At 38.7% G+C, this 47,294-nt stretch carries 37 protein-coding genes and 3 pseudogenes; 35 read left to right on the top strand and 5 right to left on the bottom strand.

Annotation, left to right across the window (positions count from 1 at the left end; genetic code table 11):
• Positions 1-52: 52 nt before the first annotated feature.
• A complete protein-coding gene (locus ABRT01_RS11800) occupies positions 53-745 on the bottom strand; it encodes a GntR family transcriptional regulator (RefSeq protein ID WP_367747367.1) in 693 nt (230 codons plus the stop codon).
• Positions 746-956: 211 nt separating this feature from the next.
• Between ABRT01_RS11800 and ABRT01_RS11795 the strand changes: the two genes are divergently transcribed.
• The 9 genes and pseudogenes from ABRT01_RS11795 to ABRT01_RS11755 all read left to right on the top strand — a co-directional run bounded on the left by ABRT01_RS11795 (position 957) and on the right by ABRT01_RS11755 (position 9,706).
• Positions 957-1,748, top strand: coding sequence for an ABC transporter substrate-binding protein (locus tag ABRT01_RS11795; RefSeq protein ID WP_367747364.1), 792 nt, complete (start codon positions 957-959; stop codon positions 1,746-1,748).
• A 37-nt stretch (positions 1,749-1,785) separates the two neighbouring features.
• Positions 1,786-2,937: a saccharopine dehydrogenase family protein gene (locus tag ABRT01_RS11790; protein WP_367747362.1), complete on the top strand. Its 1,152-nt coding sequence runs from the start codon at positions 1,786-1,788 to the stop codon at positions 2,935-2,937.
• Between the two features lie 52 nt (positions 2,938-2,989).
• Positions 2,990-3,642 (top strand): annotated as a pseudogene (locus ABRT01_RS11785) (amino acid ABC transporter permease).
• Between the two features lie 33 nt (positions 3,643-3,675).
• Entirely contained in the window at positions 3,676-4,422 is a 747-nt protein-coding gene (locus ABRT01_RS11780) for an amino acid ABC transporter ATP-binding protein (RefSeq protein WP_367747358.1), read from the top strand.
• A gap of 591 nt (positions 4,423-5,013) precedes the next feature.
• Positions 5,014-6,048 (top strand): ABC transporter substrate-binding protein, encoded by a 1,035-nt coding sequence (locus ABRT01_RS11775; RefSeq protein WP_367747355.1) that lies wholly within the window; start codon positions 5,014-5,016, stop codon positions 6,046-6,048.
• 12 nt (positions 6,049-6,060) lie between these two features.
• A pseudogene (locus tag ABRT01_RS11770) lies at positions 6,061-6,180 on the top strand (ABC transporter ATP-binding protein); the annotation flags it as partial.
• A 25-nt stretch (positions 6,181-6,205) separates the two neighbouring features.
• On the top strand, positions 6,206-7,183 hold the full coding sequence (locus ABRT01_RS11765) for an ABC transporter ATP-binding protein (RefSeq protein ID WP_367747352.1): 978 nt from the start codon (positions 6,206-6,208) through the stop codon (positions 7,181-7,183).
• Positions 7,180-8,883, top strand: a complete 1,704-nt coding sequence (locus ABRT01_RS11760) for an ABC transporter permease (protein WP_367747349.1) — start codon at positions 7,180-7,182, stop codon at positions 8,881-8,883. Before ABRT01_RS11765 ends, ABRT01_RS11760 begins: the two co-directional genes overlap by 4 nt.
• A 31-nt stretch (positions 8,884-8,914) precedes the next feature.
• Positions 8,915-9,706 carry an HAD-IIA family hydrolase gene (locus ABRT01_RS11755; protein ID WP_367747346.1) on the top strand — a complete coding sequence of 264 codons (792 nt, stop codon included), beginning with the start codon at positions 8,915-8,917 and terminating at the stop codon, positions 9,704-9,706.
• Here the strand turns inward: ABRT01_RS11755 and ABRT01_RS11750 are convergent.
• Positions 9,686-10,252 (bottom strand): glycerol-3-phosphate responsive antiterminator, encoded by a 567-nt coding sequence (locus tag ABRT01_RS11750; RefSeq protein ID WP_367747343.1) that lies wholly within the window; start codon positions 10,250-10,252, stop codon positions 9,686-9,688. The two genes, ABRT01_RS11755 and ABRT01_RS11750, sit on opposite strands and share 21 nt — an antisense overlap.
• A 531-nt stretch (positions 10,253-10,783) precedes the next feature.
• Positions 10,784-11,671, bottom strand: coding sequence for a glycerophosphodiester phosphodiesterase (locus ABRT01_RS11745; RefSeq protein ID WP_367747340.1), 888 nt, complete (start codon positions 11,669-11,671; stop codon positions 10,784-10,786).
• Between the two features lie 946 nt (positions 11,672-12,617).
• On the opposite strand from ABRT01_RS11745, the gene ABRT01_RS11740 reads away from it, so the two are divergent.
• From ABRT01_RS11740 to ABRT01_RS11650, 19 genes are all read left to right on the top strand, one after another.
• Positions 12,618-13,337 carry a GntR family transcriptional regulator gene (locus tag ABRT01_RS11740; RefSeq protein ID WP_367747337.1) on the top strand — a complete coding sequence of 240 codons (720 nt, stop codon included), beginning with the start codon at positions 12,618-12,620 and terminating at the stop codon, positions 13,335-13,337.
• An 82-nt stretch (positions 13,338-13,419) separates the two neighbouring features.
• Positions 13,420-14,859: an FAD-binding oxidoreductase gene (locus tag ABRT01_RS11735; RefSeq protein ID WP_367747334.1), complete on the top strand. Its 1,440-nt coding sequence runs from the start codon at positions 13,420-13,422 to the stop codon at positions 14,857-14,859.
• Positions 14,860-14,871: 12 nt separating this feature from the next.
• Positions 14,872-15,903 (top strand): zinc-dependent alcohol dehydrogenase, encoded by a 1,032-nt coding sequence (locus ABRT01_RS11730; protein ID WP_367747331.1) that lies wholly within the window; start codon positions 14,872-14,874, stop codon positions 15,901-15,903.
• Complete coding sequence (gene xylB / locus ABRT01_RS11725; RefSeq protein ID WP_367747328.1) at positions 15,897-17,411, top strand: xylulokinase; 1,515 nt, start codon at positions 15,897-15,899, stop codon at positions 17,409-17,411. Before ABRT01_RS11730 ends, xylB begins: the two co-directional genes overlap by 7 nt.
• A 259-nt stretch (positions 17,412-17,670) precedes the next feature.
• Positions 17,671-19,080, top strand: coding sequence for an MFS transporter (locus ABRT01_RS11720; protein WP_367747325.1), 1,410 nt, complete (start codon positions 17,671-17,673; stop codon positions 19,078-19,080).
• An 850-nt stretch (positions 19,081-19,930) separates the two neighbouring features.
• Positions 19,931-20,476 carry an HAD family hydrolase gene (locus ABRT01_RS11715; RefSeq protein ID WP_367747322.1) on the top strand — a complete coding sequence of 182 codons (546 nt, stop codon included), beginning with the start codon at positions 19,931-19,933 and terminating at the stop codon, positions 20,474-20,476.
• Between the two features lie 184 nt (positions 20,477-20,660).
• Positions 20,661-23,438 carry a sigma-54-dependent transcriptional regulator gene (locus tag ABRT01_RS11710; RefSeq protein WP_367747319.1) on the top strand — a complete coding sequence of 926 codons (2,778 nt, stop codon included), beginning with the start codon at positions 20,661-20,663 and terminating at the stop codon, positions 23,436-23,438.
• A 93-nt stretch (positions 23,439-23,531) separates the two neighbouring features.
• Entirely contained in the window at positions 23,532-23,951 is a 420-nt protein-coding gene (locus ABRT01_RS11705) for a PTS sugar transporter subunit IIA (protein ID WP_269410346.1), read from the top strand.
• A 17-nt stretch (positions 23,952-23,968) separates the two neighbouring features.
• On the top strand, positions 23,969-24,439 hold the full coding sequence (locus tag ABRT01_RS11700; RefSeq protein ID WP_367747315.1) for a PTS sugar transporter subunit IIB: 471 nt from the start codon (positions 23,969-23,971) through the stop codon (positions 24,437-24,439).
• Between the two features lie 27 nt (positions 24,440-24,466).
• Positions 24,467-25,243 carry a PTS mannose/fructose/sorbose/N-acetylgalactosamine transporter subunit IIC gene (locus ABRT01_RS11695; RefSeq protein WP_269410344.1) on the top strand — a complete coding sequence of 259 codons (777 nt, stop codon included), beginning with the start codon at positions 24,467-24,469 and terminating at the stop codon, positions 25,241-25,243.
• Positions 25,224-26,087, top strand: a complete 864-nt coding sequence (locus tag ABRT01_RS11690) for a PTS system mannose/fructose/sorbose family transporter subunit IID (protein ID WP_367747311.1) — start codon at positions 25,224-25,226, stop codon at positions 26,085-26,087. The genes ABRT01_RS11695 and ABRT01_RS11690 overlap by 20 nt, the downstream gene beginning before the upstream one ends.
• Before the next feature lie 76 nt (positions 26,088-26,163).
• On the top strand, positions 26,164-27,237 hold the full coding sequence (locus tag ABRT01_RS11685) for an SIS domain-containing protein (RefSeq protein ID WP_269410342.1): 1,074 nt from the start codon (positions 26,164-26,166) through the stop codon (positions 27,235-27,237).
• Between the two features lie 29 nt (positions 27,238-27,266).
• Complete coding sequence (locus tag ABRT01_RS11680) at positions 27,267-28,277, top strand: SIS domain-containing protein (RefSeq protein WP_269410341.1); 1,011 nt, start codon at positions 27,267-27,269, stop codon at positions 28,275-28,277.
• A gap of 101 nt (positions 28,278-28,378) precedes the next feature.
• Entirely contained in the window at positions 28,379-29,044 is a 666-nt protein-coding gene (locus ABRT01_RS11675) for an HAD family hydrolase (protein WP_367747307.1), read from the top strand.
• A 206-nt stretch (positions 29,045-29,250) separates the two neighbouring features.
• Entirely contained in the window at positions 29,251-29,919 is a 669-nt protein-coding gene (locus ABRT01_RS11670; RefSeq protein ID WP_269410338.1) for a GntR family transcriptional regulator, read from the top strand.
• Between the two features lie 47 nt (positions 29,920-29,966).
• Positions 29,967-30,671, top strand: a complete 705-nt coding sequence (locus tag ABRT01_RS11665) for a DUF2848 family protein (RefSeq protein WP_367747303.1) — start codon at positions 29,967-29,969, stop codon at positions 30,669-30,671.
• A complete protein-coding gene (locus tag ABRT01_RS11660) occupies positions 30,671-31,468 on the top strand; it encodes a carbon-nitrogen family hydrolase (protein WP_367747300.1) in 798 nt (265 codons plus the stop codon). Before ABRT01_RS11665 ends, ABRT01_RS11660 begins: the two co-directional genes overlap by 1 nt.
• Positions 31,469-31,480: 12 nt before the next feature.
• Positions 31,481-32,779, top strand: coding sequence for an MFS transporter (locus ABRT01_RS11655; RefSeq protein ID WP_269410335.1), 1,299 nt, complete (start codon positions 31,481-31,483; stop codon positions 32,777-32,779).
• 228 nt (positions 32,780-33,007) lie between these two features.
• Positions 33,008-33,718, top strand: coding sequence for a haloacid dehalogenase type II (locus tag ABRT01_RS11650; RefSeq protein WP_367747297.1), 711 nt, complete (start codon positions 33,008-33,010; stop codon positions 33,716-33,718).
• Positions 33,719-33,766: 48 nt separating this feature from the next.
• On the opposite strand, the gene ABRT01_RS11645 is transcribed toward ABRT01_RS11650, so the two are convergent.
• Complete coding sequence (locus ABRT01_RS11645; RefSeq protein WP_269410332.1) at positions 33,767-33,988, bottom strand: PLP-dependent transferase; 222 nt, start codon at positions 33,986-33,988, stop codon at positions 33,767-33,769.
• Positions 33,989-34,359: 371 nt separating this feature from the next.
• Here ABRT01_RS11645 and ABRT01_RS11640 point away from each other — a divergent pair, with 371 nt between their 5' ends.
• The 3 genes from ABRT01_RS11640 to ABRT01_RS11630 all read left to right on the top strand — a co-directional run bounded on the left by ABRT01_RS11640 (position 34,360) and on the right by ABRT01_RS11630 (position 37,369).
• Positions 34,360-34,917, top strand: a complete 558-nt coding sequence (locus ABRT01_RS11640) for a sigma-70 family RNA polymerase sigma factor (RefSeq protein WP_367747293.1) — start codon at positions 34,360-34,362, stop codon at positions 34,915-34,917.
• 498 nt (positions 34,918-35,415) lie between these two features.
• The gene (locus ABRT01_RS11635; RefSeq protein ID WP_367747290.1) at positions 35,416-36,009 is read left to right on the top strand and encodes a sigma-70 family RNA polymerase sigma factor; all 594 of its coding nucleotides are present in this window, start codon (positions 35,416-35,418) and stop codon (positions 36,007-36,009) included.
• A 256-nt stretch (positions 36,010-36,265) separates the two neighbouring features.
• A complete protein-coding gene (locus tag ABRT01_RS11630) occupies positions 36,266-37,369 on the top strand; it encodes a DnaD domain-containing protein (RefSeq protein ID WP_367747287.1) in 1,104 nt (367 codons plus the stop codon).
• 488 nt (positions 37,370-37,857) lie between these two features.
• Here the strand turns inward: ABRT01_RS11630 and ABRT01_RS11625 are convergent, their stop codons facing one another.
• On the bottom strand, positions 37,858-41,244 hold the full coding sequence (locus tag ABRT01_RS11625) for a 5'-nucleotidase, lipoprotein e(P4) family (protein ID WP_367747284.1): 3,387 nt from the start codon (positions 41,242-41,244) through the stop codon (positions 37,858-37,860).
• Between the two features lie 372 nt (positions 41,245-41,616).
• Here ABRT01_RS11625 and ABRT01_RS11620 point away from each other — a divergent pair, with 372 nt between their 5' ends.
• The 4 genes and pseudogenes from ABRT01_RS11620 to ABRT01_RS11610 all read left to right on the top strand — a co-directional run bounded on the left by ABRT01_RS11620 (position 41,617) and on the right by ABRT01_RS11610 (position 46,908).
• A complete protein-coding gene (locus tag ABRT01_RS11620) occupies positions 41,617-43,674 on the top strand; it encodes a glycoside hydrolase family 3 protein (RefSeq protein ID WP_367747281.1) in 2,058 nt (685 codons plus the stop codon).
• A 94-nt stretch (positions 43,675-43,768) separates the two neighbouring features.
• Positions 43,769-45,037: pseudogene (locus ABRT01_RS11615) on the top strand (exo-beta-N-acetylmuramidase NamZ family protein); the annotation flags it as partial.
• Entirely contained in the window at positions 45,014-45,298 is a 285-nt protein-coding gene (locus ABRT01_RS18375; protein ID WP_439649463.1) for an FIMAH domain-containing protein, read from the top strand. The pseudogene ABRT01_RS11615 and the gene ABRT01_RS18375, both read left to right, overlap by 24 nt.
• Positions 45,299-45,420: 122 nt before the next feature.
• Complete coding sequence (locus ABRT01_RS11610; protein WP_367747278.1) at positions 45,421-46,908, top strand: serine hydrolase domain-containing protein; 1,488 nt, start codon at positions 45,421-45,423, stop codon at positions 46,906-46,908.
• The last annotated feature ends 386 nt before the right edge of the window (positions 46,909-47,294 follow it).

Below are 47,294 nucleotides of genomic sequence, written 5' to 3'. Positions count from 1 at the left end.
AAAAAAAGAAATAGTGGGTAAAGTCACCCGTCGATGACCTTACCCACTAATCTTAGTATGTTTTAAATATCTCCTTTAAATCCTTATACTCTTGATGGATGTTTAAACTATCAATTGCATTATCAAAATGATTTTCCAGGCAAACTTTTAATTCTTTGCGTTTCTTTTGTTTAAGTAATTGTACAATCTCCAAGTGCTCCTTATATCCATAGGGTTCTGCAGACGGATCCTCTTCGAAAACTATATCAAAAAGAATTAAATAGATGGATGTTTGGTTAATTAGTTTTTTGACAAAATCAATTAAAAATTTGTTTCCGCATTTTTGAGTATATGACATGTGGAAATCCTGGTTAGCTTTTAAGTAGTTCGTTATGTTTTTTGTAAATAATGCCTCCTTCTCTTCTGCTATATAGCTTTCCATTTTTTTGAAATCATTTTCAACTAAAAATTCAATGGCCTGATTAGCTGCCATAATCTCTAAACGTTTACGCAAATCATATGCTTGAAGGATTTCTTCTTTTGTTGGATTTGTCACAAAGGCACCCTTATTCGGTACGATGTCTACCAATCCCTCATCAGCTAATAAATTGATTGCATTTCTAATTGGGGTGCGGCTAATATTTAACGTTCTAGAAATCTCATTCTCTATCAATTGTTTTCCAGGTGGAAGTTGTCTTGCTAAAATAGCTTCTTTCAAATGATGATAAATAAACACCTTCATGGATTGTTTTTGTTGTATTTTCATTACCTCCCCCAAAAGGTTATTATTATCAAATATGTACATTGGGCTGATTATATTCAATTTATATGGAATATTTAATTAATGGGAATAACCCCGATTTATAGAGCATATATTGTACTACAATTTGGAACTACAGCGATTAATTACGGAAAAGGGAGGATCACAATTTGGAAAGCGCTAACAATTAAAAAATACCCAAGGGAGGGTTAGCAAAATGAAGCGTTTTTACCAATCCATTGTATTGCTTTTTTTAGTATTAATGATTACGGCTTGCAGCGGAGAAAGTGGGGCTAAAACCAAGAATGCATTAGATAGAGTAGAGGATTCAGGTGAAATACGAATCGGATTTGAAGGAACATATCAGCCATTTAATTACCTGGAGGATAATAACGAATATGCCGGATTTGATGTTGATATCGCTAATGAATTGGCGAAAAGAATGGGGGTTAAAACTAAATTTGTTGCTACAAAGTGGGACAGTCTTATCGGAGGGCTTAAAGCAGATAAGTTTGACGTAATCATTGCCCAAATGACGGTTACAGAGGAAAGAAAAAAGAGTGTGGATTTTACAGATCCATATGTTGTTACAGGTTCGGTTTTAATTACGAAAGAAGACACTACCGGAATTTCCGAATTAGAAGACATCAAGGGTAAAAAGGTTGGTGTTGGTGGGGGGACAACATTTGAAGAGGTTGCCAGAAGTGTTGATGGTGCAGATGTTAATTTGTATAAGTCAATAAATGATTATATTCAGGACTTAATTAACGGAAGGCTGGATGTCATTATAAATGATCAACTACTGATGAGTTACAACATAAAAGAAGAAAAGCTTCCATTAAAAATAGTTAGTGACATTATGAACAAAGACGAGATAGCTATGGCAGTGAAAAAAGGTAACGAAGACCTAGTTACGAAATTAAATCAGGAACTGTCTGAAATGAAGGAAGATGGAACATACGATGACATTTATAAAAAGTGGTTTGACTCGGAGCCATTGGTCAAATGATTTATTAGGTTTAGCTACAGAGAGGGGAGTCTGAATAATGACACATGCCGTAGTTTTAGGTACTGGAATGATAGGTACCACAGTAGTTCGCGAACTTGCAAAATTTCCAAACATAAAGAGGGTAACAGCTGTTGATGGGTCGCAAAAAAATATAGACAAATGTTTACAGGTTGCAGATAATCCAAAGGTTACCGGAAAATTAACTAATTTGCAAACGAAAGAAGATATTTATAATGTTATAAAAGATGCTGATATTGCCGTTGCATGCCTGCCACATTCCTTAAGTGTAACTGCAGTAAATGCTGCAATAGCTGCTAAATGTAATCTAGTTGACCTAGTTGGCTCACAATTTGAAGAAAAAATGAAATTGGATCATCAAGCAAAAGAAGCCGGGGTTATTATCGTACCAGGATGTGGAGTTGCTCCAGGGATAACAAACTTCCTAGCTGCAAGGGGAATTGAAATGCTTGATGAAGCAGATGATGCTGTAATGGTTTGCGGTGGCATACCTAGGCACCCGTTACCACCTTTATGGTACCAGGTTGTTTTTCGATTGGAGAGCGTGATGGGGCTTTATACGAGACCGGCGCTTGCTGCAGAGAATGGAAAGCTTGTAAATCTTCCTCCATTATCAGGGTTGGAGACAATGAGCTTTCCAGAACCTATCGGAGAGTGTGAAGCGGTCGTAACGGATGCACATAGTGCTGCTTATACATTAAAGGATAAGGTCAAACATCTATATGAGAAAACAGTTCGGTATTCAGGTCATTGGCGTAAAATGGCTGTGCTCGCGGAACTTGGCTTCCTTGACCAGGAACCCATAGAGGTTAATGGACATCTAGTAAGTCCTGCAAAGTTAACAGAAAAGATTTTGGAGCCAAAACTTCATGGTCAATCTAATGAGGATATTACGGTGTTACGCGTAACAACAAAAGGAAGGAAAGATGGTGTAAGCAAGACATATACTTGGGAAATGATTGATTTTTATGATCACGATCGTAATATCACCTCCATGGCAAAAACCACTGCCATCCCCGCTATGTTAGTAGCTAACTGGATAGCAAACGATCGAATCAAGGAAAAGGGCATTGTACCGGTTGAAAAAATTATGATTGGTGAGCGGTTTGATCCGTTTTTAAGTGAATTAAATGAATATGGAATTGATATCAAATTTCAAGAGGGGCATTAGTACAAATTCGTTTAAGTAAATCTTACAGGCAATATATTATGGAGGGATACAAATGGATTTTACCATCATTATTGAATCGTTACCTCCTTTATTAAAAGCTACACTGATAACTATTTTGTTGGCATTAGTATCGGTAGTTTTTGCATTAATATTGGGGTTTTTTACAGCATTAGCCAGAATCTCAAAAATAAAAGTGTTAAAAGCAGTTGGATCCTTTTATATATCTATTTTCCGTGGTACCCCTCTTTTAGTACAAATTTTTGTCATTTACTATGGTCTACCACAAATAGATATTGAATTAAGCCCGATAACATCAGGAATCCTCGCCTTAAGTTTAAACGCAGGCGCCTATCTGTCTGAATCATTTCGAGCAGCTATTTTAGCCGTTGATAAGGGGCAAATGGAGGCCGCTGTTTCTATGGGGATGACATATGGACAGGCAATGAGACGTGTTATTTTACCACAAAGCATTCGCATTGCTATTCCGACGTTATCTAACACATACATTATTTTAATTAAGATACATCGCTGGTGTCCGTTATCACCGTTACAGAGTTACTGCAAATGTCTACATTAATCATTGCCAAAACTTTTGAACCTTTAACCATTTATTTATTGGCTGCCGCACTCTATTGGGTTGTCATTTCATTTTTTACTGTAGTATTAGATCGTCTGGAGAAGCGTACCTCCAAGCATGTTGCCTAAGGTGTTCTGTATTTTGAAAGGAGGGAGAAAATTGTGGATGTCATAAAGCTTGAAAATATCAAGAAGTCATTCGGTGATAATATTGTCCTTAAGGGTATTAATTTCACGGTAGATAAAAATGAAGTTGTAGTTATCATGGGTCCAAGCGGTTCAGGAAAATCTACGTTGCTGCGTTGTATCACTTTTTTAGAAGAACCCGATAATGGAGTCATAAGACTTGGTGGAGTTGAGTTGGAAGCGGGACTGTCACATAATAAACAAAGAAAAACTGCTATAAGAGAGTTACGTCAAAATACCGGTTTTGTATTCCAACAATTTAATTTGTTCCCACATCGGACAGCTTTGGAAAATGTAATGGAAGGTCCGATGGTAATAAAAAAGATGGATCGTCAGCAAGCCAAGGAAAAAGCGATTGAATTACTCACGAAGGTTGGATTAGCTGATCGAGCGGATCACTATCCGGCACAACTCTCGGGCGGTCAACAACAAAGGGTGGCCATTGCAAGAGCATTGTCAATGGAGCCAATGGTTATGCTTTATGATGAACCTACTTCAGCATTGGACCCGGAACTGGTTCGGGAGGTTCTTCTGGTTATGAAAGATCTTGCTAAAGAAGGCATGACAATGGTAGTCGTAACACATGAAAAGGGATTTGCTAAAGATGTTGCAGATCGGGTTATTTTTATGGATGATGGATTAATTGTGGAAGAAGGCAGTTCGGATAAAATGTTTGGTGATCCGGATGAGGAGCGTACGAGGCGGTTTTTGCAGGATGGGTAGAGAGCGGATTTAACTTAAGTAAGGATGCTAAAAATGCTGTGCTCAAACATTAGGTTTGAGTATATTTTTTTGGACTAAACATGAACAATTACTTGTGAAATTTAACCTTGCCATAAATTAACTTAAAAAAGAAGTAGGAGCACACTTTTACTAATAAACTAGTACTATTTTTTTATGGTGACACGTGATTATTGGATTAGGCACACTTTACAAATTTAATACTTAAAAATTCGTGCCTCTGCCCGTGAGTATTAGGAGCTCTAATATATGGGGCTGTATTATTAAGATGATATTTATTCTTAAGCCTTGTGATATTTAGTCACAAGGCTTTTATTATGACTTAGGTTATAGAAGATTTGAATCTAAATAAACGAATGTTTCGTGATTTAATTACTTCTTTGCATAAAGATTTAGAATTTTTTATTTACAAATATGAAAACGTTTGCTATAATTATAATCAATTAAATAACTCAAAGAGACCTAGGAGAAGAGAGAGTTGGATAATGCCCCTTTTAAAAAAGGAATGTCTAATTATGTCTCTTCTCCTTTTGAGTTTATTTATATTTAATCAAAAGGAAGGGAGAAATAAGTATGGGGAGAAAAAAGGTATATACGTTATTATCGGTATTATTTTTAGTTAGTGTATTACTTTCGGCTTGTGCCGGAGACGCTTCGGGGGGAGATGGAGGATCTGATGCAGCAATCACACTATATTCTCCAGAGACTCCGGATTTGACAAAAGAACTAGCGAAAAAATATGAAGAAATCAACGGACAAAAAGTTAATGTTAACTATGCTGGCACAAACGTGTTGGTTAACCAAATGATTGCAGAAAAAGGAAATCCTCAAGCCGACGTTTGGTATGGAGGAGGGGGTCTTCTACCTTTTGAAGCAGCTGTTGATAAAGATATAATTACTCAGTATGTTCCTGAAGGCGCTAAAGACTGGGAGGTTACTGAGGATGGGATTAAAATGAAACATCAGGATGGTTATTATACTGGTGCTGAAATATTTGTGCTAGGGTTTGCATATAACACCGAATTGGTTTCTGAAAAGGAAGCGCCAAAAACATGGGAAGATTTATTAGACCCTAAATGGAAAGGTAAAATCCAATTTTCAAACCCGGCTGCATCCGGTACATCAACACTTATGGTATTAAGTTATATGATGGAACACGGAGAGAAAGAAGGATGGGAATACTTTCAAAAATTGACTGATCAAGCTAACTCAATACCAGATTCCGGTTCAGGGCCAACAAAAGGTGCTGCTATGGGAGAAGCTGAAGTGGCAATTGGATTTGACTTTATGGCATATGAGCATAAAGCAAATGGAGAAGATATAGATTTTATTGTTCCAGAAAAAACTCCTATATTAGTTAATCCTATGACTTTGGTTAAAGATGGTCCGAATCCGGAGGGCGGAAAAAAGTTTATGGAGTTTATGCTAAGTGAGGACGCACAAAAGATTTTGGCGTCATGGTATCATATACCGATAAATCCTGATGTAGAATCTGAGACATCATTATCATTGGACAATGTTAAAGAGAATGCTATTGATTTAGATATTGATTGGGTAAATGAAAACTACGACCGTATTAGAGATGAGTGGAAGAATAAAATAAAATAAAGGAATGATAGTATGGGGTCAGTTGTCGTAGAGCAACTAACAAAAGACTTTTCAGGAGTTAATGTACTTCAAAATATTGAGCTCAACATCGAAGAGGGCGAGTTTTTCGCTCTCTTGGGTCCTTCGGGATGTGGGAAAACTACGACAATGAGATGTATTGCTGGTTTCGAGTCACCAACCACTGGAAATAATAAAAATAGGTGGAAAAACTGTAAACAATGTTTCTCCACACCAGAGAAATTGTGGTATGGTGTTCCAAAGTTATGCATTGTTCCCGCATATGAATGTTTTTGATAACGTTGCGTATAGTTTGAATATAAAACAACTAAGAAACAATAATATGTTTAAAAAACTAGGAACCTATACAAGAATGCTCAACAGTAAGATAATTAAGTATCCAAAGCACATAGAAGAAAAAGTGTTAAACATTTTAGAATATGTTGAACTTAAAGATCATGCCAAAAAGCTTATTGGGGAACTCTCCGGAGGGCAACAACAAAGGGTTGCGTTGGCTAGAGCATTAATAATGGAACCGGAAGTCTTATTAATGGATGAACCTCTTTCTAATTTAGACCAAAAGTTAAGACATACAATGCGAAATACAATTAGAAAAATACAGCAAGAACTTAAAATAACTACAATTTTTGTTACGCATGACCAAGAAGAAGCTATGAGCATGGCCGATCGTGTAGCCGTAATGAAAGATGGCGAGATACTACAAACAGGAACGCCAACAGAGTTATATAGTCACCCCAAATCGACGTTTATTGCTGATTTTGTTGGAACCTCAAATATATTACCAGGAAAGGTGACTAGAAAAGAAAACAACTTTACTTACGTTCAGGTGGGGAGTTATGAGATTAAATCCAGTTTGAATGTCAACCAAGAAGATGTGCAGGTAGTAATTAGACCAGAAAATATAATAGTAAAAGATAGTGGGGATAGTAGTGACGATAATTATTTTGAGGGTGTCGTAGAATTGGCTACTTATTTAGGCTCTACTGTTAGATATGATATTAAGGTAGGACAGCATAATTTGCTAGTTGATACGGTATACGAATCCGGGGAAAAAATATTTAAATCTGGTGCTAAAATTAAATTAATTGTACACCCGGAAAGGGTGTTGCTAATATGAATTGGTTAAAAAGGAATTTGACGGGATTAGGAATTGTAAGACTACTTGTATATATCTTCTTTTTGATGTTTTTAATAATTCCCTTATTATCAATATTTTTAGTGAGTCTAACTAATGAGCCAATTAATTTTTTTGGTTCGCTAATAAGTCTAGATACATTACAAACAACAATTGGTCAATTTAAAAATGCTACTTTAGATAATTTTAAACATATATTTTCAGATACAACTTATTTTCGTGCTTTAAAAAATAGTTTGTATTTATCTGTATCGGTATCAATAATTGTTTTAATTATTTGTATTCCAATTGCATATGGAATAGCAAGAACTAAAATGCCCTTTAAAAAAACAATAAGCGCTTTATGCACTATACCTCTGGTTGTTCCGACATTTATTTCTGGATATGCATTTATCATAATGTTTGGACGATCTGGATGGGCAACTTATATTTACCAAGCATTAGGAGGAGATGGACTTTTAATTGATCCATATTCAATGACAGGAATAGCAATAGTCCAGGTATTTTTCTTTTTCCCTTATGCTCTTTGGCCATTGGTAGCCGCATTTAAAATAAGCGATGTATCTCTAGAAGAAGCTTCGAGAAATATGGGGGCAAAAAGCTGGTTAACCTTTTCAACAATTACATTCCCATTAGTCATTCCAGGTGTATTATCAACAGCGCTCGTTATTTTTGCTGTTAGTTTTTCCGATTTTGGTACACCAATTATTTTAGCGCCTAACGATTTGAATTTAATTGTAGTTGAAGCATATCGGGAAATTTCAGGCTTTTTCAATTGGGGTGGTGCTGCAATTCTCACTGTTGTTATGATTGCCATAGCGGGAGTTGCCTATTGGTTACAAAATCACTTCACAAAAGGGATGAACTACGGCTCTGTGTCCGGAAAGCCTAAGCAGATTAAATTAAACAACAACAAACTGCTTACAGTTCCAATGTTTTTATTTTCTGCTGTTGTAGTAATTGTGCCTTTACTGTCTGTACTAACTGTTTTTGTTCAATCTATAGCAACAACATGGGGAAAGGATCCTTTACCTAATGGTTATACTTTGGAACATTACAAAACTATTTTCACCTCTTCAATCGGCAATGTTCAGAACAGTATAATTTTGGCGATAGGAGCTTTAATAATTAGTGTTATAGTGGCATCAGCGGTGGCTTATTTTGTTGTGAGGCAAAATTCCACAACGTTGGATTTTATAACCACAGTACCACTTATTGTTCCCGGGATTGCTATTGGTATAGCATTGATACAAACTTTTAATACAATGCCATTACAACTTACCGGAACAGCATTTATTTTAATAATTGCTTATGCAATCCGAAGAATGCCATATATGGTTAGGTCAACGATGAGTACAATGAAATCCATAAAAGCTGATATTGAAGAAGCCGCAATTAATTTAGGCGCCTCTACCTTTACAGCATTAATCACTGTAGTTGGTCCCTTAATGTTACCTGGAATAGCAGCAGGTTCAATACTGGTATTTGTGACAGTTATTAAAGAAACCAGTATATCAATTTTAATGGCCCCGGCTGACTGGGCCCCAATGAGTTTGGCCATTTTCCAGAATGTTATGAGAGCTGAGTATTATTCAGCTGCAGCAATGTCAATTATTCTTGTGGTCATAGTAGTTATATTTCAGGCTATCGCTGAAAAACTAACAAACAAGGGGTCCAAATGAGATTGATATATTAAAGGGGAGGGGTCAAGGTATGCAAAACGGTTACATTTTAGATCTAGATGGAACGGTGTATCTTGAAGATAATGCAATAGATGGAGCGGCCGAAACAATTAGGGTCTTAAGAGAACGTGGGGACAAAGTAGTTTTTTTAACGAATAAGTCTATAGAAACAATTGAGTCATATGTTCAAAAATTAAATTCTCTTGGTATTGAAGCGGACAATGAAGACGTAATTAATTCTAATTTACTTGTTGCAAAATACTTAAATGGTAAATTAAATTGTAATGAAAAAGTTATGATTATTGGGGAAGAACCTTTAGTGAACCAGGTTACATCATTTAATATTAAAATTTCCGATAATCCAAATGAGGTTAAATATGTTGTTTTAGGTTGGGATAGAAAGTTCACCTATGATAAATTGAATCTAGTTTTTCAAGCTTGGAAAAAAGGAGCTTGTATAATAGCTACAAATCCCGATCGTACTTGTCCGATGAAATATGGGCAAGTACCGGATTGTGGTGCTATCATTGGGGCCGTGGAGGGTGCAACTGGTGAAAAAGTAGAAATAGTACTTGGTAAACCTTCTTTATTGGCAGCCCAATTTATAGTGGACGACATACTAATGATTCCACCTGAGAGGTGTTTTATGGTTGGAGATAGAATAGAAACCGATATAAAAATGGGCATTGATTTTGGTTTGAATTCTATTTTGGTACTCACCGGCATAACAGATGTGAGTATGCTAAAAAAGTCGCCATATAAGCCAAATTTCACTCTTAATAGTATTAAGGATATTTTAAACTTAAAAGTCGAAATTCCATAACTGTGGGTTTCCAGAGGAGATAGCTAATGCTCCTGCTTGTAATCCGTTTAATATTTCATTTCTATTACTAATTAATCCGCCTGCAATAATTGGTAGGCGGGTTAATTTAGTCATGTTATCAATAATATTCGGCATAATACCAGGTAAAACTTCAATTGCATCCGGTTGGCAATAATGTGCTAATTCAATTCCTTTTTCCATAGCATTTCTATCGATAAGAAAAATTCTTTGAATAGCCATTAATCCTTCTTCTTTAGCATATTTAATTAGGCTACTTCTCGTTGTTATGATACCTTTTGGTTTCCATGCTCTAGCAATGTATTTAATTGCATTTTTTGAATTTGAAAGACCCTCAACAAAATCAATATGAAGAAATGTTTGTTTATCTCTTTTATGTAATCTATTTAAATATTCCGGTGTGCTTAGTAAATCACCCGTTAGCAGAAATACAATATTCGCGTTGGAGGTAGATGCTGCATCTAAATGCTTAGTGTGTTTAACAGAAGCGATAACTTGTGAATCGACCATGTTGACTATTTTGCTCACTTCAATTTTCCTCCCACTAGAAATTTATTAACATAACTTTTTTCAAATAAAGGTTTTACCATAGGTCAAATTTATTATAAGGATTTGCTCGAGAAGCGTCAAGTGAAAGGGGTTACACAAACTTGAGCCATCTAGGAGGAGATTTGGAGTGTCGCTAGTTTTACTACATTTTCATTTATCACAGATCGAAATGGCAATATTTTCAACTGATGTTTTTGATTAACTATAATTAGTAATCTGCCATTTAGTTTCCTTTAAATGGCACTTTTTTAGTTCCCATTACTTTTTCGAATAGTAGGTTGGATGATAACATCCCCTCATGAATTAAAAATTGATAAAGGTTGAGCGCAATCGCTCCTCATTATAGGAAATCTCACCTTAAAAGGCGGCACAGCCCATTAACAACTAATTCTGCATAAGTTTTGGAAGCCCATTCCTATTGCAAAGTAACAGATAGTAAGGTTCATTAAATATGATTTACAAAAGGAACGAAGCGAAAGTTTTCCTTTCGACATCGTTCCTTTGCAATAATCACCTTGCTTTTAAGACATTATTCAACACATCCGGGTAATTGGTAAACATACCGGTTGCGCCCCAATCCAAGACTTTTTCCATATCTTCCCTAGTATTTACCGTGTATGGATGCATCAGCAAGTCATGTTCACGAACTTTTTTAACATAATTTCGATTTATTTTAGTATGACTTGCGCCAATTCCTACTGCATATTCTTCAATTGCTCTCAATTCTTCATCAGTAATCGTTGCAGGTTCGGAATAAGAGATTAATTGAATAAGTGGAACATTTGGGTTCATCGAGTGTACAATTTCTAGACTTTCTTGGCTAAAGGATTGAATCAGAACCTTACTCGATGGAGCATTCGGTCCCATTAGCTTATATTTGTTTAGTATTCTTAGAAGTTCCTCCTCCATACCAGGATAAACGTCTGGAGATTTGGTCTCGATATAGTACCTAGAACCTCTGCCAAATTTTTCAATGATCTCCTCTAGCGTCGGGACTTTTAGGTCCACGTATTCCGGTTTTGCTTTGTCCGGGTATTGTTCATTGAACCATGATCCCGCATCAAGCTGTTTGATTTCTTCCAGTGTAAAATCTTTTACATAGCCAGTTCCATCAGTCGTACGATCTACTTTTTCATCATGCATGGCAATTAGTTTACCGTCTTTCGTCATTTGTAGGTCAATTTCAATGTAATCTCCCTTCATTTTCTCACCCAATTCATAGGACGCTAGTGTATGCTCTGGAGCATGACCAGATGCACCCCGATGAGCGATGTTCAATAGCCTATTCGGATTTAATAAGGGTTGATCTTGCTTTTTGGCTGATGCAACATTCTCATTTAATAGAAACAAAGTTGAAAAAAATACTAGGATGACTAAGCTAAACATGACTTTTTTCATTTTTCCATCTCCTATCATGCAAGATTTTTCTTGATGAACTATCTGAGGTGAAATAAATTGTTAAACCCCCTCTTTGTCAAAAGGATTTCTTTAATAGTATAGAAATTTCTAAATAATTAAAAGGGTATAAATAAGTAGTTTTTATAAAGAAATAGAGGCCTTTTGATCTATAGGGATCTTTGCTTAATGATTTCCTAGCAGACCTAATTGCCGGTAAGTGAAAGTCCGAACCTAGTAGTGCCATGATGTTAGGTGGCTGATAACAATTGGTAGGAATCCTAGGTCGAAGTCCTGTGACAAAGTATCCTAAGTTCTACAATATCAATAGATTGTAAAATTAAGTGAATTCTGTCGTATTAGATGCAAAGCAGCGTTATTTGGACCTGATCATTAAACATGCTGTCAGTGACATGTCTTGTTCCAGAACCATTTTCCCTAATTATCCATATTCGATTGGGAAGATCATTGATATCTATGTCTTTTTCAGTATTGCATTCTTCAAAGTTCTTAGGCATTATTATTACCATTTCAGCAAAGGTCATTGTTAGAAATTTTTACATCTTTAATCTCTCAATCAATAATTCCAATATCCAAATCCTTTTGCTTCACTTAATTTGTAATTCGAATTGAATTCATAATCGTAATTTTTTGGTTGGGTATTCAGATGCCTTTTTTATATGTTTTGAGATTAAGTCTGGAAGCAAATGTTCTTCAAATGTAAAACCAAATTCAATGTATTGTACAGGCGTCAGCCGTCCCCGTGCTTCATTTGCTCCTGGTAGCATAACCTGGTTCCAATAAGTGTCTTTACATTTAATTTAAGATTATTAAATTTAATAAATTCAAAAAATAAATTGACTGTTCTGCTCTCAATATGTTAATCTAAGTATAGATGTATATACAACTATATCTCTTTTGTTTAAAAAGAAGAGATTGGAGGGCTAACATGATAACAAAAAACAGTCCTGTTCCTATTTATCTACAAATAGCACAAGTAATACGAGGGCAAATTATCAATGAGGAATATAAAGTGAACGATAAGATTCCGACTGAAGAAGAATTAGTTAAACGTTATGGCGTTTCCCGTATGACGGCTAGAAATGCTGTTAGTCAGCTAGTAAATGAGGGGTTGGTCTATCGAGTTCATGGAGTAGGTGCTTTTGTCTCAAGAGAAAAACTTAAAAGAAATTTAAACCGCTTAACAGGATTTTATGAGGATATGAAAGAATTAGGGTACAAACCATCCTCCAAAGTACTATTAAAAGAAAGAAGGCGGCCAAATCAAAGAGAACAAATTGCTCTAGGTCTTACTAAAGAACAAGAAGTCTTTTATATTAGTCGGATAAGGATGGTTGATGACGATCCTGTGGGTTTGCAGAGCATGGTTGTGCCTGTATATAGGGTGCCTGATTTGGATCAAATTAACCTTTCCGATACATCGTTTTATACTTACCTTGAGGAGAAAAATTTAGCTATTGAAAAAGCGGAACAACGAATGGAGGCAGTTAATGCTCCAAATATTTGTAAAGAAATAGGCCTTGAGGATACTACACCATTATTCTTCTTCGAAAGGGTTTCGTACACTGAAGAACAAGAACCGATTGAATTGTTGGATTCTTATTTCAGAGGGGATTTTTATTCTTACTACATCACGTTATACAGATAGATGAAATAAGTAAGCATAGATGATTATAGATGTGACAATTGATAGTAATTTAAGTAAAAAGCTTATACAGGAGTGAAGTAGAATGAAACTGGATGAATATATGTTAGCAATGTTAGGTTCTGAATTAAGAGATGCTGTCGGGCCTGATAATGTCATTGGAGTGGAAGAAAAAAAAGAAGATTTGTTAACCGATCAATATTGGTTAACCCATATGTGGGAGGAAAAAGGAAAGGAACTGCCAACGCCTTATTTTATTGTTAAGCCATTAACAACAGAAGAAACATCGAAAGTACTAAAGATATGTCATACATATAAAATTCCGGTAGTTCCTCGTGGAGGTGGATCGGGGACCCAAGGCGGTGCAACAGTTCTCTATAAAGGCATTTTGTTAGATTTAACAAGAATGGATGAAATACTTGACATTGATAAGGAATCTTTAATTCTTACGGCTCAACCGGGGATCAATGGCCGGGTGCTGGAAAATAAACTTAATGAACAAGGTCTTATGCTGGCTCATTACCCATCTTCAGTTGATATAGCAACGCTTGGTGGATATATAGCGGCCCGAGGATCTGGAGTGATGTCGACTAAATATGGAAAAGCCGAAGATATGGTGCTTTCTGTCGAAGTTGCTTTACCTGATGGAGAAGTAATTGAAACGCTGCCGTTACCAAATCATGCTTGTGGTCCAGGGATACTGCAGTTGTTTGTAGGATCAGAAGGGACGTTAGGTGTGATCACGAAAATTCGAATGCGTTTGGATCCTATTCCTGAAACACGCTTGTTTCGGATGGTGAAGTTTAGGAATATTCATGATGGTATTGAGGCTGGACGTGAGATTATGGTTAAAAGGCTCAATCCCGCTGTCATTCGTTTATATGATCCGGGTTCTACCAAAAGGTCTTTAAAAGGGACCGGAATGGATGCTGAAGGAGTCAATATGGTCATCATGGTAGATGGTTTTGAAGAAATTGCAAAAGTACACCAAAAGAAAGTCCTGGAAATTTGTGCGTCCCATGGAGGAGAGGATCTGGGAGAGGAGCCCGGAACATATTGGTGGAACCATCGTTATGATTTTTATCAGCCACCGTTGCAACCTTCTTATCCATTACTTTATGGAACGGTTGAAACTGCTACAACCTATGATCGTATCCATCAACTTTATGAAGAGAAGAAAAAACTTATCGAAGAAGGATATCAAGAATGGGACGCTCAGTACATGGCGCATTTTTCGCACTGGTACCCATGGGGAACAATGATTTACGATCGCTTCTATATTGAAAATCCACCTGAAGATGCGAATGAAGTGTTTCGATTACATCGTAAAATATGGACAGATTGTTCCAGAGTAAATTTGAAGAACGGTGCATTGTTAAATGAACATCACGGAATCGGTTCGAACCTCGGTTGGATGATGCCAGAATTATATGGTTCAGCATTTGATAGTTTATTAGAGATTAAAAAGACTATTGATCCAAAAGGAATTATGAATCCTGGTAAATTAGGCTTTGGAATTTGGTAGGAGGGGTTAAAAATGAAAGCCTTGGTATATGAGGGAAATCATCGGTTGACTATTCAGGAAAAGGAAATTCCTACGATTGGAAAAGATGAAGTACTTATTCGTGTCTCCTATACGGGCATTTGTGGCACGGATATACACATCTGGCATGGTGGCTACGGGCGTCTAGTACCGCCAATTACGATTGGACATGAATTTTCCGGGGTGATTGAAAAAATCGGTAATTCGGAATCACCGTTTCAAGTTGGCGACCGGGTCACTGTTGAACCGATATATGGTTGTGGAAAATGTGAAGTATGTCAAAATGGCGATTACAATCTTTGTAAGGAATTTAATTTAATCGGTGTAGACGCTGACGGGTCTATGGCGGAGTATATTAAAGTTCCAGAAGATAAAGTATTTCGGATCAAGTCTACTATGGGTTCTAAAGATGCCGCTTTTGTTGAACCGTTGGCTGTGGGAGTGCATGCTGTAAAAAAATCTGGATTAAAAGCTAAGCAGAATGCCTTAATCATCGGGGGCGGTCCAATTGGCCTAATAACAGCATACGTTGCCAGGCTTCAAGGCGCTAATGTATATATATCGGAAATTAATAACTTTCGTAAACAAAAAGCAGAGGAATTAGGTTTTTCGGTCATTGACCCACAACAAGAAGATATTAAAAATAAGATTGAGTTAGTTACAAACGGGTTTGGGGTTGACGTTTCATTTGAGGTAACTGGTACAAATCCAGGTCTAAACGATACTCTTTTGTTGACATCGACCAAAGGAACCGTTGTCATCATAGGACTACCCAATAAGTTATTTACTATTGACACATATACAGTCATCGCAAAAGAACTAAATATAGTAGGATCAAGGGTCTATACAAAGGGGGATTTTGAGCGAGCTATTCATCTTATTGAAACAGGACAATTTAAAACGAGCGATTTGATTAGCCATGTTACTTCTTTGGATGATGCCATTGAAGAAGGATTTAAACGTATTGATCAGGGCGATGATGTGATGAAGGTCATGATTCAAATAGGAGAGGGGGGTGAATGTTGACCAACCAATATGTTTTAGGAATTGATCATGGTACCGGTGGTTGCAAGGTTACATGTTTGGCTTCAAACGGAAAAGTAATCTCCGATGCATATGTTTCTTATCCATCGTATTACCCTCATCCGCTTTGGGTTAAACAAGATCCGGAGCAATGGATAGAAGCAGCGATTCTAGGGGTTCAGAAGACTTTAAAAGGATTTTCAGATCAAGAACGACAACATGTAAGCGCAATCGGATTTTCGGCTCCTCACCATGTGGCTGTACTTTTAGATCAAAATAACCGCGTCTTGCGAAATGCAATCATGTGGAATGATCAACGTAGTGGTGAGCAAGTAAAGGAGTTAACAGAAACGAGTGGAAAGATGATTATGTCTATCACCAATAATTCTCCTACTCCAACATGGACGTTGTCGCACCTAAAATGGATCAGCGATAACGAGCCGGAGGTATTCGAACAGATCCATAAGATTGTATTTTTAAAAGACTATGTACGTTATCGGTTTTGCGGTGAGTTATCTACCGATTATATAGAGGCTGAAGGGACACTATTATTTGATATGAATCAACATGAATGGTCTGAGAGTGTATGCTCTATGATTTCGTTAGACCGCAAAGTTCTTCCAAACGTTTATCTGCCCACCGATCAAGCAGGTAACTTAACTACTAAAATGGCTGAAAAAATAGGGGTGCGTTCAGGAATTCCATTAATTATAGGTACAGCAGATACAGCTGCTGAAGTATATGGTTCTGGTGCAACTGATATTGGTGATGGAGTGGTTAAACTTGCAACAGCGGGTAATGTCACAGTTGTTACAGATCAGTTATCGAAGAACCCAAAACTGACATCTTATGAGCACGTTATTAAGGGGAATTATTATCATAATAGCGGCACCAACTTTGCTGCGTCTTCCCTTCGCTGGTTTAAAGAGGGATTCTGCCAGGATCTTCAACAAAATATAATAGATGAAAAAATATACGGCGTACTAGATCAGGAGATAGAAAACATCGGGCCTGGGGCAGAAGGTTTGATTTTTCAACCATATTTAAATGGAGAAAGATGTCCACATTGGGATCCGAATTTAAGAGGGAGCTTTTTTGGGTGCACGGCGAGACATAATCGTTCACACTTTGCAAGGGCAATATTAGAAGGAGTGGGGTATTCTCTTCGCGACGCGTCCCACGAGCTTAATATCCCTCAAATGGATGCTATGAGAATCATTGGTGGCGGAAGCAAAGGAAAAGTATGGGTGCAAATAATCGCCGATATTTTAAATTCGGAGATGGAAATTCCAAAAGAAAGTGACGCCTCATTCGGTGTCTGTTTATTAACTGCAACCGCTATAGGTTGGTTCTCAGACTTAAAAGAAGCAGTAAATCAATGTCAAGTTGTGATTGATCGTGTTATTCCAGATTTAAATAATAGAGAGATGTATGATGAAATGTTTCATATCTATAAGGAACTGCATAGTCAAACAAAAAATCTCACACACAGATTGACTAAACTACATTGATTGTTGCCTCTAGGAAATATGTTGATAATAGAATTCTAATTCTTTTGAAAGGGGTCTGTCAAAAGTAGTAGTAAACATAAAACCGAACGGAACTTTTAGCTACTTACAGAACCCTTTCATGGATTTGAAATGTTATATGAGTTGGTATGAAGAGACACCAAACATAGCTTTTTGCGATTTTGAGAATAAAAAATTTAAGAATGATACCAATTTCATAGGAGTTGAAAAATAAGTTTGTTGGTATAGGAGGTAGAAACTATTGAGTGATGGTAACCTTGTCGTACGGTCCAAGGACGATCTAGTTCAATTTGTTAATAGAAATCCAATGAAAAGAAAGAGCGTATTATTAATTTGGTTAGCTTTGGGAGGTGTTTTTGTTGAGGCTTATGATTTTGTTAGCCTTGGTATAGGGACTGAACAGCTAACCGAACAGTTTCAACTATCATCTTTTCAAGTGGGCACACTTACAGCAATTATGGCGATTGGCGGATTTTTTGGAGCGATTTTTGGTGGATATTTAACTGATAAATTTGGTAGGGCTTTCATTTTCTTGGTTGATTTGTTACTACTTGTACTGGCCACTGTTGGAGCCGCTTTAGCACATAATTACGCAGTATTGCTAATATTTCGTTGTCTTATGGGAATTGGAGTTGGAATAGAAACACCTGTAGCTTTTAGTTTTATTGCAGAACTTAGCAATATTAAGCAAAAAGGAAAGTATCTTAATTTATGGCAACCGGTCTGGTATATGGCTACAGTTTCGTCAGGAGTAATAGGGCTAATGGTGTATTTATTGCATGCTGAAGAATATTTATGGCGATGGGCGGTAGGTTTAGGGGCAGTTTTTGCGCTAGCAGTATTTTTTCTTAGGATAGCTTACATGAAAGAAAGTCCATTATGGGCCGCAAATAATTTACCTATAAAGGAAGCAATAAAAATTGTAGAAAAGACATACAATATTACGATTGTCAATAAATCATTGGATACGGATCAAAAAAGCGATAACAAGCCATCGTCGTTTAAACTGCTTTTTCATAAAAGATACAGAGCACGTTCATTCCTTGCCTGGATTATTTCGATTACTCAAACAATGCAATACTATTCATTAGGGTTTTATATTCCGATTATTTCCGGATATATTTTTGGTCAAGGGATGATAAATAGTATTTATGGGACTATAATTTTTAATTTGTTCGGAATATTAGGGGGATTCTTTGGTGCTTACTTAACTGTTCGTATGGGAACCAGAAAATTAGCCATATACGGATTTGCGGTTGTTGCAGCTAGCTTAATATATATCGGATTGATATATGGACATTCGAATATTCTGCTTTCAGCTTTGCCAATTGCAACTTTTATATTTGCACACTCTGCTGGACCAGGCCCTCAAGGAAAAACAATTGCAGCAGCTTCTTATCCAACTTCTCTTCGTGCCTTAGGAACTGGTGCATCGGAAGCAGCAAATAAGGTAGGTAGTATGTTTGGTTTATTCTTTTTCCCGATGGTTCTTGCTGCTGTAGGGCTGGCTAAAACGATGCTTATTTTAACCTTAGTCCCAATAGCCGGTTTGATTGCAACTTCATTAATTAAATGGGAATCTGTTGGTAAGGATGTTGAAAATGATGTGATTGAGGAAGGTAAAGATACCTTAAATGGGATGCAGGTATAGGGAAATGATATTATCAAGAATGATTAAATATTGAGGGCTTGGATAAAAGCATAGACAAAGCAGAGTAATTTATTAAAGAGAATATCTTTGGTAAAGGGAATAAATAAAGTAGCCGATAGTTTTAATCTTGATAGGCTACTTTATTTTAATGGTGAATTGGTTTATTGGCTGTTTATAAAGTGCTGTTCCAAAATCGAGTTGGACTATATGATTGATATTGTGAAAAGTCTTAACATCAATGATAAGGTCTGCACCAATTTTCCCATCTACCACCAAAGAATTCGCTTAAAAACTATTGTATTTTTTAAACCAGGAATCTCTTCAACAAGTGAGTGATTATCGATTGGATATTCATCCATCTATACAGTCAATCTCGCGGGATCTGGATACAAATTTGGTGAAAGTTTGAGAACAGCATAATTAATAGTTTCAAGTTCTTGCCAATTCGTATGGCTATTATTAATGGTTGTCCTTTACTTTTGGCAGCAAACCCAGTGTTCATGGCCACGCATTAATAATAAGCTTTCGAACTCAGTAATCAATTCCATTAACCATAACCCCTGTATCCAATTTTTTGCTTGAATTATTGAAATACAGTTTGAGGGATTTGTATAAACAAGGAAAATCTAAAGAAATTTAATCCTTAAAGCTGTACTGGCCAATTTGTACTTTTCAATAATCCGTATTATAGTAGATTAAAAAATTGACTTATTGTATTTCTCCTGTTTGATCAGATGTTTATCGAGCACACTGGATGGAATGCGAGGATTAATATTCCACTTAAATTGATGATTAATTGAATAAAAGACAAATACTTGTCGGATAGCAATGGAAGTAGAGGTGTTGAAATGTGGTTTCATATGTTATTTGGGATCTAGGGGAAACTATTACCACTCCCCCGCCTGGAGGAATGGATTTAAAACCGCTTAATGAATATCCAGACATAAAGTTAAGAAAAAATGTAGACGAAGTACTTAAAACAATTAATAAGTTTGACCTAAAAAATGCAATTCTAAGTAACACTGCACGTAGTGATAGTAACGCGGTTAAAAAGCTACTAAAGAGACTTGGAGTTCTTGAACTGTTTGAATATGTATACGCAACGCAATCTGAGTTAGATCCGAATATCCCGGAGAAACCGGATGCAATTGTTTATAATATGGTGTTGGATGATCTTGGTATAAAAGCTAGCGATGGAATAATGGTAGGTAACACGTGGGATACGGACATTATTGGGGCAAATCAAGTTGGGATGCATTCTATTTGGTTACAGAATCCATCGGTGTCTGTTAGGAAGGATAGGGAAACAAAAGTGAATAATCCACCGTGGGTTATACCGATATGGGACGTTGATTCGGTGCCAAAAGCAATAGAACTAATTAATAGTTGTGTATAATCATAACCACCCGTTGAACGGGTGGTTATGATTATGACTTTAGTAGTTGAGACAGTAGTTGACGAAACAGAAATCAAGTGCATACTATAGAATATTGGAAACAATAAACATTTCATCTTGTTTGAAAAAGTCTTATAATTGAAGTGGCACAATTGTACTAGAATAACAACAAGGGGTGACACAGATGTTGAAAGGAGATTTACTTCATTTCCTTGAGGAGAAAACGCCATTATTTCATATAGATAGCCCTTCAGATGAATTCACGGCAAATAAAATGGCAGAACTTTTTAATGTTAAGCGCAACACAATAAGTCAATACCTTAATCAAATGGTAGATGAAGAAAAAGTGATTAAAATTAATACACGACCAGTTTATTTTTTACATCGTGGCGTGTTTGAAAACATTTTTTCTCCTATTCAAACCTGTGTTTTTGATAGTTTGGAATCAGTTAAAACCCAAATTGATAGCACAACCAATAATATTGATATTTTTAATCAATTAGTTGGATCAGATGGAAGTTTAAAAAAAGCGATTGAACAAATAAAATCATCCGTACTGTATCCAGATGGCGGTCTACCACTTATCTTATGTGGACCAACGGGTGCTGGAAAAAGTTATACTGCCAACCTTATTTACCAGTATAGTGTCGAAAAAGGGGTATTGCCAAAAAATGCTCCTTTTATTAGTTTCAATTGTGCACAATATGCAAATAACCCTGAACTACTTTCTAGTAACCTATTTGGTTATGTGAAAGGTGCCTTTACAGGAGCTGATCAAACTACAAAAGGAATGCTGGAGGTTGCAGATGGCGGTATTTTATTTTTAGATGAGGTTCACCGGTTGGATGAAGAAGGTCAGGAAAAGCTATTTACATTCCTTGATCAAGGAGTTTATCGCAGAATGGGAGAAACAGAGGGTTGGCATCATGTAAATGTAAGAATTATTTTTGCAACAACCTTAGATCTCGAGGGGAATTTTCTTAAAACATTCTTACGCCGGATTCCTATACGTATAACGATTCCAAGTCTTGAACAGCGAGAGGCCAAGGAAAAAAAGCAATTTGTATATATGTTTTTGATCAACGAAGCAAAAAAGGTTAATTTGCCGATTCATGTTTCAAATCGGGCCTTGGATGCACTGACAAAACATCATTATCAAGGTAACCTGGGTGATTTGAAAAATACGATTAAATATTTGGTAGCATCATCCTTTGCAAAAGATACACAATCAGACCGTATATCCATTTCGCTGTATGATCTGCCTGATACCATTTTGCGGGAAACAATCCAACCAACTGATCGGAAATTGAAGCATAACAGTGAAGTCATCATCGAGCCTACTGCAACATTGCATCAACTTTTTGAATCAAATTTATCGCGTACAGATGATATTAAGAAGACATATGATACCATCTTGCGTTTATTTCAAGATAAATATGAACAAAACTTGGACAATAAGTACTTGGAACAACATATTTTTAATGAAATCCTTGCTTTATTCGACAGATTCATTTTTAATACGAACAAAAGTACTGGTGCCCTCCTGGAGGTTATTACAGTAAATGTACAGGCAATTATTAGTTATGTAGAAAACACGAATAACGTAAAATTCAATGGAAACAGTGTATTTGCCATGGCACACTTTCTTTATTTTAAGGGAAACGCAGCTATAGAATGGTCAGCTGAGCAGGGGAAAATCATTGATCAAATGGATCTTTTTGTTTCAGAAAATTACCAATCGGAACTTTTATTAGTAAAGCAGCTGGTTGAACTGTTAAATAATAAACTTGATGTACACATTAGCAAAATCGATGAATCAATCCTAACATTTTACTTGAGAAGCCAATCGATTGAACCGGTCAGCAACCAGCGTATGAGGGCTATTATTTTGGCGCACGGCTATGCTACGGCAAGTAGTATTGCCAACGTTGCGAACCGTTTGCTTCATGAAAATATATTTGAGGCTTTTGATATGCCACTGGACACATCAATAGACGATATTGTAAAAAGTGTTCTGCAGTATGTTGAACGTACGGATGTTTCTAATGGGTTGGTAATTTTGGTAGATATGGGCTCATTGAAGGATATTTATTCACAGTTCATGAAATATATGAATGAGCCGATTGCGATCATTAACAATGTCTCTACACAAATGGCCTTATTAGTTGGAGAAATGCTTAAAAAAAGAACTTATTTACAAGATATGATTGAAAAGTTAAAAACCGCCATTGAGACCGAATATAGCATCATCTACCCGGAAAAGAAAAAAGAAAAGGCGATTATCACATCTTGTTTTACAGGAATGGGAACAGCTTTACAAATTCAGAAACTATTAGAGAATAGTATTCCTCAGGATCAGGAATTGAAAATCATTGCACATGATTATAACAGATTAGAGGAATCTGGTTATACGGATGCCATATTTCAACTGTATGATGTTTTGGCAATAGTAGGAACCGCTGACCCGAGAATAAATGAGGTGGATTATATTTCTATTGAGGATTTAATTTCTGGTCAGGAGGAGGGAAAGCTAAGAAAAATATTTAAATCTGTAATTGGTAATGACCAAATTGAGGTTATAAATAATAATCTTTTGCGAAATTTTTCACTTGAACGAGTAATTGATTCCATTACCATCCTGGATACAGAGAAAATCATTACTCATGTTGAAGAATTCCTAAATCGATTGGAAATGTTAATAAACCAGAAGATTACAAACGATAAAAAGGTAGGCTTATATGTCCATACAAGCTGTTTAGTAGAGCGTCTAATTCGACAGGAACCGATAAAAACGTATCCTAATATTAATGAGTTTATGAAGTGTCATAAAAATACGATAAAAATAATAAAAGAAGCATTTAGTGTCATTGAATCCATATACAGTGTCGAAATAAACATTGCTGAAATCGGATACATTTATGATTATATTGCGGCAGATCCCGTAGAGGAAACCGTTTTCTAAAAGAATAACCAAAAATTTTTAAAGCGTGCCACTAACTTGGCACGCTTTTTGCGTTTACTAAGATGATAGAAAGATTAGTGAAGGGGGATAGGAATGAGATATCTATTATTGGCTTCCCATGGAAAACTGGCTGAAGGAATTCTTGATTCGACAGAAATGATCACTGGTAAGCATGACAATGTTTTTACAATTAGTGCTTATAAGCATGAGGAAGATGATTTGAATAGGCAATTGGAATCGGTAATGGTGCAAATCAATCATGATGATGAATTGATTATTGTTACGGATATATTTGGCGGTAGTGTTAATAACGAGTGCATGAAACTGCTGGACGATACAAGAATCCACTTAATCGCTGGGTTGAATTTAGCATTAGTGATTGAACTGGTCACACAGATGAATTTCAAAATAACTACCGATGAATTGATCCATACATCCATAAAAAATGCGAAAGATGCGATGTTGTATTGCAATCAAGTTATCCAGGACGTACCAACGAATGAAGACTTTTGATGAAAGGATGAGCAGATATGATTAAATTGCTTCGCGTAGACCATCGCTTGTTGCACGGACAAGTTGCCTTCTCCTGGACACAAAATTTGGGAGCGGATTGTATTTTAATAGCTAACGATGATGTGCCAGTTAACGATTTGCGTAAAACGACGATTAAACTGGCCAAGCCTCAGGGTGTAAAGCTTGTTATCAAAAACATTGAGGATTCTATCAAAGCTTTACAAAGCGGGGCGACAGATAAATATAAACTTTTCATTGTCGTTGAATCTGTTGCAGATGCGCAGAAACTATCCGAAGCCTATCCGGCCATTGAGCAAGTAAATCTGGGTGGTGTGAAGGCAAAGGAAGGAAGCAGAAAAATTTCCAAAGCAATAAATCTATTGCCTGAGGAAGAGAAACTAGTGAAGAAAATGATTGAAAAAGGTGTAGAAGTAGAAATTCGACAGGTTCCTAATGATAAAAAGGTTCTTGCTAGTACTGTCATTTAAAGCAAGCAGCGATTGGGGGAATTTACTATGATTACGGCATTATTATTAGGCTTGATTGCTTTTGTGGCCCAAAGTGAATATGCCCTTGGTACGAGTTTGATATCCCGTCCAATCGTAACGGGCATGCTTACCGGGTTGGTAATGGGCGATGTCAAAACAGGTCTTATTATGGGGGCTACTTTAGAATTGGCTTTTATCGGAGCCTTTTCCGTTGGTGCAGCAATCCCACCCAATGTAGTAGTTGGGGGCGTATTGGGGACTGCTTTTGCCATATCTTCCGGAGCTGGTGCGGAAACAGCTTTATTGCTGGGCTTGCCGATTGCTACGTTAGCACTGATCTTTGAAAATTTATATATGGGTGTCGTGCTTCCAATCGTTCTTCACAAAGCGGATAAATATGCGGAAGAAGCCAACATCCGGGGTATTACAATAATGCATGTATTAGGTGGTTTGGGAATGTCTACCATGATAGGTGCGATTGTATTCATTTCGTATTTTGCTGGAAGCGATGCAATTAAGAATGTTTTGGATGCCATTCCTAGTCCAGTACAAACGGGCCTTGAAGTGGCAACAGGGCTTATTCCGGCATTAGGTTTTGCCATGTTGGCAAGGTTGTTAATTAATAAGCAGGTAGCACCATACTTCTTCTTGGGATTTTTAATTGTTGCCTATTTAAAGGTACCGGTAACCGGTATCGCATTACTAGGTGCAATTGTTGCAGTTGTTATGGTAAATGTGATGCAAACGCAGAAATTGGCCACAGAAAAAGGAGGAGTGATGGACGATGACGACGAAGATTTCTAACGATAATGGGATCAAACAGGAGGAAAAGTCGCCGGAAAAATCGCCAGAAATCAGCAAAAAAGATTTAAATCGATTGTTTTGGCGCTCGTTTCAGATGGAATTTTCATGGAACTATGAACGTCAGGCAAGTCTGGCTTACACCTACGCCATGATTCCAATATTGAAAAAGCTGTATAAGAAAAAGGGCGATTTATCCGCCGCTTTGAAACGTCACCTGGAATTTTTTAATACGACGCCACATATTGTCACGATGATATTGGGTATTTCGGCAGCCATGGAAAAACAAAATGCAACAGATTCCAAGTTTGATTCTTCATCGATTAATACGGTAAAAGCATCCTTAATGGGCCCCCTAGCTGGTATTGGTGATTCCTTTTTCTGGGGGACCCTTAGACTCATCGCAACCGGAATTGGTACATCCTTGGCGTTAAAGGGAAATATTCTGGGACCGATTCTATTTTTACTCGTTTTTAATGTTCCTCACATTGCTCTTCGTTATATTTTGACGAAGGTCGGTTACAAAATGGGAACAGGCTTTTTGAAAAAATTGCAGGAAAATGGAACAATGGGTAATTTGACATTTGGAGCAGCAATATTGGGGCTGATGGTTATTGGCGGAATGAGCGCAGACATGATTTCCCTTGATGTTCCATTAAAGATAGGAAGCGGCGAATCTGCCACAGCTGTGCAAGATATCTTGGATGGTATCATGCCTGGACTGTTGCCTCTGGCTGCCTTTGGGGTTATTTATTGGCTACTCGGAAAAGAAGTCAAGGCAACAACTATTTTAATCGGGATCGCTGTTGTCAGTATCCTGGGTGCGTGGGCAGGTATATTTAGCTGATTTTATATCAGGCACCTTTTTATAAAGATTTGTCCATCAAAGCAACATCATATTCTTAAATTGGAGGGAGTTGATAATGTTGAAAGAGACGATGATGGATTACATCCATGAAGAAGAAAAAACATGTAGGGAAATAATAAGCAATTACAATGACAATCTTCAGTCGTTTAAACAACTTATCGACGAGAAACAACCAAAACATTGGCTGATACTTGCAACCGGTTCAAGTCTTAATGCGACATTAAGTGCAAAATATTATATGGAAAAAATGGCTGGAATCTCGATCGAGGTAATCGAACCATTTACATTTGTTCATTATGAAAAGGTAAAATCATCTACAGATTTTATCCTGGCTATTTCACAAGGCGGGCATAGTTCTTCAACAATTGAAGCAGTAAAAAAAGCAAATTCGCTCGGAAATATTCCTACCGCTGTTCTTACCGCAAATTTGGATAGTCCGATTGCGAATGCTACAGACCTAGTAATTGATATTGGTAGTGGTGTGGAGAAAGTAGGATATGTAACTAAAGGTTTTTCTGCTACGGTACTAACCTTGATGCTAATGGGTATGGTTGCGGGACATGTGCTTGGAAACCTGAGTGAGGAAGAGGTATTGAAAGAAATTGCTGAATTTGATGTGGCAATTGAAAGCATACCCTCCGTCATAGAGCGTACAGAAAGCTTTTATCGTCAATTTGCTGATGAACTAAATCAAATTCCACGCTTCGCAACTGTTGGATATGGTCCAACAGTCGGGACTGCAAAAGAAAGTGAAACAAAGTTTACAGAAACCGTTCGGGTCCCTACACAAGGTTTTGAATTAGAGGCTTTCATGCATGGACCATATTTAGAGGTAAATGAATCGTATGGATTATATTTCATTCAAACAAAAAGTCCGCATGCAACAAGATTGAAGAAATTAAGTGCGTACTTTTCGGGATACACAGACCATTGCTTTACAATTGCTACTGGCAATGCGGATGGAAATAAAACATTGTCCATCGGAATAGAGCTGGATGAGTTTAAAAGTCCTTTATTGCTTGTGATTCCTTTTCAAATCCTTGCCTATCGCATCACAACTGGCAGAGGTATTGACCTTCAAGAAGACATTTTTGGGGATTTTGACGACATTCTTAAAAGCAAAATATAATATAATACACATCTTGGGAGGAAAACAATATGTTGAAATTTGATGAAGAATTATACCTGAAAGATGGAAAAACAACTTATGAAACTCGCGAAAGAATAGAGCATGTTGCAGATGAAATTTCGCGGGAAGGATATGAAAATATATTTTTTATCTCCGTTGGTGGTTCGATTGCCATCATGCTACCTGTTGTGGAAATGCTCAAGCAATTAAGTGATGTGCCGGTATATGCTGAACAAGCGGCCGAGGTCATTCTTACAGGTCACCGCCAATTATCCAAGGATTCTTTGGTAATTATGTCATCAAAATCTGGGGATACGAAAGAAACCGTTCGTGCTGCAGAATGGTGTAAAGAAAATGGATACCGCGTTGTTTCCCTTGTAGGCACACCAGATGCTCCATTAGAAAAGTTGAGCCGTTGGGTTATCCCAAATAGAGCAAAAGATGGTGTGGAATTCGAATACATGGAAATGTTTATGCTTATATTTAAACTTCTTGCCAATCGAAATGAATTTCCAAGGTATCAAGAGTTTGCTGATCAATTGAAAAAGCTACCCGGAAATCTGGTAAAAGCTAAGCAGAAATTTGAGCCGATTGCGGATGAAATTGCAAAAAACTATTATAAGGAACCTTACAACATCTGGGTTGGTGATGGTGAAATGTGGGGTGAAGTCTACCTGTTTGCAATGTGTGTCCTAGAAGAAATGCAATGGGTGCGTACAAAAGCAATATCATCATCCGAGTTTTTCCACGGAACGTTGGAATTGGTTGACGAAAATGTACCAGTTTTCCTTGTTAAAGGGGAAGGGAAACGTCGTGCACTTGACGAACGGGTGGAAAAGTTCTGTAAGCAATACACGAAAAAATTAATAGTCTTTGATACTAAGGACTATGAATTAGAAGGAATTGATGAGGAATTTCGCTGGATTTTGGCTCCGACAATTTCTACAACGTTATTGGTCGATCGCCTGGCAGTCTATTATGAAAAATATACTGGTCACGATTTGGATATACGTCGTTACTATCGCCAATTTGATTATTAAGAAGAAAGATATTATTTAATCCAAGGCAGGGAGTTCTTCTTCTCTGCCTAATTAGCCATGGATTTTTTATGTCACAAATATAGGGAATGGGAGAAAGATGAATGAAGAAGAATTTAAAGCTTGTCATATTTGACATGGACGGATTATTATTTGATACGGAACGCCCCTCTTACAAAGCAATGAACCGATCCATGAAAGCCTATGGGTTTGATTTTTCCTTAGACATATATAAACGTATGATTGGTATCAATGATCAAGCAAGCAAGAATATCATCAAAGAAATTTGTGGATCAAATAATCCAATCGAACAAATTTTCAAAAGATATGACCGAGAATTTAAAAATATTTTGGAAACAGAAGGAATCACGGTGAAAGCCGGGGCTCTTAAACTGTTGGATTGGTTGGATGAAAAAAATTTTAAAAAATGTATTGCCTCTTCAAGTAGTAGAAATACAATTGCAAACTACTTATCAATGGCGGGATTAACAAACCAATTCGATTTTTATGTTAGCGGGGAAGAGGTTGACAACGGAAAACCGGCTCCAGATGTTTTTCTGGAAGCATGTAGACGGGCAGATGAAATACCATCATCTGCAATTGTATTCGAGGATTCACTTCACGGATTACGAGCAGCAACCAAGGCGGGGATCCCTTGTATTATTGTGCCGGACTTGATTGAAACGAATGAACAAATGCGAAGAGATGCCTATTGCATTGTTTCAAATTTGAAAGAAGCAATCAACGTACTTGAAAGGGATGTAAAATGAAGCTTTTGAAAAAATAGCATATAAAATATTGGATCGATTATTTTGAAATTGCCTGAAGAGGTGATTTCTTTTTTAATTGATGATGATTTTTATATTCTTTAAAAAGTCACACTACTAATATAAATTTTCTTCAAAAAGTTAATATTGACAACCAACATTTGTGTTCTGTACAATGTATACATAATACAAGCATGTGAGGTACCAAAATGAAAAAGATAGATTTGAAACCGATTGCAAGAAAGAAAACCACGAAGGAAATTGTTTATGAGGATTTAAAAAGGGCTATTTTGACAGGTTCTATCAACAATCAAGAAATACTAACTGAAACAATGTTATCGGAAACAATGGAAATTTCTAGAACACCAATAAGGGAGGCGGTTGCTGATTTAATTAAAGAAGGATTACTGGTACAAATTCCTAGGAAGGGATTTCATGTACGGAAAATTACAGAGAATGAAAAGGAACAAATTATCTTTTTACGATTATCTATTGAAACGGAAGGGTTAAAAAAACTTTCTCCTATTATTACAAAAGAACAACTGCACACACTAAGGGGAATTGTTGCGGCACAAGAACAAGAGATGGTGAATAATGATCGCATTAAGTTTATTGAATTAGATCAAATATTCCATCGTCAAATTCTAACATTCGCGAATCAAAATCTGCTAGAGCAAATACTTCAGGAAATGTATAATCTCACACGACTAGTTGGCCATAATGCGCTAATGAAAGAAGGTAGAATGGTAGAAGTAATTCAAGAGCATAGGCAGATTTTAAATGCTTTGGAAAACAATGATGCTTCTAAAGCTGTAGAGCTAATGAAAAACCATTTAGAGATAACAAAGGCAAATGTTAAAGCTGTTAAGGAGAAATAATATTATTTTTTGGATACCAGAAAGCGCTAACAAGGAGGAACTTATTTATGAAACAATTATTAAATAATTCTACTTATCAAATTGAAGTTGAAGGTAAGGCAAGAGATTTAAAAATTAATAAGGCATTTTGTATTGGCTACTCAGGAAGGGATAAAGAGAAAACATGGGAGCATATCAAGGAACTTGCTGAAATTGGTGTGCCTGAACCAGAGGAGGTTCCAGCCCTTTATCCAGTAGCAGTTAGTACATTGAATCAGTATGAATCGATAGAGGTTGTTGGTGACCAAACAAGCGGGGAAGCGGAGATTGTACTGATCTTTGGAGATTCTCCGGAAGAAATCTATTTAAGTGTTGGAAGTGATCATACGGATCGTTCGCTGGAAACAGTTGATATTAATAAGTCAAAACAAGTGTGTGATAAACCATTTGCCAAAAAGGCATGGAAAATTGACAAGGTAAAGGACTATTGGGATCAATTAGTATTATCGTCGGAAATGATGGTAGATGGAAAATGGGAAAAATATCAGGAAAACCCGATATCCTCCATCATTTCATTGGAGGAAATAAAGGGTTTCCTTCAAAAGAAGAATGTACCTTTAACAAATAGTATTGTATTTTCTGGAACGGTTCCATTACTTGATGGGTTTAAATATGGTGAGAAGTTTAAAACAACCTTGTTCGATCCAATTACCAATGATTCTATATCGACCGAATATAAAATTATAAATATAGCTGCCGGGGAGGAATTTTAATGAAATACGCAATCTATCAAATGGATATTTATCCAGGTGATCCGGAGAAAAATAGACAAAAAGTAAAGGAATGGATGGAACAAGAGGTGAAGAAAAATAATCTTGACACGGTAGTTTTACCAGAAATGTGGACCACTGCTTATACACTTGATGATTTGGACAAGTATGCAGATTCCGATGGGGAGCCCACAAAAAGCTTTTTAAGAGACTTGGCCAAAGAATTAAATGTAAACATCATTGGCGGTTCTGTTGCGAATAGGGTTAAGGATGACTTTTATAATTCTTCATTTGTTTTCGATCGTTCAGGAAAATTGGTTTATGAATATGACAAGGTTCATCTTGTTCCGATGCTTAATGAACCTAAGTACCTAACAGGTGGGCAACATGTTCCAGAAGTATTTGAACTTGAGGGTGTCAAAATGGGTTTAATCATTTGTTATGATTTACGTTTCCCTGAAGTTGTCAGAACGTTAGCACTTGAGGGGGCTCAAGTGCTGCATATTGTGGCTGAATGGCCGGATGCTCGAACCAACCATTGGGTTAATCTCCAAATAGCAAGGGCCATTGAAAATCAGATGTATGTTATCTCCTCCAATAGGGTTGGATTATATGATGGGACTCGCTTTTGCGGGAATTCGATGGCAATAGATCCATGGGGGGATGTTTTAAAACAGGGATCAGACGATAGAGAAGAAACATTAACAACCCAGTTAGATTTAGAAAAAGTTAAACAAGTTAGAAATGATGTACCTATTTTTAGTAGCAGAGTGCCACATTTATATAAAACTGGTTTGTAGGGGGAAACGCAAATGAATAAACAAGGGGAAGAGAAAGTTTCAATCGATCGGAATAAACAACAAAGAATTGCTGGTATTTCAAGTGTACTAGGCTCAACCATTGAATGGTATGATTTTTTCCTTTATGGAACCATGGCTGCTATTGTATTTCCACATTTATTTTTTACAAACAATGATCCATATGTTGCTACCTTATTAACCTTCACGACATATGCCATTGGTTATATTGCGAGACCAATAGGAGGAATTTTATTTGGGCATTTAGGGGATAAGATTGGTAGGAAAGTTTCTCTAGTTGCAACACTAGTTATCATGGGGGTAATGACTGTTCTTATCGGGTTATTACCAGGGTACGAACAAATAGGACTAGCAGCACCACTCATATTGACAATCATTCGATTTATCCAAGGAATTGCTATAGGAGGGGAATGGCCAGGATCTGTACTCATTTCGATGGAGTGGGGTACGAATAAAAATAAAGGGTTCATGGCTACCCTGCCCCAGATTGGCGTACCGCTTGGTTTAATACTTGGAACTTCAGTAACATCCCTTTTTATATCGATTTCCGGTGATGGTTTTCATACATGGGGCTGGAGAGTTCCGTTTATTCTTAGCATAGTTTTAGTGATTGTAGGATTAGTGGTTCGATTCAATTTATTAGAGACTCCTTCATTCCAGAAAACGTTGGATAAAAAAGAAATGCCGAAGTTACCTTTTGTTTCAGTGCTCAAGGAATATCCTAAACAGGTTATTGCAGGAGTGCTCTCCAATGTGAGTAGCGATGTTGCCTTTGGTGTGTTTGCTTTCTATACCACGACATACGGGATAAATTATTTAGGTTTAGATGACTCCGTTTTTGTTAACGCAACACTTACAGGTGCGATTATATCAGTGTGTGCTATATTCTTAACTGGATATATAAGTGATAAAATAAGCCCTAAAAGAATACTGGGATTTGGTAATGTATTACTCATCTTGTGGGCTATACCATATTTCTCTTTGCTTAATACCAAAAGTGTTGGATTGATTTTCGTAGCGATTATTGTAGCTTTTATTATTCATGCTACGATGTGGGCACCATTAGCTCCAGTAATTGCCTCGAGTTTTCCAACCCATCTTAGGTTCAGTGGATCGGCAATAACATTTATGTTGAGAAGTGTAATAGGCGGAGGACTTGCTCCATTGACCTCCACTTACCTTCTTAACCAGTTCAATAGTGGTTACGCTATTAGTGCGTATATTATTGTAACAGCAGTGATCGCATTATTTGCACTAAAATATGTCGATATAAAATATCAAAAAGAGAACTAAATCCAGGGGACGGGATGGCAATATTGGACATGTCAAAACCCGTCTTCTTACCAGTGTAACCAGGATAAGTGAAAAAACTGAAATAAAACCTCATAACACCCTAATGTATAAAGCCCCGGTGATACATCTGAAAATGTGTATTACTGGGGTATCATTTGTATAGGAAAAGTTTTCTCTTGTTAAATGTGATACAATCGATTTAAACATTACGAATTGGGGGAATTATATATGACTTGGCCAAAAGCAATAACATTTGATTGTTACGGGACATTGATTGATTGGGAAGGCGAAATTCAGATGATATTTAAAGAGATACTTGAGAGGAACGGTGTAAAGAATGTTGATGTTGTCGCGTTGCAGCGTCATTGGGAGAATATTCAATTTGATTACATTCAAAATCAATACATGCCGTATAAAGAAGTGCTGAGAAACACTTTACCAATGGCTTTTAATTATTTTGGATACCCTTTCACGGAAGAGGATAGCCGATACTTTGCGGAATCCATGGGGGAATGGCGGCCATTTCCCGATACGATAGATGCCTTGTTGGAGATTAAGAAATACACAAAAATCGCCTTGCTTACGAATACTGACGATAGCATTATTGAGGAAACAGTATCAAGGATTGGCGTTGATTTTGATGAGATCGTTACTGCGGAGCAAGCTGGTGCATATAAAGCGAATCACGATGGCTTCCATCTTTTGTTGAAGAAGCTAAACCTCGATAAATCAGATATACTTCACACTGGGTTTGGATTCAAGTACGATGTTGTGCCCGCCTCAGAGCTTGGTATTACTTCTTGCTGGGTGAACCGTTATGGTGAAACCCGACCTGCCAATGTTAAAGAAGATTATTTAGTTGGTGATATGAAGACGTTAGCCCTTCTTGTAAAAGGTCTAGCTAGTTCAAGCATCAACCCAGTTCGATATGAAGGATGATGGGGGCTATTTCTATAAGAAAACAAGAGCATTTTGAAGATATTTTAATTATATAGAAGCAGCGGTTGTTGGATTAGCTGTTCGGCTGTAAAAATACACATCGGGTGTCCAATTCATTCCTTCATCAACGGCAGATTCTTTATCCTGAGCAGACTCAAAAGCGAATGTTGAAGTTTGATAGATTGGTGTGTTAAGCGCCCTTGTGACGGGATCTGTTGGTTCACCGGCTTGGATAGCACGTGTCGAAAATGCATACCTATCTCGATTCAAAAAAATTCCTCCCTAAATCAAAGTTGTAATTATCTTATGTGATTTTCACTGTAAAAGAACCTTAACCCGAATTATTCACAGAAATCTTATGATGGGATTGCTTATATTAATTGTGACTTTATACCCTAAAATGTCATAAAATAGACACAAATACTCATGGTCGCCATTTTCCCTTTTCTAATTATTTTTCAACATAAACCACTAATATTCGAGTTTAATCGACATGCTTAGACCGTTGTTTCGGGTTGTTTCGACAAATTAACGACTTGTTTGCAAGATTTGGAAATCATTGGCAAAACCTGCGATAATAGGAGTTAGGATAGCGCTATCACTTTATATTGGAAAGCCGGCTTTTTAGAAAGAGGACAGGAATGAAACGAAACGTTCGAGAACCTTTTGAGGAAGTTTTTAAGATACATGAGAGGCAGATTTATTATCTCATCCGTAAATTAAACATCGATGATTCTCACCAGGAATTTTACCAGGAAGGGCTATATGCCATGTGGGAGGCGGTTCAGACTTTTCAACCTGGGAAATCACAACTATCGACGCATCTTCATAATACGATTCGCAACCGTTTAGTTGATTTGATGCGTATAAAGAAACGTCGACAACGCCATGATTCTATTTATTGCAAAGCAGAAATGCAAAAACTAGGGAGTGGGAATCATTACCGCGACACTGATATTCCTATTCAAGAGGAACTGGCTGTAACAATCCATGAAACGGATCTGTGGGAAGAACTGAAACCCTTGTTGACCACGAATCAAAGAAAATGGGTGAAGTACTATATTTTTATGGATATGTCGAATCGGGAAATTGCCGAGCAGGAGCATGTTTCTATTGATGCGGTGAAAAGCTGGGCGAAAATGGCGAAACAAAAATTGAAAAGGAAGGGCTTAGAAAGGGATTGGCCCGAAATAAAATGACGTGACATAAATGAGAATGGTTTTGTTGAGATGGAGGAACAACTGCTTATCTATTGATGAGCAGTTGTTTTTTAATGAGCTTATGCAGGGATATTCCATTTTTGATAACAGATGAGCATATGTCTTTGCTTTCTGGAACTTTTGCACCAAAAAACTGTGACACTTTTTAAATAAAAATAAAATTTTCAATAAAATATGCCCCCAAATAGGCCTTCAGAAACGATAATAGTAATAGGAGGGGTTATAAATAAAATATAGGTTAAAAGTTATATGAAAGGTAAGCGTCCTGATACATTCATACTATCGTGGATTATCCCCATGTTCCTTGCATTGGTCGTGCTAGTCCTTGTCATTTCCTAAAATTAGACTTTGTGACATGAATAGATTTGTTGCTATCATTTGTGAGATTCCATTAACCTTTTTCACACGATTCGGATGATAATGTGGGATATCTGCTTTAGTGTATTTCGTATTATGTAGAAAATGAGGAGGAGAAAAATGAATAAGAAGGAAAATAGTCTTGAGGAAAGCAACAATGGGGAAAACAGTAACGAAAAGAAGACAAGTTTTGAGGAAATCTTCAAACAGAACGAACGGCGGATTCATTACCATATTCATAGGCTACATATTCAGGATCCGCACAATGAATTTTTTGTAGAAGGTCTGTATGCGATGTGGTGTGCCTACAAGAAATACAAGCCTGACCAGGGAGTGATGTCCACTTATTTCAACTTCACTATTCGCAATCGATTAATTGATATGCTCCGCAAGAAAAAGCGAGAGAATCAACACCAGGAGACATTTGTCCAACACGAAAAGCTAAAAATCGATAACGGCAACCGTGACTGCAAGACGAATCTGCCTATTCCCGATACAACCGGGATGGAAGTGCAGGATGGGACGTTTTGGGAGAAGATACGGGGGATGCTGACGGACAATCAGTCGAAATGGGTGAAATATCATGTGATTGAGGGCCTGCCTTTGGCGGAAATTGCCGAACAAGAAGGAGTCACGGTGGATGCAGTGAAGAGTTGGGGGAAGACAGCCAGAAAGAAACTGAAAAGTGTCGGGGTTAGAGAACTGCTGGAATAGGTGGGACGAGGGGACAGGTTCATTGTCCCACCATTATTTTCCATACGGGGATGGGAGGAATCGTTTTGGGTTGTCCGAAATTGATAGGTTGCTTGGGTAAGGCGTCTGAGTATAGCGTATAGCCGTTCGAATAGGCAAGAAGGCGCTCCGGAAAGGCGTGTGACCGCTCGAACTAGCGAGAGGAGCGCTCGAGAAATGTATGTAAACTCATTTTAGAAGTAATAAATGGCTATTTTATTAGAAGGGATAGAGAGACATGAATTACATAAAAGAAATCAATGCATTTTACGATCGCCTGGAACGGGAACCATTATCAGCATCCGCAATTAATCTGTGGTATACGTTAATGCATATCAACAATAAAGCTATGTGGGCAGAGACGTTTACCGCATCTGCCACAGTATTGCGATTTAAATCGGGGTTGAAGGAAAGTTCATTTAAGCGGGCACGGGCGGAATTGAAGGAGAAGGGTTACATTGATTATGTGTCACGCCCGAGGAACCAAGCACCGGTTTATCGAATGGTGTCGTTATCCATGGAAATAAACGGTAATGATGAGCATACTTGGGTTTTAGAGGAGCGTGGTAATTTCCATTGGGATCGTGGTACCGAGGATTGGATAGACCAGCCGATGAATGACGGTACGGAGCATTTGGATGGTCAGGACGTGACGTATGCAAGCATGCACCGGTTGACGGATTCGGAAGCGGACCACCGAATGAACCAGCGTGTGGACGTAGAACGAATAACTGGACGAGGTGTGGACCACTTGACAGACCAGCCGGTGAACCAGCATGTGGAACGAGATATGGACCAGGGTACGAACCAAAATACGGGCACATTAATTAAACATAAACAAGACATAAACCAAATAAAACAAAACCAAGCATCTGCTGCAGCGGACGTGTTTGTATTTTACCAGCAAAATTTCGGCCAGATTCGTCCGTTTATGACAGATGAGCTATTACATTGGGTGAATGATATTGGCGAGCCTTTGGTACTGGAAGCCATGAAGCGTGCGGTGGAACATGATAGAATCACATGGGTCTACGTGAAAGGAATTTTGCTGGATTGGCGTAAGAAAGGGATTTCGAGTTTAGAAGACGCGCAGGCGGAGGAAGTAGCTTTTCGGAAGCAACGACTTGGGCAAGTTCATGGTGCGACGGCTGCTCGGGCAGGGGGACAGCGCACAGAAGTTGTGCCGGAGTGGTTTGATGATTATAAACGAAAGCAGGAAATCAAGGCAGAGAAGAAGGCAGCAGCGTCGACAAGGGTAGAGACAGAGGAGGAAAAGGCGGAATTTGAGGAGTTGCTGGCGGAGTTTGTTGGCAAGGATAGGAGGGGAGAAGTTCGGATTTAGGGTGCCTGTCACTTCCTGGATTTTGTCACATATTGTTGAATAAAAAAGGGTGTGGCGCCATTGACCGCTTAAGCACACAGTTGATAGGCATGGACGACCAATGGATGTTGTCTCCGTGAATGTGTTGTATACGAAATCAACCTTTATTTACATTAGCAGAAAAAGAACAGGTAAATAAAATTAAATCCAGTCTTAGTGATAAAAACTTCTGGTGAAAGTCCTTATAACTTAGAGAGTTTAATCTTTCGGGAAACGGCATAGAGCCTGTGCTAAGCTAAGTGGAACAACTCATCAGAACTTCAAATGGCTTGAATACTTCATAGCGTGTATTTTCAGATCCCCTACTCGTGGGATTGGCCTGTTTATTCTTGTTTGACTTTCGTTTTGAACTTTACATCGATCAAACCTTTTACCAGATTTAACGTCCACTACAAAAAAGACTGATCGCCCCGCTTAAGCAGGCTCGATCAGTCCTTTTCTTTTAACGATCAATTTTTCGCGATATCAATGATCCGTCCCTCAATTTCAGGATCGACTTTTCCGTTCAGATCATTGACCATATAATCACGGATCTGTTCCCAGTCGTTTTCGCCAATATCTTTAAATCGCCCTTCCTCGTCTGCCTTAGCGAGTGTTTCAAAACCATCGCCGCCCTGTGCGGTAAATTCATTCGTGGTCACTAGGTATGCTTCATCTGGATCGATGTCAACATACTCTCCATTTTTATTGACCTTCATCTCCACGACCCGGTTGCCTGGTTCCCTATTGCTGTCAAATTTGAATGTCATACCGGAAACGTGCAGGAACCCGCCATGATATTCTGGTGCCAAATGCACACTATGTTCAAGGACCTCTTTAAGCTCTGCGCCGGTAAGTTTGCCGACGACAGGGTTATTACCAAACGGCAGCACATTGATCACGTCACCTGTTGTGATTGGTCCTTTCTCAATTGTAGCCCGGATACCGCCGCCATTCTGGAAAGCAATCACTGTATCGTCAAACTTGCTCTTGGCACCAGCCAACATCGCATCTGTGACGAGGTTGCCGATCGGTGTTTCCTCAACGCCGGTCCCGCTGTTTTTAATATCTTTAAGTGCTTCTGCGCCAATCGCTTCATTCTCGGTTTCCTTAATCTTTTCAGCGTATGGCTTAAGTACCTCTACTGCCTCGGGATCTGCATCATAATCATCGACATCGAGCAACTCTCCGGAATGCCCGGTAACGACCCCGTCATCGTCAAACTCCATATCGAGCGTGCCAAGGTATTGACTGTACTCACCTGCCTGAACAATGACGGTCGGGTCTTTTTCATGGCCGTCCGCGTCTTCTGTCACGACTACCGGCTCCTTCAGCGCGGTATGCGTATGACCGCCTACGATGACGTCGATACCGTCAATCTCGGCAAGGAGCTGATCGTTACCGAAGACAGGATCGCTATCATAGCCGAGGTGGGAAAGGGCAATAATCTTATCGACCCCTTCTTCCTCGAATTCAGCGACCGCTTCCTCGGCAGTGTCCAGATAGTTATGGAAAACCACCTGATTCGGTCTGGAAATTTCTGTAGTTTCCTCCGTATCCAAACTGAAGATGCCAATTTCCTCGCCATTGACTTCCTCGATCATACTGTAGTAGCTCTTGCCGGGGTCTGCATTACGCACGAGTGATTGATCCGTCGCCAGCTTATTCATAAACGGATCATCGGAAAAGTCGATATTGCTTCCCAGAAACGGAAATTCAGCAGCATCAACAAATTCAGCGAGCGTTTCATTGCCATCTTCTTTATCACCGCGATCAAATTCATGATTCCCGTATGTCATCGCGGTCATATCCATCAGGTTGAACAGGGCCATGTCTGCCTGTCCGCCGAATTCCGTGAAATAGAGTGTCCCCGAAAAAGCGTCGCCTGCGTGGAACAGCAGCGAATCAGGTTTTTCCTCCCGCTCTTCCTTGATCGCCGTCACCATCTGTGGCAGCAACTCGGTATGGGCATGCGTGTCGTTCATGTGAAGAATGGATAGTTCGAAATCCTCGAGCGACTGTTTCCATTTCTGAATCAGCGCATCAGCGTTTGATAGCAACGTGTCATAAGCATTTTTTGTAATTAAATCGTTATCGTTTTGATAGTCTAGCAACTTCTTGAATCCTTCCAGATGCTTGATAACCTTTTCGGCGTTGCTATTGTTTTCATAATGACTTACTGCGGTTAAATGCATTTGTAAAGCGTGGGCTTCTTTATCGGCAATCTCGCCTTCCGTATGGAGTTGGGAAACAAGGTCTTTGATAGCCTCTGCACTTTTGCTTTTGTTTTGGAAGTAATCTAAATGATCTTTGCGTGCTTGCATTTTTTCTTCGGCTGTTAGATCGCCATCATATAAGGCGCTCTCCCAATCGCCGTACATTGGGTTAGGGAAAACGATGAATGAATCACCGAATGCATCCTGTTCCTCGTCCACTTGTTGATTTCTTGCTGCTAATTCCTGGTCTTTTGGAAAACCGGTGAAATCTGATAAGTTATCACCGAAAAATAATAGAATATCATGATTCTCGTCAATTTTATCGAAACGATCCTGCTTTCCAGTTTCACCTTCTTTTGTAAGCAAAACATGATCGTTATCTACTTGAGGGGCACCTATTTTTTCTAAGTTTTCTACGGTAGCATCTTGCAGTCTATCGGAACGTCCGGTTACATAGTAAATTTCCACTCCTCGGTCATCGGCATAGTTAAGAAATTCTAATGCGCCGGGGACAGCTTCTGCTTTTGCGCTTTCCTGCCACTCATCAAGTGACGCTTGCCCGCCCGTTTTAGTCATTGTCGCATTGTACGGGCCACCATCCAACACAGTTTCATCGACATCAAGTACGATTGCGGGATTCTGATTCGTTCCTTCTTCAAGGTTAGTGTCCAACTTCTCTTTTCCAATGTTGTACGCTTGGTGATATAATGCTTCTGCTTCACCTGCCGTTTGATACCAGGCGATCGATGTCATATTCTGATCCTGGAGTTTTTTATCATCTGGTGTTGCATCATCAGATGAATCGTCATTTGGACTAAAATAGGTTAAATGATCTTTGCGTGCTTGCATTTTCTCTTCCGCTGTTAGATCGCCATCCGGATATAAGGCACTTTCCCAATCGCCATACATCGGGTTTGGGAAAACAATGAATTGGTCGCCAAATGTATCCTTCTCATCGTTTACTTGCTTGTTGCGGGCATCTAAAGGCTGATTCTTGGGGAAACCGGAAAAATCGGAGAGGTTATCTCCAAAAAATAAGAGAATATCATGATTTTTATCAACATCATCAAAACGGTCTTGTTTCCCTGTTTCACCTTCTTGTTTCAATAATACATGATCATCATCTGCCTGAGGGGCACCGATTTTTTTCAGATTTTTAACGGTAGCCTCCTGAAGTTTATCAGAGCGTCCGGTTATATAATAAATTGTCACGCCCTGTTGATCGGCATGATGAAGAAAATCCAAGGCACCCGGCAATGCTTCTGCCTCTGCGCTCTCCTGCCATTCATCTAAGGAAGCTTCCCCGCCTGTTTTAATGGCTAAAGCATCAAAGGGGCTGCCATCTAGAACGGTTTCATCTAAATCAAGCACGACAGCTGGATCTTGATCCGTTCCTTCTTCAAGGGCAGCATCCAATTTCTCTTTTCCAATGTTGTACGCTTGGTGATATAATGCTTTTGCCTCACCGGACGTCTGGAACCATGCTGTCGCCATCACATTTTGCTCTGCTAACTGCTCCTTAGGTGTTTGCTTTTCAGGTTCACCCTGGTTTTTCTCCGCCAGCACATGACTATTTCCAATTAATAATGAAAAAGATAACATAAAGACTGTGAAAATACTTACGCGTCGTTTTGCATGCATGAATTCTCCTCCTCGTATCGAATGTAGAATCTCTGTTTTAGTCAAGTCGTATCCCAACATGTAAAATTTTATCGAATGGTGGGAAAATTCACTAGTGCCTTATTACCTAGCAAAGTTATTTCATGCTAGTACTTAATAATTATTTTTTGAAAAATCAAATACAATCGACTAACTTCGACGTTTTTTGCAAAGCGCATCTATTATACTTGGATGAAACATAATCGACTTATTTCGAATGGGAGTAGGTTGAAAAATGATGTCGAAGGGAGTGATTGTATTGTATAAGCATGCTCCATAGCTGATCATTGATTAAATGGGTGATGGCACGAAGGTTTTCATAACATAATCATTAAATTTTGAGGAGGGGTTGGGTTGAAACGTCGTTATTTATCGGTGCTTTTGTCGATTACGCTTTTATTATTATGGTCTCCGCAACACAGTTTTGCCAATGCAGACAGCGCCAAAACTCCTGATGCCGATGCGAAACAAGCTGATGAAATAAAAGAAATCATGGATGACATGACAATCGAGGAAAAGGTAGGGCAGCTCTTTATCATTCATGCCTATGGAAAAACACCTACCGATGAAGAATACAAAGATATCAATTTGGAAAATAATCGGGGTGGCAAGAACTTCAAAGAAATCATTGAAAACTATCATATTGGTGGGGTGATCTATTTTAACTGGAGCGACAACATTGGTACGCCGCTTGATGCGGGGCAAGTAAACCGTCTATCGAACGGGTTGCAGAAGATTGCTGCGGAACAGGATCATGCCATTCCGTTGTTCATTTCAACCGACCAGGAAGGTGGAATTGTGCAACGGGTAACAAGCCCTGGCACTGTGTTTCCGGGTAACATGGCACTCGGTGCGACCGGTTCCGAGGAATATGCTAGCAAATCAGCAAGCATTCTTGGTAATGAATTACAAAGTCTGGGCATAAACACGGACTTTGCGCCGTCACTTGATGTCAATATGAATGCGGAAAATCCTGTCATCGGCGTGCGTTCCTATAGTGAGGATCCCGAATTGGTATCCAAGCTTGGTATCGCACAGATTCAAGGTTTTCAGGATCAACATATCATCGCATCTGCTAAGCATTTTCTAGGTCACGGTGATACGGATACCGATTCGCATACCGGACTGCCAGTTATCGACCATGATCTAAAGACGTTGCAGGAAGTGGATTTAAAGCCGTTTCAGGATGCGATTGACGAAGGAATTGATTCCATTATGACAGCACATATTGTCGTTCCGGCTTTGGATGAATCAGGCTTACCGGCAACCCTCTCCAAGCCAATTCTTACCGATTTACTACGGGAGGATATGGGGTATGACGGGTTAATCATTACCGATAGTCTTGGTATGGCCGGGGTGAATGAGTATTATTCACCCGATCAAGTTCCGGTTGAGGCCGTAAAAGCCGGGGTGGATGTTTTGTTAAACCCGCCGGATGTGGAAGAGGCCTATAACGGTTTGTTGGATGCGGTTCAATCGGGTGAGATTAAGGAAGCAAGATTGGATGAGTCTGTGTACCGGATTTTATCCGCGAAAATGGAAAAGGGGCTGTTTCATGACCCATATACTGATCCGGAGGAAATTGAGAATATCGGGACGGATGCCCATTTACAAATAGCAGATGACATTGCCGAAAAAAGCGTGACATTGGTACAAAACAAAGATGACGTATTACCTTTGGAAACTGAATCATCGGAATCCGTTTTTATAACTGGTCCCAAGCAGGCACAGCCGGAGCAACTAGCTGATTATTTAACCGAAAAAGGCATGGACGCCAGCAGCTTGGCAACCGAAACAAGCCCTACGGAAAACCAAATTGAAAGGGCGGTTGAACAAGCGAAGTCAGCAGATAAAGTGATTGTAACAACATATACAGCTAATACCAATGACGATCAACAACAACTGGTCAAACAACTGGAAAAAATCGATGTACCAGTTATTGTCGCCGCACTTGGTAATCCGTATGATCTGCAAGCTTTCCCAGATGTAGATGCCTATATCAACACGTATAGTTATCTGGACGTGTCTGTGCAGGCATTGGCAAATGTAATCTCCGGAGATATCAATCCGTTTGGAACGTTGCCAGTGACCATTCCCGATAGTTATGAAAGGGGTCATGGCCTCGACTATATCGATACCCCCCGGACTGCTGACGGGATGAAGTCGCTCGTGTCTGATTTAGCAGCATCCGGCGATATACCAGATACGATTGTGCATGACCTGACATTACATTTAACCGCTGTTAGCCATTATGAACAAAAAGAAGCAGTGAAAAAAGTTGTGAAACATATGCAGGGATTTAAAGCGATGTTGGACGCTCAAAAAGAAAACGACACGATTTCACATAAGGCCTATAGCTATTTGGAGACCGAAACAGAAAAATTGATCATGGACTGGGAAGGTAAGCAGTAGTGTAATGGGTTCTTTGTAGTGGAACTTTTGCTAGTTTATTGACACTAGTTGGAAAGAGATTTTCAATAAATACGTTGCGTGTGGGGGGATTTACATGAAAAAACGCTATATCATCGTGTTTTCCGCTGCCTTTCTATTGTTAACATTGTCCATTCATGCAGTGGCCAGTGACAATAAAAAGGATCGTGCAAATACGGTGTCAAATGATGCTACCTTGGAACTCGGAATAGACGTATTGGTAAACGAGCATTTAGATGAACTGGAAGGAAAGAATGTGGGTTTAATCACGAATCCGACCGGTGTGGACCAGGATTTAAATAGTATCGTGGATTTTTTGCACCAGAACGACAAAGTGAATCTGGTTGCGCTCTATGGGCCTGAACATGGGGTTCGCGGTGGAGCACAGGCCGGGGAGGATGTTGATTATTACATGGATGAACGGACAGGCCTTCCTGTATACAGTTTATATGGTGACACGAAAAAACCGACACCGGAAATGTTGGAAGATGTGGATGTCTTGTTATTTGATATCCAGGATGTTGGGGCACGTTTCTATACGTATATTTACACCATGGCCTATGCGATGGAAGCAGCAGCTGAAAATGATATTAAAATGATCGTACTGGATCGTCCTAATCCGATTTCTGGTGGCAATGTGCAAGGGCCGGTTTTGGATAAGGATTATGCTTCATTTGTTGGCATGTATCCGATTCCACAACAACATGGAATGACGGTTGGAGAATTGGCGGAACTATTTAATGAGGAATTCGACATTCATGCAAATCTGGAAGTCATGAAGATGCATGGTTGGGAACGGTCTATGTATTATGATGACACGACGCTTCCATGGGTTATGCCATCACCGAATATGCCAACGCTTGATTCGGCAATTGTTTACCCAGGTACAGCATTAATTGAGGGAACGAATATTTCTGAAGGTCGAGGTACAACCAAACCGTTCGAGTTGATTGGAGCTCCGTTTATTAATGGGGAAGATTTAGCCGAACAATTGTCTAAAGCGGATCTTCCTGGTGTACGTTTTCGAGCAGCCTACTTTACACCACAATTTTCCAAACATGAGGGTGAATTGTCTGGCGGGATTGAAATCTATGTAACGGATCGTAATTCCTATGAATCCGTGGAAACAGGTCTAACGATTGTAAAAACAATTCACGACATGTATCCTGACGACTTTGAATTCCGTAAAGAAGATGATTCCGGTATATCGTTTTTTGACCAATTAATAGGTAACGGCTGGGTACGGAAAAAAATTGAAGAAGGAGCTTCGGTAGAGGAAATTGTAAATGAATGGGAGGCGGATTTAGACGATTTCAAAGATTTGCGGCGGGAGTATCTGCTTTATACCACTAGTGCGAAAGATATTCAAGATGTTGTCGCTGATCTGAGGGATAGTGGTGATATTACGGATGATGCTGCACATGATTTGGAATTACACTTAACAGCTGTTGGCCAGTACGAGAAAAAGGAAGCATTTGATAAGGTGGTCAAACATATGAAAAGCTTTAAAAAAATGATTGATTACCAGAAAGGAAACAATCTTATCACCAGTAAAGCACAGCAAACGCTACAGCAAAAAGCCGATGCATTATTGGCACAGTTTTAGGGGGTGCCTGTCACTCCCTGAACTATGCCCATGTTTTATCGAATGAATAAGCTGTTTGGCTTGTTGATTGCCTGCCATCTGTTTGAATAGAAAGGATATGCTTTTTGGGGGAGGACATAAAGATGAAAAAACGCATGATATCTATGTTTGTGGCGCTGGTTATGGTATGCGGGATGTTGACCACGCTGCCACAAACCGGTTACGCCGCTCAAACCGGACTTCAACCGGGAACTCCGGAACAGGAATCGATGCTAGCACAGCCACTTGAAGATATCGATGGAGCCATTCACGATGCAATTAAAGATAACGTGATGCCCGGAGCTGTCGTACTTGTTGCCCGTAATGGAAATATCGTCAAATGGGATGCGTACGGTTATGCTTTACGGTATGCGGATGATGATTTTACCGAAATAGATGATCCGGTGAAGATGCAGGAAGATACGATATTTGATATGGCATCTATTTCCAAGCTATTTACCGCGATATCGGTCATGCAGTTGTGGGATCAGGACTACTTTGGATTGGATGATCCGGTATCCGATTATCTTCCGGAATACGATACGAAGGAAAAACGGGATATTACCATTCAACAATTGCTAACACATACATCCGGGGAAAAAGCGGGCCCATCCAAGGAATTGTATGAAATGGATGGTGATCGTGAAGAACTGTTGGAGTATGTCATGGAAGAACCGTTGGAGAATGAGCCTGGTGAAGCATATGTGTATAGTGACATCAATTATATAACACTGGGCGTCTTGGTAGAACGTCTAAGTGGTGAGCGGGAGGATGCTTATGTACAAACGCATATCCTGGAACCCCTTGCCTTGTCAGATACCATGTATAACCCACCGGAAAATTTAAAACCACGGATAGCTGCGACTGAATTTCAGCCGTGGACCGATCGGGGGATGGTATGGGGCAGTGTACACGATGAAAAGGCGTGGGCACTTGACGGTGTAGCTGGACATGCCGGGGTGTTTAGTTCCGCCGAGGATTTAGCAACGTTTTCGCAAATGCTATTAAATAAAGGAAGTTACCAGGGTAAATCGATTTTTTCGAAAGAGGCCTTTGATTTGATGAATACCAATTGGAATGAAGCATTTCCGGGGCAGAATCATGGACTTGGCTGGGATTTGAACCAGGATTGGTATATGGATATACTAGCAGAGGAAGACACCCTGGGGCATACGGGCTATACGGGAACCTCCATTGTGGTCAGTCCCAAACTGAATACGATTGCGATTTTATTGACAAATCGCGTACACCCGACCCGTGATACAGTTTCAACAAATGGTATACGGAAAGAGGTGGCAGCAAAAACGGGTAGTTCCATTTATTCTTGGAATGCAGAGAGCCTGCAAGCATTAGTGGAAAGTTTGCAGGACAAGGGAGCTTTTTCCGATGAAAATACGGCAAGATCTTTGGACGTTCACTTAGCTGCAGTAAAGCGCTTTGAAGAGACAGAGCAGACGGAAAAAGTCCTCAAACATTTGGATGGCTTGCAAAATCTCCTGGAACACCAGCGAAATGAGGGGCTTATTTCGGATGATGCCTATGATTCGCTTGTCGATGGTGCAGCGTATTTGATGGGGAAATGGCGAGATTGAACATGTGTGGGTTCTGCCATTCATTCGAATATACCGATTTATCATTTTTTTCTTTACAAATGGAATGCAAAAGGTTACAATAATAATAACCGAACTCACCACGCCTCTTAACAATGCGGACCAGGGTGGGTCATTTTTTTAGGCTAACGAAACTGAAAACTTAAAAAGTATGCTGCTTACCCAGAGCCCCCCTAGTGCTAATTTATCCATTCAACGAATCAACAAAACTTTTAGTTTAATATTACTTATGCTGTTTTATCAAGGGTGAAATCAAAATGGCTCCTTCAGATCATATACATATCAAAGAACCAAAAACATATGAACTCAACTTTCGCGGAGTAAAAAGTTAATTTAACTAAGCCGCGACGTAGCGTGTGATAAATCAA

The organism is Lentibacillus sp. L22 (genome assembly GCF_040812445.1).
GTDB lineage: Bacteria > Bacillota > Bacilli > Bacillales > Amphibacillaceae > Lentibacillus_C > Lentibacillus_C daqui.
This window is presented reverse-complemented; position numbering and strand designations above follow the sequence as displayed.

Excerpts from the sequence above, each read along its gene's own strand:
- ABRT01_RS11775 (WP_367747355.1), top strand. The coding sequence starts at position 5,014 with ATGGGGAGAAAAAAGGTATATACGTTATTATCGGTATTATTTTTAGTT.
- ABRT01_RS11685 (WP_269410342.1), top strand. The coding sequence starts at position 26,164 with ATGTTGAAAGAGACGATGATGGATTACATCCATGAAGAAGAAAAAACA.
- ABRT01_RS11695 (WP_269410344.1), top strand. The coding sequence starts at position 24,467 with ATGATTACGGCATTATTATTAGGCTTGATTGCTTTTGTGGCCCAAAGT.
- ABRT01_RS11625 (WP_367747284.1), bottom strand. The coding sequence starts at position 41,244 with ATGCATGCAAAACGACGCGTAAGTATTTTCACAGTCTTTATGTTATCT.
- ABRT01_RS11640 (WP_367747293.1), top strand. The coding sequence starts at position 34,360 with ATGAAACGAAACGTTCGAGAACCTTTTGAGGAAGTTTTTAAGATACAT.
- ABRT01_RS11790 (WP_367747362.1), top strand. The coding sequence starts at position 1,786 with ATGACACATGCCGTAGTTTTAGGTACTGGAATGATAGGTACCACAGTA.
- ABRT01_RS11610 (WP_367747278.1), top strand. The coding sequence starts at position 45,421 with ATGAAAAAACGCATGATATCTATGTTTGTGGCGCTGGTTATGGTATGC.
- ABRT01_RS11705 (WP_269410346.1), top strand. The coding sequence starts at position 23,532 with ATGAGATATCTATTATTGGCTTCCCATGGAAAACTGGCTGAAGGAATT.
- ABRT01_RS11660 (WP_367747300.1), top strand. The coding sequence starts at position 30,671 with ATGAAATACGCAATCTATCAAATGGATATTTATCCAGGTGATCCGGAG.
- ABRT01_RS11730 (WP_367747331.1), top strand. The coding sequence starts at position 14,872 with ATGAAAGCCTTGGTATATGAGGGAAATCATCGGTTGACTATTCAGGAA.
- ABRT01_RS11795 (WP_367747364.1), top strand. The coding sequence starts at position 957 with ATGAAGCGTTTTTACCAATCCATTGTATTGCTTTTTTTAGTATTAATG.
- ABRT01_RS11735 (WP_367747334.1), top strand. The coding sequence starts at position 13,420 with ATGAAACTGGATGAATATATGTTAGCAATGTTAGGTTCTGAATTAAGA.
- ABRT01_RS11635 (WP_367747290.1), top strand. The coding sequence starts at position 35,416 with ATGAATAAGAAGGAAAATAGTCTTGAGGAAAGCAACAATGGGGAAAAC.
- xylB (WP_367747328.1), top strand. The coding sequence starts at position 15,897 with ATGTTGACCAACCAATATGTTTTAGGAATTGATCATGGTACCGGTGGT.
- ABRT01_RS11655 (WP_269410335.1), top strand. The coding sequence starts at position 31,481 with ATGAATAAACAAGGGGAAGAGAAAGTTTCAATCGATCGGAATAAACAA.
- ABRT01_RS11670 (WP_269410338.1), top strand. The coding sequence starts at position 29,251 with ATGAAAAAGATAGATTTGAAACCGATTGCAAGAAAGAAAACCACGAAG.
- ABRT01_RS11800 (WP_367747367.1), bottom strand. The coding sequence starts at position 745 with ATGAAAATACAACAAAAACAATCCATGAAGGTGTTTATTTATCATCAT.
- ABRT01_RS11755 (WP_367747346.1), top strand. The coding sequence starts at position 8,915 with ATGCAAAACGGTTACATTTTAGATCTAGATGGAACGGTGTATCTTGAA.
- ABRT01_RS11760 (WP_367747349.1), top strand. The coding sequence starts at position 7,180 with ATGAATTGGTTAAAAAGGAATTTGACGGGATTAGGAATTGTAAGACTA.
- ABRT01_RS11680 (WP_269410341.1), top strand. The coding sequence starts at position 27,267 with ATGTTGAAATTTGATGAAGAATTATACCTGAAAGATGGAAAAACAACT.
- ABRT01_RS11745 (WP_367747340.1), bottom strand. The coding sequence starts at position 11,671 with ATGAAAAAAGTCATGTTTAGCTTAGTCATCCTAGTATTTTTTTCAACT.
- ABRT01_RS11675 (WP_367747307.1), top strand. The coding sequence starts at position 28,379 with ATGAAGAAGAATTTAAAGCTTGTCATATTTGACATGGACGGATTATTA.
- ABRT01_RS11710 (WP_367747319.1), top strand. The coding sequence starts at position 20,661 with ATGTTGAAAGGAGATTTACTTCATTTCCTTGAGGAGAAAACGCCATTA.
- ABRT01_RS11630 (WP_367747287.1), top strand. The coding sequence starts at position 36,266 with ATGAATTACATAAAAGAAATCAATGCATTTTACGATCGCCTGGAACGG.
- ABRT01_RS11650 (WP_367747297.1), top strand. The coding sequence starts at position 33,008 with ATGACTTGGCCAAAAGCAATAACATTTGATTGTTACGGGACATTGATT.
- ABRT01_RS11740 (WP_367747337.1), top strand. The coding sequence starts at position 12,618 with ATGATAACAAAAAACAGTCCTGTTCCTATTTATCTACAAATAGCACAA.
- ABRT01_RS11665 (WP_367747303.1), top strand. The coding sequence starts at position 29,967 with ATGAAACAATTATTAAATAATTCTACTTATCAAATTGAAGTTGAAGGT.
- ABRT01_RS11700 (WP_367747315.1), top strand. The coding sequence starts at position 23,969 with ATGATTAAATTGCTTCGCGTAGACCATCGCTTGTTGCACGGACAAGTT.
- ABRT01_RS11690 (WP_367747311.1), top strand. The coding sequence starts at position 25,224 with ATGACGACGAAGATTTCTAACGATAATGGGATCAAACAGGAGGAAAAG.